This is a genomic window from Sphaerospermopsis aphanizomenoides BCCUSP55 (assembly GCF_001586785.1).
Taxonomy (GTDB): Bacteria; Cyanobacteriota; Cyanobacteriia; order Cyanobacteriales; family Nostocaceae; genus Sphaerospermopsis_A; species Sphaerospermopsis_A aphanizomenoides_A.
The window spans coordinates 1-57671 of sequence record NZ_LUFH02000010.1; the positions used below are offsets into that span (position 1 = coordinate 1).

General features: G+C 38.5%; 49 protein-coding genes. 31 read left to right on the forward strand and 18 right to left on the reverse strand.

Annotation, left to right across the window (positions count from 1 at the left end; all coding sequences use genetic code 11):
* Window positions 1-73 precede the first annotated feature (73 nt).
* On the reverse strand, window positions 74-1177 hold the full coding sequence (aroB, locus tag A0J48_RS04030; protein ID WP_200320556.1) for a 3-dehydroquinate synthase: 1104 nt from the start codon (window positions 1175-1177) through the stop codon (window positions 74-76).
* 346 nt (window positions 1178-1523) lie between these two features.
* Here aroB and petL point away from each other — a divergent pair, with 346 nt between their 5' ends.
* Window positions 1524-1616 carry a cytochrome b6-f complex subunit PetL gene (gene petL / locus A0J48_RS04035; protein ID WP_013193238.1) on the forward strand — a complete coding sequence of 31 codons (93 nt, stop codon included), beginning with the start codon at window positions 1524-1526 and terminating at the stop codon, window positions 1614-1616.
* A 229-nt stretch (window positions 1617-1845) separates the two neighbouring features.
* Here the strand turns inward: petL and bioB are convergent, their stop codons facing one another.
* On the reverse strand, window positions 1846-2847 hold the full coding sequence (gene bioB, locus A0J48_RS04040; RefSeq protein ID WP_200320558.1) for a biotin synthase BioB: 1002 nt from the start codon (window positions 2845-2847) through the stop codon (window positions 1846-1848).
* 67 nt (window positions 2848-2914) lie between these two features.
* Here bioB and A0J48_RS04045 point away from each other — a divergent pair, with 67 nt between their 5' ends.
* Both A0J48_RS04045 and A0J48_RS04050 read left to right on the forward strand, forming a co-directional pair.
* Window positions 2915-3481 (forward strand): GNAT family N-acetyltransferase, encoded by a 567-nt coding sequence (locus tag A0J48_RS04045; protein ID WP_200320560.1) that lies wholly within the window; start codon window positions 2915-2917, stop codon window positions 3479-3481.
* A 148-nt stretch (window positions 3482-3629) separates the two neighbouring features.
* Entirely contained in the window at window positions 3630-5099 is a 1470-nt protein-coding gene (locus A0J48_RS04050; RefSeq protein ID WP_200320562.1) for a protein adenylyltransferase SelO, read from the forward strand.
* Window positions 5100-5343: 244 nt separating this feature from the next.
* Here A0J48_RS04050 and A0J48_RS04055 read toward each other — a convergent pair whose 3' ends face one another.
* The 4 genes from A0J48_RS04055 to A0J48_RS04070 form a co-directional block, all read right to left on the reverse strand.
* A complete protein-coding gene (locus A0J48_RS04055; RefSeq protein WP_200320564.1) occupies window positions 5344-6357 on the reverse strand; it encodes a diguanylate cyclase domain-containing protein in 1014 nt (337 codons plus the stop codon).
* A 13-nt stretch (window positions 6358-6370) separates the two neighbouring features.
* Window positions 6371-9370 carry an ATP-binding protein gene (locus tag A0J48_RS04060; protein WP_200320566.1) on the reverse strand — a complete coding sequence of 1000 codons (3000 nt, stop codon included), beginning with the start codon at window positions 9368-9370 and terminating at the stop codon, window positions 6371-6373.
* 173 nt (window positions 9371-9543) lie between these two features.
* Complete coding sequence (locus A0J48_RS04065) at window positions 9544-10590, reverse strand: glycerate kinase (protein ID WP_200320568.1); 1047 nt, start codon at window positions 10588-10590, stop codon at window positions 9544-9546.
* Between the two features lie 20 nt (window positions 10591-10610).
* The gene (locus A0J48_RS04070) at window positions 10611-10943 is read right to left on the reverse strand and encodes a DUF565 domain-containing protein (RefSeq protein WP_200320570.1); all 333 of its coding nucleotides are present in this window, start codon (window positions 10941-10943) and stop codon (window positions 10611-10613) included.
* Window positions 10944-11399: 456 nt separating this feature from the next.
* Here A0J48_RS04070 and A0J48_RS04075 point away from each other — a divergent pair, with 456 nt between their 5' ends.
* From A0J48_RS04075 to A0J48_RS04100, 6 genes are all read left to right on the forward strand, one after another.
* On the forward strand, window positions 11400-12005 hold the full coding sequence (locus A0J48_RS04075; RefSeq protein ID WP_200320572.1) for a hypothetical protein: 606 nt from the start codon (window positions 11400-11402) through the stop codon (window positions 12003-12005).
* 281 nt (window positions 12006-12286) lie between these two features.
* The gene (locus tag A0J48_RS04080) at window positions 12287-13240 is read left to right on the forward strand and encodes an AAA family ATPase (protein ID WP_200320574.1); all 954 of its coding nucleotides are present in this window, start codon (window positions 12287-12289) and stop codon (window positions 13238-13240) included.
* Window positions 13241-13308: 68 nt separating this feature from the next.
* Window positions 13309-13545 carry a type II toxin-antitoxin system VapB15 family antitoxin gene (vap15, locus tag A0J48_RS04085; protein ID WP_200320576.1) on the forward strand — a complete coding sequence of 79 codons (237 nt, stop codon included), beginning with the start codon at window positions 13309-13311 and terminating at the stop codon, window positions 13543-13545.
* Window positions 13523-13912, forward strand: coding sequence for a putative toxin-antitoxin system toxin component, PIN family (locus A0J48_RS04090; protein WP_200320577.1), 390 nt, complete (start codon window positions 13523-13525; stop codon window positions 13910-13912). The genes vap15 and A0J48_RS04090 overlap by 23 nt, the downstream gene beginning before the upstream one ends.
* 2 nt (window positions 13913-13914) lie before the next feature.
* On the forward strand, window positions 13915-15261 hold the full coding sequence (locus A0J48_RS04095) for a DUF58 domain-containing protein (RefSeq protein ID WP_200320580.1): 1347 nt from the start codon (window positions 13915-13917) through the stop codon (window positions 15259-15261).
* Window positions 15258-17249, forward strand: a complete 1992-nt coding sequence (locus A0J48_RS04100) for a transglutaminase-like domain-containing protein (protein ID WP_200320582.1) — start codon at window positions 15258-15260, stop codon at window positions 17247-17249. The genes A0J48_RS04095 and A0J48_RS04100 overlap by 4 nt, the downstream gene beginning before the upstream one ends.
* Window positions 17250-17471: 222 nt before the next feature.
* Here the strand turns inward: A0J48_RS04100 and A0J48_RS04105 are convergent, their stop codons facing one another.
* Window positions 17472-18017, reverse strand: coding sequence for a hypothetical protein (locus tag A0J48_RS04105; RefSeq protein WP_200320584.1), 546 nt, complete (start codon window positions 18015-18017; stop codon window positions 17472-17474).
* A 170-nt stretch (window positions 18018-18187) separates the two neighbouring features.
* Here A0J48_RS04105 and A0J48_RS04110 point away from each other — a divergent pair, with 170 nt between their 5' ends.
* On the forward strand, window positions 18188-20005 hold the full coding sequence (locus tag A0J48_RS04110) for an ArnT family glycosyltransferase (RefSeq protein WP_200320586.1): 1818 nt from the start codon (window positions 18188-18190) through the stop codon (window positions 20003-20005).
* 288 nt (window positions 20006-20293) lie between these two features.
* On the opposite strand, the gene A0J48_RS04115 is transcribed toward A0J48_RS04110, so the two are convergent.
* Complete coding sequence (locus A0J48_RS04115) at window positions 20294-23578, reverse strand: ATP-binding protein (RefSeq protein ID WP_200320678.1); 3285 nt, start codon at window positions 23576-23578, stop codon at window positions 20294-20296.
* Between the two features lie 70 nt (window positions 23579-23648).
* On the opposite strand from A0J48_RS04115, the gene A0J48_RS04120 reads away from it, so the two are divergent.
* From A0J48_RS04120 to A0J48_RS04140, 5 genes are all read left to right on the forward strand, one after another.
* On the forward strand, window positions 23649-23846 hold the full coding sequence (locus A0J48_RS04120; protein WP_200320588.1) for a hypothetical protein: 198 nt from the start codon (window positions 23649-23651) through the stop codon (window positions 23844-23846).
* Between the two features lie 392 nt (window positions 23847-24238).
* A complete protein-coding gene (locus tag A0J48_RS04125; protein ID WP_200320589.1) occupies window positions 24239-24832 on the forward strand; it encodes a KaiA family protein in 594 nt (197 codons plus the stop codon).
* A gap of 151 nt (window positions 24833-24983) precedes the next feature.
* The gene (kaiB, locus tag A0J48_RS04130; RefSeq protein WP_200320591.1) at window positions 24984-25295 is read left to right on the forward strand and encodes a circadian clock protein KaiB; all 312 of its coding nucleotides are present in this window, start codon (window positions 24984-24986) and stop codon (window positions 25293-25295) included.
* 185 nt (window positions 25296-25480) lie between these two features.
* A complete protein-coding gene (kaiC, locus tag A0J48_RS04135) occupies window positions 25481-27040 on the forward strand; it encodes a circadian clock protein KaiC (protein WP_200320593.1) in 1560 nt (519 codons plus the stop codon).
* Between the two features lie 103 nt (window positions 27041-27143).
* The gene (locus A0J48_RS04140; RefSeq protein WP_200320595.1) at window positions 27144-29072 is read left to right on the forward strand and encodes a TolC family protein; all 1929 of its coding nucleotides are present in this window, start codon (window positions 27144-27146) and stop codon (window positions 29070-29072) included.
* A gap of 148 nt (window positions 29073-29220) precedes the next feature.
* On the opposite strand, the gene A0J48_RS04145 is transcribed toward A0J48_RS04140, so the two are convergent.
* Complete coding sequence (locus tag A0J48_RS04145; protein ID WP_200320597.1) at window positions 29221-29379, reverse strand: hypothetical protein; 159 nt, start codon at window positions 29377-29379, stop codon at window positions 29221-29223.
* 30 nt (window positions 29380-29409) lie between these two features.
* Between A0J48_RS04145 and A0J48_RS04150 the strand changes: the two genes are divergently transcribed.
* The 4 genes from A0J48_RS04150 (at window position 29410) to A0J48_RS04165 (ending at window position 32437) form a co-directional block, all read left to right on the forward strand.
* Window positions 29410-29787: a hypothetical protein gene (locus A0J48_RS04150; RefSeq protein WP_200320599.1), complete on the forward strand. Its 378-nt coding sequence runs from the start codon at window positions 29410-29412 to the stop codon at window positions 29785-29787.
* Window positions 29788-29869: 82 nt separating this feature from the next.
* Entirely contained in the window at window positions 29870-30373 is a 504-nt protein-coding gene (locus A0J48_RS04155; RefSeq protein ID WP_200320601.1) for a hypothetical protein, read from the forward strand.
* 302 nt (window positions 30374-30675) lie between these two features.
* The gene (locus tag A0J48_RS04160) at window positions 30676-31278 is read left to right on the forward strand and encodes an IS607 family transposase (protein ID WP_200320603.1); all 603 of its coding nucleotides are present in this window, start codon (window positions 30676-30678) and stop codon (window positions 31276-31278) included.
* 379 nt (window positions 31279-31657) lie between these two features.
* Complete coding sequence (locus A0J48_RS04165) at window positions 31658-32437, forward strand: photosystem II S4 domain protein (protein WP_200320605.1); 780 nt, start codon at window positions 31658-31660, stop codon at window positions 32435-32437.
* Window positions 32438-32469: 32 nt separating this feature from the next.
* Here the strand turns inward: A0J48_RS04165 and A0J48_RS04170 are convergent, their stop codons facing one another.
* Entirely contained in the window at window positions 32470-33252 is a 783-nt protein-coding gene (locus tag A0J48_RS04170; protein ID WP_200320607.1) for an SDR family NAD(P)-dependent oxidoreductase, read from the reverse strand.
* A 174-nt stretch (window positions 33253-33426) separates the two neighbouring features.
* Between A0J48_RS04170 and A0J48_RS04175 the strand changes: the two genes are divergently transcribed.
* The 4 genes from A0J48_RS04175 to ptsP all read left to right on the forward strand — a co-directional run bounded on the left by A0J48_RS04175 (window position 33427) and on the right by ptsP (window position 38533).
* Complete coding sequence (locus tag A0J48_RS04175) at window positions 33427-34689, forward strand: hypothetical protein (protein WP_200320609.1); 1263 nt, start codon at window positions 33427-33429, stop codon at window positions 34687-34689.
* A gap of 116 nt (window positions 34690-34805) precedes the next feature.
* On the forward strand, window positions 34806-35225 hold the full coding sequence (locus tag A0J48_RS04180) for a RusA family crossover junction endodeoxyribonuclease (RefSeq protein WP_234300706.1): 420 nt from the start codon (window positions 34806-34808) through the stop codon (window positions 35223-35225).
* Window positions 35222-35908, forward strand: a complete 687-nt coding sequence (locus tag A0J48_RS04185; protein WP_234300707.1) for a hypothetical protein — start codon at window positions 35222-35224, stop codon at window positions 35906-35908. The genes A0J48_RS04180 and A0J48_RS04185 overlap by 4 nt, the downstream gene beginning before the upstream one ends.
* Window positions 35909-36040: 132 nt before the next feature.
* The gene (ptsP, locus tag A0J48_RS04190; protein ID WP_200320612.1) at window positions 36041-38533 is read left to right on the forward strand and encodes a phosphoenolpyruvate--protein phosphotransferase; all 2493 of its coding nucleotides are present in this window, start codon (window positions 36041-36043) and stop codon (window positions 38531-38533) included.
* A gap of 138 nt (window positions 38534-38671) precedes the next feature.
* Here the strand turns inward: ptsP and A0J48_RS04195 are convergent, their stop codons facing one another.
* The 3 genes from A0J48_RS04195 to A0J48_RS04205 all read right to left on the reverse strand — a co-directional run bounded on the left by A0J48_RS04195 (window position 38672) and on the right by A0J48_RS04205 (window position 45195).
* Window positions 38672-39307 carry a Vat family streptogramin A O-acetyltransferase gene (locus A0J48_RS04195; RefSeq protein ID WP_200320614.1) on the reverse strand — a complete coding sequence of 212 codons (636 nt, stop codon included), beginning with the start codon at window positions 39305-39307 and terminating at the stop codon, window positions 38672-38674.
* A 14-nt stretch (window positions 39308-39321) separates the two neighbouring features.
* On the reverse strand, window positions 39322-41646 hold the full coding sequence (locus A0J48_RS04200; RefSeq protein ID WP_200320616.1) for a WD40 repeat domain-containing protein: 2325 nt from the start codon (window positions 41644-41646) through the stop codon (window positions 39322-39324).
* A gap of 408 nt (window positions 41647-42054) precedes the next feature.
* Window positions 42055-45195, reverse strand: a complete 3141-nt coding sequence (locus A0J48_RS04205) for an alpha-mannosidase (protein ID WP_200320618.1) — start codon at window positions 45193-45195, stop codon at window positions 42055-42057.
* A gap of 309 nt (window positions 45196-45504) precedes the next feature.
* Between A0J48_RS04205 and A0J48_RS04210 the strand changes: the two genes are divergently transcribed.
* Window positions 45505-46950 (forward strand): hypothetical protein, encoded by a 1446-nt coding sequence (locus A0J48_RS04210; protein WP_200320620.1) that lies wholly within the window; start codon window positions 45505-45507, stop codon window positions 46948-46950.
* 199 nt (window positions 46951-47149) lie between these two features.
* On the opposite strand, the gene A0J48_RS04215 is transcribed toward A0J48_RS04210, so the two are convergent.
* Entirely contained in the window at window positions 47150-48214 is a 1065-nt protein-coding gene (locus tag A0J48_RS04215; protein WP_200320622.1) for a DUF6765 family protein, read from the reverse strand.
* Between the two features lie 148 nt (window positions 48215-48362).
* Here A0J48_RS04215 and A0J48_RS04220 point away from each other — a divergent pair, with 148 nt between their 5' ends.
* From A0J48_RS04220 to A0J48_RS04235, 4 genes are all read left to right on the forward strand, one after another.
* Complete coding sequence (locus A0J48_RS04220; RefSeq protein WP_200320624.1) at window positions 48363-48596, forward strand: leucine-rich repeat domain-containing protein; 234 nt, start codon at window positions 48363-48365, stop codon at window positions 48594-48596.
* A 203-nt stretch (window positions 48597-48799) separates the two neighbouring features.
* The gene (locus A0J48_RS04225; RefSeq protein ID WP_200320625.1) at window positions 48800-49624 is read left to right on the forward strand and encodes a COP23 domain-containing protein; all 825 of its coding nucleotides are present in this window, start codon (window positions 48800-48802) and stop codon (window positions 49622-49624) included.
* Window positions 49625-49744: 120 nt separating this feature from the next.
* Window positions 49745-51460 carry a tetratricopeptide repeat-containing S1 family peptidase gene (locus A0J48_RS04230; RefSeq protein WP_200320627.1) on the forward strand — a complete coding sequence of 572 codons (1716 nt, stop codon included), beginning with the start codon at window positions 49745-49747 and terminating at the stop codon, window positions 51458-51460.
* Between the two features lie 46 nt (window positions 51461-51506).
* Window positions 51507-52043 (forward strand): hypothetical protein, encoded by a 537-nt coding sequence (locus tag A0J48_RS04235; RefSeq protein WP_200320629.1) that lies wholly within the window; start codon window positions 51507-51509, stop codon window positions 52041-52043.
* A gap of 104 nt (window positions 52044-52147) precedes the next feature.
* Here the strand turns inward: A0J48_RS04235 and A0J48_RS04240 are convergent, their stop codons facing one another.
* Window positions 52148-52942 (reverse strand): histidine kinase, encoded by a 795-nt coding sequence (locus tag A0J48_RS04240; RefSeq protein WP_200320630.1) that lies wholly within the window; start codon window positions 52940-52942, stop codon window positions 52148-52150.
* 185 nt (window positions 52943-53127) lie between these two features.
* On the opposite strand from A0J48_RS04240, the gene A0J48_RS04245 reads away from it, so the two are divergent.
* The 3 genes from A0J48_RS04245 (at window position 53128) to A0J48_RS04255 (ending at window position 54845) form a co-directional block, all read left to right on the forward strand.
* Window positions 53128-53352, forward strand: coding sequence for a hypothetical protein (locus A0J48_RS04245; protein ID WP_200320632.1), 225 nt, complete (start codon window positions 53128-53130; stop codon window positions 53350-53352).
* 112 nt (window positions 53353-53464) lie between these two features.
* Window positions 53465-53800, forward strand: a complete 336-nt coding sequence (gene petJ, locus A0J48_RS04250; protein ID WP_200320634.1) for a cytochrome c6 PetJ — start codon at window positions 53465-53467, stop codon at window positions 53798-53800.
* 25 nt (window positions 53801-53825) lie between these two features.
* On the forward strand, window positions 53826-54845 hold the full coding sequence (locus tag A0J48_RS04255) for an aldo/keto reductase (protein WP_200320682.1): 1020 nt from the start codon (window positions 53826-53828) through the stop codon (window positions 54843-54845).
* A 77-nt stretch (window positions 54846-54922) separates the two neighbouring features.
* On the opposite strand, the gene A0J48_RS04260 is transcribed toward A0J48_RS04255, so the two are convergent.
* The 3 genes from A0J48_RS04260 to A0J48_RS04270 form a co-directional block, all read right to left on the reverse strand.
* Entirely contained in the window at window positions 54923-55303 is a 381-nt protein-coding gene (locus A0J48_RS04260; RefSeq protein ID WP_200320636.1) for a type II toxin-antitoxin system VapC family toxin, read from the reverse strand.
* The gene (locus A0J48_RS04265) at window positions 55303-55527 is read right to left on the reverse strand and encodes a type II toxin-antitoxin system Phd/YefM family antitoxin (protein WP_200320638.1); all 225 of its coding nucleotides are present in this window, start codon (window positions 55525-55527) and stop codon (window positions 55303-55305) included. The genes A0J48_RS04260 and A0J48_RS04265 overlap by 1 nt, the downstream gene beginning before the upstream one ends.
* 185 nt (window positions 55528-55712) lie before the next feature.
* Window positions 55713-57590 carry a tetratricopeptide repeat protein gene (locus tag A0J48_RS04270; protein ID WP_200320640.1) on the reverse strand — a complete coding sequence of 626 codons (1878 nt, stop codon included), beginning with the start codon at window positions 57588-57590 and terminating at the stop codon, window positions 55713-55715.
* Window positions 57591-57671: the final 81 nt, after the last annotated feature.

The following is a 57671-nucleotide window of genomic DNA, read 5'->3' on the forward strand; positions in this document are numbered from 1 at the left end:
GGGGAGGCAGGGGGAGAAAAATAAATTCTTTCTACTGTACTCCTGATAGCGCAGCGTGGCGTTAGCCATACTCCTATTCCCTCTTCTCCATCTCCTTCAATACCTGCCTAATAATATCCGTTGGTACTTCGTCTGTTACTTTCACTTCCCCAATTCGGGTGGGTAATACAAACCGCACTTTCCCGGATTTGACTTTTTTATCCAGTTGCAAAGCATCAATAATCGCCTCAATATCTAAACCCGCTGGTAATTGGGTGGGTAAACTGGATTTTTTAATCAGCGCGTTTTGACGTTCTGTGTCTGCTTTTTGCCAAAGTCCCAATTTCACAGCAATTTCTCCTGCTGCTATCATGCCAATGCCCACAGCTTCACCGTGTTTCAACAGCCGATAATTTGTCAAGCTTTCCACAGCATGACCAATAGTGTGACCATAGTTAAGAATTGCCCGCAGTCCAGATTCTTTTTCATCTTTGCTGACAACATCTGCTTTCGCTTGACAAGAATGAGTTAATATGTAAGTTATCAGGTCGGATTTTACATAGCGGAGTTGGTCAAGGTGTTTACTCGCTTCCAATTGAGTGAACAATTCAGCGTCCCAAATAACGCCGTACTTGATTACCTCCGCCATTCCCGCCCGAAATTCCGCTGCTGGTAAGGTTTTTAATACTTCTGGATCAATCAAAACTAAGCGCGGTTGGTGAAACGCACCAATTAAGTTTTTACCATGGGGATGGTTTACTCCTGTTTTCCCGCCAATTGCTGAATCTACCATTGCTAAGAGGCTGGTAGGAACTTGGACAACATTAATTCCTCTTAACCATGTAGCAGCGGCAAACCCAGTCATATCACCAATTACACCACCTCCCAAAGCTACCATTGTGGAGGAACGCTCTAAACGATTTTCTAGGGCGATGTCATAGAGTTTTTGAATGGAGTTGAGGGTTTTGTAGCGTTCCCCTGGTGGGAGGTTGTAACTTGTGACTTCAAAGCCGGCATTTTTTAGGGATGCGATCGCTCTTTCACCATAATGTTTAAATATCATCGGGTTAGAAACCAGCAACACCTTCTTACCCAGTTGCAAACTCGCCATCTGTTCACCCAGGTTATCCAAACTCCCTGGTGCAACAGTTATTTCATAAGATTTTTCTGGTATATCTACTTTAATTACAGAAGTCATTCCCCAAACCTAATAAACCCGTCCGGTTATTGTATCGTAATTTGGTGGTTGGTCATTGGGGGAAGGGAACAGGGAACAGGGAACAGGGAACAGGGAACAGGAAATAGGCAAAAGATAAATAAGCTGTTACGCACCTAAAGTTTATAATCCTAAAATGGTTAAGTCTTGTGGGGTGGGTATCTTGCCCGCCAGAATTATACAAATTAAATGCACAACAGCTTATTCTCCCCCTGCTTCCCCTGCACCCCCTGCTTCCCCTGCTTTCTTCTCTGTCACCTGTCACCTGTTCCCTGTAACCTATTCCCATGATTCAATAGAAATAAGTCACTAATTAGGAGAAAGGCAAATGGCTGTAGTTGAATATATTGTATTTTTAGGCGTGTTTATGGGTATCGCTGTTGGTTTATTATTTGGTCTGCGTTCTGCCAAGATCATCTAATACTAATTCGTAATAGTGCCTCCGGCACGCTGCGCGAACGTAATTCATAATTCGTAATTACGAAAATCTGACAGCATCTAGGTTTTAGGGTTTAACCCCGTTGCTGAATTTCAAAAATTGGTATAATTCTTAACCAAACCTAAAACCCTAAAAAGCCCCCCTTTTCCAGGAGAGCCAGTCGTTTGCGGGAGTTCCCCCCGTTGTGCGAACTGGCCTAAGTTGGGGGGATCTAAACAGTCACAAAATTAGGTGCTTTTTCCTGCTTTTGGAATGGTGGCCGCATTTCTAAACCTAGCAGATTCAGCATTTCCTGGTCTGCATCATAATCAGGACAGGGAGTAGTCACTGTGAGCATTTTGTTATCATCGCTGGAGAAGATAGAATTAGCCCCAGCCATAAAACATAAAGCTTGTTCAACTTGGGAAAGTTTAGCCCTACCTGCACTCAACCGCACATCAGAATTAGGCATAATAATTCTAGCGGTAGCAATCATCCGCACTACATCCCAAATAGGTACTTCTGGTTGATCTGCCAATGGTGTACCGGGAACTTGTGAGAGAATATTAATAGGTACAGATTCTGGATGGGGCTGCAAATTGGAAAGGGTGTATAACATTCCTACCCGGTCTGCGACGCTTTCACCCAAACCGAGAATACCACCAGAACAGACAGTAACATTAGTTTGACGAACATTGGCAATTGTATTGAGGCGATCGCCATAAGTCCGTGTCGTAATCACGGTACTGTAATATTCCTCAGAAGTATCTAAGTTATGGTTATAAGCATACAGACCCGCATCTTCTAACCGTTTGGCCTGATTTGCATTTAACATTCCCAAAGTGCAACAAACCTCTAAACCCATTGAGGTGACATCCTTTACCATATCCAGGACTTGCTCAAACTGGGAATTATCCCGCACTTCCCGCCAAGCTGCACCCATACAAACGCGACTTACACCAGTTTCTTTGGCTTTCTTCGCTATATTCAGCACCGTTTCTTTTTCTAACAGTGCTTCCGGTTTTACCTCTGTTTTGTAGCGAGAAGATTGAGCGCAATAACCACAATCTTCTGGACAACCACCGGTTTTAATAGATATCAGCTTACAAACTTGAATTTGTTTTGGATTATGAAATTGACGATGCACACTAGCAGCTTGATAAATAAGCTCTAGAAATGGTGTATTATAGATTGCCAAAATCTCATCTTGCTGCCAATCGTAGCGTATTCCCACCGTTATTATCCTTTTGTAGATTGTTACTAAAATACACAAACTTACACAAAATTAATAATTCTAGTATATGAAATCAGAACTGCCACTAATTAAAACCAATCGTCTGTTACTAAGAGTGGCCATTCCCGAAGATATACCCCAAATTATCACATATTTTACGGTAAATAAAGCCCATCTTACCCCATTTTCACCCAGTTGGATTGATGGTTTTTTCACAACAGAATATTGGCAATATCAAATCGAACAATATCATCTGGAATTAATTCACGACTGCTCTTTAAGATTATTTATTTGTTCGATCAACCAACCAAAGCAAATTATTGGTGTTGTCAACTTTATTAATTTTGTACGTGGAGCAGCTAATTTTTGTCATGTAGGATATAGTCTAGCAGAAGCAGCACAAGGTCATGGTTACATGACAGAAGCTGTGAAAGCCGGAACTGAATATGTATTCCAAGAACTAAATTTTCACCGCATTATGGCCAATTATATGCCCCATAATCGCCGGAGTGGGAATGTGCTAAAAAGACTGGGTTTTGTAATTGAAGGATATGCTAGAGACTATTTATTAATTGACGGTAAATGGGAAGATCATATTCTTACCAGTTTGACTAATCATCACTGGAAACCGTAGTTAAGAGGCAGGGGGTAGGGAGCGGGAAGCAGGGGAGCAGGAGAGCAGAGGAGAATAATGTATTGGCTCTTTCCCTATTCCCCTATTTACGAATTAAGAATTATCTCAGATGTAAGATGAAGAGAAGAACAATTAAAATTTGCTGATAATGACACTGGCTGAAAATTCCCACCACAACAATTCTAGCAATTCTAGTAACCCTTTACTCTCTCTCAACTACGAAAGCGCCTTAGAATCTCTAGGTAATGATTACTATGATGAAGTGGCAGCAGAAGAATTTCCTCAACATATTCTCCGTTGGCGAAATGATGCTCTTTTACCACATTTAGGACTTGATCCACAAGCAGTTAAAGACGAAGATTTTGTTAAAGCTTTTGGTCAATTTCAAGGAAGAAAACCCTTTTTAGCACTGCGTTATCACGGTTATCAATTTGGTGAATATAACCCTCACTTGGGTGATGGTAGAGGGTTTCTCTACGGACAAGTCCGGGGAAAAGATGGCGAATTATACGATTTTGGTACAAAAGGTTCTGGGAGAACACCTTACTCCCGTGGTGGTGACGGTATGCTGACTCTGAAAGGTGGAGTCAGGGAAGTGTTAGCAGCAGAAGCACTAAACCGTTTAGGTGTGAGAACTTCTCGCTGTTTGAGTATGATTGAAACTGGTTTAGGTTTATGGCGTGGAGATGAACCTTCCCCTACTCGTTCCTCAGTAATGATACGGATGAGTAAATCTCATATCCGGTTTGGAACTTTTGAAAGATTACATTATTTAAAACGTCCTGATTTAACTAAAAAATTGTTAGATCATGTCATTACTGAATATTACCAAAACCTCAAAGACGAAAATGATAAATATGCTTTATTTTATGCAGAATTAGTAAAGCGAGTAGCAGAGTTAGTAGCGCAGTGGATGGCGGCAGGTTTTTGTCATGCCGTCCTGAATACTGATAATATGTCGATTACAGGAGAGAGTTTTGACTATGGGCCTTATGCCTTTATTCCCACTTATGATTTATATTTTACCGCTGCATATTTTGACTATTATCGGCGCTATTGTTATGGTCAGCAACCGACTATTTGTCATTTAAATTTAGAAATGCTGCAAGAACCATTAAAAGCGGTAATTGATATTAGTGATTTACAGAGCGGTTTAGCTAAATTCGCCGAATACTATCAGCTTGAATATCGCAATTTGATGTTGAAAAAGCTGGGTTTTGAAGATTGGCAATTTGCTGAAGTTGATGATTTATTAGAGTTGACAATTGCCTTTTTACAAGAAAGTCAAGTGAATTATCATCAATTTTTCGCGGATATGGCTCGCACTTTTTCCATTAAATGGCGTGATGAACCTGCTTTTGTGATGAATGATTCTGAGATTGTTCCCGCTTTAGGAGCATCGGCACTTTTTGATAATTGGTGTGTGCTGTATCATAAAATTCTCAATAATTTCGATCCCAATCAAATGGGAAGAATTGCTCAAACTTTAGCTAAATATAATCCCCAAGCTAATTTATTACGACCTGTGATTGAATCTATTTGGGAACCAATTGTGGAAGCAGATAATTGGCAACCTTTTTATGATTTAGTCCAACAATTGACAATTAACAATGGATAAGTGATAATACCATTTCTTTGTGAGGCTGCGCCAAATTTTAGATTGAGCTTTTCTCTCTGTGTACTCTGTACCTCTGCGGTATGGCTAACGCCACGCTTCGCGAACGTTTATTTCAATTCAGCGCATCTTCATACAGAATTGGTATAACTTCCTCTCCTTTGAAAAATAGAATTTTTTCTTTTTTATTCCTGCAAAGGGGAGGTTTAAAACCTGGAATGAAATATCAATTCTCACTTATCACAAATCACGTTAAATTCTCAGCTATAATCTTATTTCTCCCTTCTTTTTTAGCAGTATATAGTGCTGTATCAACTACCTTAATCAATGTATTTGGCTCAACATTTAAATTGGGTAAAATAGTTGCTACTCCCGTACTTAAAGTGACAAATTTGTCCACTGGAGATTGAGCGTGAAAAATCCTCAATTTATTGATCTCTTGATGAATTTCTTCTGCTACGTAGATAGCGCCTTGATAATCAGTATTGGAAAGAATAACTGCAAACTCTTCTCCCCCATAACGAGCGACTAAATCAGCGGGGCGCTTAACTGCAAATTGAATAGCTATAGCTATTTGTTTTAAACAATTATCTCCAATTAAATGACCATAAGTATCATTATAATTTTTGAAAAAATCGACATCACATAATAATAACGACAAAGGCTGTTGTTCACGTGCGAGTCTCTGCCATTCTAAATTTAAATATTCATCAAATTTTCTGCGATTGGCAACTCCTGTCAATCCATCCAACAGAGCAAAAAGTTGTAGCTGTTGATTAGCTGCAAGCAAAGCTGCTTCAAATCGTTGACGATCTTTGATTTCCTGTTGTAAAAGTTTATTTTGTTCAATTAGTAAGCGTTGTTGTTGGTAAATCATTAATTGATTTTTAACCCTTGCCACTACTTCTAATTCTTGAAAAGGTTTTGTAATGTAGTCTACTCCACCAATGTCAAAAGCCATTATTTTATCGGTGATTTGATCTAAAGCACTGATAAAAATTATAGGTATACTAGCAGTTCTTTCTTCAGATTTCAAGTATCGACAAACTTCATACCCATTCATATCTGGCATATTGATATCCAGTAGAATCAAGTCAGGAGGTTCTATTTTTGCTGCTTGGATAGCAATTTCACCACTAACTGTCTTTTTTACTTTAAATCCTTTCGACTCTAACATTTTGGACAACAATCGCAGATTGTCCGGGTTATCGTCAACAATCAAAATTTGACTAAAATTGAAGTCGTAGTCAGATAAAACCATAATTGATTTGATGTTAAGTAGGAGTAGTAAGGTTAATAATTGTTTCGATATGAAAGTTATCAACTAAATTTTTTAATGTATCAGCTAGTTGTTGATGTTCGGCGGGGATTTGTGCAAACAATTCATAAAGTTGTGCATCGTCAATAACTATTGCAGCCCCATGAACCTGAGCAATCCACTTTGGAGGCATGATTTGGAAATCAGCCCTAGTTAATTTTGTCAATTTATGCTCAATTTTTTGTTGTTTTTCTGGCTGAGTATCTCCATAGATGTAGCGTAAATTTAGATAGCGTGCCATTTTTTCAAAGAGAATATTTTCTTCAAAAGGCTTGGAAACAATATCATCACAACCAACTTGTAAAATAGCTTGTTTGTCTTCTTGAAAAGCACTTGCAGTTATAGCAATAATGATGATTTTTTTGCCTTGCATCATGGTACGAATTTGTTGAGTGGCTTGATATCCATTCATGACTGGCATTTGTATATCCATCCAAATTAGATGGGGTTCCCACTCTCCACAAATATCAATTGCTTCTAAACCATTTGCCACTGCACGCACATCAAAACCAACAGATTCTAGTAGTTTAAAGAGTAAAAGACGATTTTCTAAGATATCTTCCACAATTAAGATTCTGTATCTAGGTTGTCCTGGTTCTAAACCAATTACTCGTTTTGTATTTTGTATGGGAGAAATAACATCGACTTTATCAGCAAGGCTGAGTTGAACTCGACAAGTAAAGGTTGTACCTACACCTAAAACACTACTAACTGTGATGTCACCTCCCATCAGTCTGGCAAATTGTCGGCTAATAGCTAGTCCTAGTCCAGTTCCTTGCATAAACTGTCTTCCACTTTTAGCCTGTAGAAAGGCTTCAAAAATTAATTCTTGGTCTTCTTCCGCAATACCTGTGCCGGTATCTTCAACTTCAAATTCAACAATTATTTTTCCTGTTTCTCTTAGTAAAGATGCAAAATCTCTGGGGTAAGATGCTCTAATAGCAACGTGACCAACAACTGTAAATTTGATAGCGTTACCTATTAAATTAATTAGTATTTGTCGTAGCTTGCCTTCATCACCATAAACATATTGACTCACTTCTTTACTAAACTTAGTGATTAAGTTTAATCCTTTATCTGGTGCTTTGATGGCAAACATTGCTTGAATTGAGTAAATTAAACGACGCAAGTCGAAATAATTTTCATTTAAAGTTAATTGACCAGCTTCAATCTTAGACATTTCTAAAACATCATTAATTAAAGCCAGCAAATGTTCACCACTACGACTAATAATGTCTAAGTTTTCTTGGTCTTCTTCCGATAATGAGCTATTGCGAGTTAATATTTGAGTGAAACCCAAGATGGCATTAAGTGGAGTCCGTAATTCATGACTCATCTTAGCCAAAAATTGACTTTTAGCCCGGTTAGCAATTTTTGCCTGTTCAGCGGCTTGTTGTAATGCCAGTTGAGAAAACTCTAGTGCGACAAGCATGAGGCTATTTCTCATTTCTTGTGCTACTTCAATTTCAAATGCTTGCCAAGGAAGTGATTTATTTTTAACTGTTTGCTTCCAGATTTCAAATGATTTGCGTGGAGTTAGGTACAGTTGATTATCTGAGTCTATAGATATTGCATCATCAGGATTACCTGCCCAATTAACAGTTTGAATTTGCTCTGGTCTGAACCAAATGATATGATAAGACCTCTGATGTAAAACTATGGAAATTGCTAAGATACCAGTAACTATATCTTGAAAATTACTAGCGTTTGGATACAGTTTGGGTAGAGAATCTGTGTAAAAAATTTCTTGTTGATTTTTCTGGTTTAATATCCATTCTACTAGATTGCGTGTGTCTTCTTCTGAGGGAGTATTACCAATTAATATTAATTGTCCTTGTAATAAGATAGCAGCACCAGTAGCACTGAGTAAATTCAATAAGCTTGTTTCATTTCGCTTGAAGACATTGCCAATGTAATCTAATTCATTGGTTAAATTTTTATTTAGCTGTTCTTGAATTAATTTGACTTGTTGGCGGTAAAAACTTAAAACTCGTTCCCGATGATTAATTAATTCAATAGATGCAAATTGACCAATTACTTCACAGATTTGGCGAATTTCATAATCTAGATATTTGGGAGAATAATGGTGACAGGCAATCAACCCCCAAAGCCTGTTTTCATGAATGAGTGAAATTGACATTGAGCCACTCACACCCATATTTTTTAAGTATTGTACATGACAGGGTGAGATGCTTCTGAGTATTGCGCGACTTAAGTCCAGGGGTTCATCAGTAAGGGGATGATTTGTAGGGATGATTTTTACAGGTTGATAATTAATATCGGGAATAATGCGTAGCCAATTTTTGTAGTAAAATTCTCTGGCTTGATTGGGAATGTCAGGAGCAGGATAATGTAATCCTAAATAACTTTCTAAATGATTTTGTTTATCTTCAGCAATTACTACTCCACTGTAGTCATCTGCAAATTTGTAAATCATTACCCTATCAAATTGAGTTATTTTTCTCACTTCTTGGGCAATAATCCGATAGAGATCGGATAGATGAGTGGCATTACGAATGTTGAAAATTGAGCTTTTTAAAAGATGTGTATATCCTAATAACGGATAAATTTCGATAGCTGTATGCGGTTCTAATTCTAGGATGAAAGCTTCATGTTCATGATGGAGTATGCCCAAGAAGAGCGAAGAGTTTTCTTGGTTATGTATAGGAATGTCTAATAGATGGATAAAGCTAGGGTTTTCTTCTTGTAAGGAATAAGTAATTAATTGTGTTTGTTCTGAAGATAAAAGGCAGTTTAAGTTTTTTCCCTGTAAGGATTCTGGAGAGATACCAAAAAATTGATTTGTGTTTTCACTAATTTGTAAAATTGTTAAATCTGATGGGTGTAAAACTAGAATAATTCCATGTGACTGTATGTATCCAGGGAGATGAATTGGCTGTTGTTCATATTGACGATCATCAATATTTTCCGGTATGTTAATGTCTTGAGTGTTCATACATAATTGATTTGTCAAGTTAAAACTGGAGAAAAATGACTGAAAAAAATTATTGACAGTTTTTTGATAGAAAAATAAATATAATTTCTATATAATTTCTAGATAGAAGTCCTATTAAATGCGTAAAATTACTGATAAAAATTGGGCATTTGGCATTGGGTTTTGTTAATGTTTTATTTATGATTGCTATATATTGCACCAAAAGAGTGATCAGTATCAACTTCCACAACAAAATCAATTGTGGGGGATGTCAGCAAGGGCTGGATAAATAATTCTGGGTGTAATGCTCGCCAAAAATAATTGACAAATGCTTCTATTTCTGCATCGCTCATACCTGATTTACCAGCAGCAATCATTTTCTGTTCTGCCTGTTTACGCCATTCTAAAGAACAGCGATAATCTCTGGGATCAAGAGCTATTAAGCTATCCAAGCGTGACCACAATGGCAGATAAGCTTGGAGTTGGTGATTCATATCACGAGCAAAAGCCCGGTCGTCATCTGTGATGATGGGAGGTGGTGCGGTAGCAAAAGCTTGGGGATCAATAGGACGCACACCAACAAACCAGCCTTCAAAAAGGACTATATCAACCTTGTTAACAATTTCCGGGGTAGTACGATCACCTGCACCAGAGTAAGCCGATTTATCGAAGCGGGGAACTGTCACAGGACTGTTGCCTTGACGTATCTGATCAAGTAAAATTAAACCTAAGTCGATATCGTGAGTTCCTGGTGGCCCACGCCAAATTAAACGAGGATCTTGCTGCGTTAAAGCCAAGCGATCGCTATAAGTTTTGTACAAGTCATCCAAAGATAAACTCACAGTGCAGTATCCCAACTGCTGGAGAATCAAACTGAGAATCCGGCACATTGTGGTTTTACCAGTACCTTGTCCACCTAAAATCCCCTGAATGAAAGGTCTACCGAGTTTTTGACGACTTGATGCTATTTTCACGGACAAAGGTAGCCACAGATCCCACAATACCTGTAACATAGCTTGAGGCGTTAATTGCAGGTTATTTTGACAAAATTGGCTAAAAGTAGGTAAAACTGATTTAAGTAGGTGCGATCGCTCTAGAATCACTTGAGCCACATTGTCTGGGTCAATACCGAAAATCCTTGCCCGCAAAGGATCTGCTAGTGCTGCGGTCTGGGCAGACACTTGCCCATAGCTATCTATTTTACCTGTAATAAAAATTTCATTTAGCCACTCACTTGTCATAATCAGCACCCCTAAACAAATCAAGAACCCAATTTAAAAGCTTCTAAAAATAAACTGTAGATGAAACCAATCTTGAGTAAGTTGAGTGATTCTACCCAAATTGCTTGTCTAGCAAAAAAGCTGCGACTGTAGAAAATTCTGCTGGTAATTTCCGTCAGTAGAACTAAAAAAGCAGCTACCACAATGTCTAACTCCGCTTTTTGTCCAGCAGTAGTAGACACTGCTGATCCTAGAAAAAAACCAAATAACCAACAAATTAACAATAATGATAGTCGCCGCCAAGGATTAACAAACCATTGCCCCACAGTTCTGGCAATAGTATCTAAAAGGTTATTCAGACGAGTATTTTGCATTGAACTGTATTCAAATAAATTCAAATAATGAAACTCTCAACTGATAACTGATAAATCTTCAAAAATTAACAATGAATAGTGGAAAATGGCCAATTACCTCTTCCTCAGTAAGCATTCAGCCGTCAACCGTCAGCCCTCAGCAAGAACCTAAAAACCATCAATAATCGGCTGTAAATGGCACTTATTAACACTGGTGTAATTTTTAAAAACTCTGTATCCTTGTTACCAACTCAGTCTCTTTCTAAGTAATAGCTATTAGAGTCGCGTCGCCATTTACTGATTACTGATAGCTGAATACTTACCTTCCTCAAGGGTAGAGAAGTGAAAGCAATTTATGGTTTTTATGGATCTTTTTCTTGAAAAAGAGAGGTTTTAACCCAAAAAAACTAATTATCAATTATCAATTATCAATTGTCAATTGTCAATTGATAAATCTTATCTCTAAAAACTATCATTATGAAATATTCCATGTATCGTAACTTTGCTGTTATGGCTTCTGCATTGGGACTAGTAGGACTCATCGCTGGATGCTTAGAAATGAGTATATCCTTTGATTCTACCAGCCCAAACCTATCATCAAAACTCCCCGAAAAAACCCCCAAATTACAGCAAAGCACAACCACAACCTTAAACTCAAAACAGACGGCATCTGCTGGTGTAGCTAGTGTCACAAACACACCAAACAAGCAATTAGAAAAACCCACTCCAAAAAACTCACCTCATCAAAGCAAAGGCTTAGGCAGTTTGCGAATGAGAAATCAAACAAATCAACCTGTACGTCTAGCCCTCTTAGCGCGACATTCAGCAGTTAAAAATGCCTCAGCAAGCAAAACCAAAAATAATCTTCCGGCACATTGGGATTTTGATCCCCAAGAAGGCAGTCAAAAGGGTTTAATTTTATCTCTACCAGAGGGTAATTTAAACCTAGAGAAGGGAGATATTTTAGTAGCTTTCGCCCAAGATGGCTCCCGACGCTATTGGGGTCCTTATGTTGTTGGAGAAACCTCTGCACCACAATGGAATTCCCAAGTCAAAGAATGGCAGTTGATACTCACTCCGTAAGGGGAGATGGGGAGATGGGGAGATGGGGAGAATCAATAATTATTTCTTCTCTATTCCCTATTCCCTATTCCCTATTCCCTATTCCCTATTCCCTATTCCCTATTCCCTATTCCCTATTCCCTATTCCCTATTCCCTCCTTTAATTGATATAGCAATCGCCAAGGTCGTTAGAACCTCAACTTTTAGCGTAGCTTGACGTAACCCATTGATAAAAACTAGATATTAAAAGACTTTTCACACTGTCACCTGTCACCTGTTCCCTGTCACCTGCTATAAAACCTATGGGAGAATCAAAAATTCAACTATCCGGAAAAGAAATTTATCAGCGAATTTCTGACAACATTAAAAAAGTCATGAAAGGGCAATCAATAGCGATTAGAAAATTATTAGCTGCCTTTGCCAGTGGTGGACACATATTATTAGAAGATTCTCCGGGAACAGGTAAAACTACCTTAGCCAAAGCTTTAGCTTTTTCCGTTGATGTTAGCTTCAAGCGGATTCAATTTACACCTGATTTATTACCATCTGATATCTTAGGTGTTTCCATTTTAAATCCTAACGAACAAACCTTTAAATTCCACGAAGGTCCGATTTTTGCTCACATTGTTTTAGCTGACGAAATCAACCGCGCTTCACCCCGTACCCAGTCAGCACTATTAGAAGCAATGGCAGAATTTCAAGTCACAGTTGATGGGAATTTGCGAAAACTGAAAGATCCATTTTTTGTCATTGCCACACAAAACCCCGTTGAATCCCGTGGTACTTATCCCCTGCCAGAAGCACAAATGGATCGGTTTGCACTGCAATTTAGTTTAGGATATATCTCACCAGAAGAAGAAGTTAATCTGTTATCAGAACAAATTCAACAACATCCTATTGATACCATTCAACCATGCGTTGATTTAGAAGGTATCATCTACTTAAAACAGCAAGTTAAACAAATTAGAATTAGTGCAGAATTAAAACGTTATCTTGTCGATATTGTTAACGCCACTCGCACAGCCGAAGGTGTACAATTAGGAGCAAGTCCGAGAGCATCTATTACCTTAATGAAAATTGCTCAAGCATTAGCTTTATTTGATGGTTATGAATTTGTCACACCAGAACATATTCAAGAACTTGCAGTATCAGTAATTGCCCATCGTTTAGTAATGGAACCCCAAGCGCGTTTCTCTGGTAAAACCGCAGCAGGTGTGGTGGAAGATATTCTCAAATCTGTTCCTGTTCCTAGTTGATAGCAGATCAAAAAAATCGGTGGGTGTGTAAAAATGTATTCATCAACCAAAGGAGAATATTTGAGATTATGTTACAAAACACCTATCAACTCAATTTAACATTTGAGCAAATTCTCACTTTAGTTAAACAGCTTTCCGATTCTGAAAAATTGTTACTGAGTAAAGAATTAGAAAAAGAAACTTTGAATAAAAAATTAACAGCATTACTAGAGCTATCTCAAACCAATGAATTATCCCTAGAAGAAATAACTGAAGAAGTTGAAATCGCGCGTTCAGAAATTTATGCCAGAAAGAAAAGCAATTAAGACAATTATTGATACTAATCTCTGGATTAGTTTTTTAATTGGTAAAGAACTAGCAGACTTGAAAAGTCTGTTAATTGAAGAGAAGATTAAATTAGTTATTTCTGAGCAAATTTTGGAAGAAATAAAGCTTGTTACTCAACGTCCCAAGTTACAAAAGTATTTTCCGTCTCACAAAGTAGATGAGTTAATTCAACTTCTGCAAACCATTGGACTATTTATAAATATCACATCCGATGTTTCTCTGTGTCGGGATGCTAAAGATAATGATGCGAATTTTTTAGTTACAGGAGATCAAGATTTATTGGTAATTGAGAAATTTGAAGGTACTGAAATAGTTAAATATCAAGACTTTTTAGCCAAGTTATAAAAATGCAAAAATTTATCTATCAAATATATCATTTTAGTTCAGCCCTGCAACACAAACTTGCTAAAAGAATTACCATTAATGGCTTTGCAGTGATTTTATGCTTAATATTTTCAGCAGCGTTGGGTTTAGATACAACCCAAAATCTGACCTATCAAATATTTACTTTTTTAGTATCTATTCTCATTATTGCCACTGTTTGTAGTCGATTCTTTCGTTCTCGCGTTAGCGCAATTCGGACTTTACCCCGGTTTGCGACTGTTGGAGTTAAACTAAAATACAAAATTGTTATTCATAATAAAACCAATCAAAAGCAAACAAACTTAAAATTATTGGAAAATTTTTCTGACCCTCGTCCAACTTGGAAAGAGTTTCTGGAAACACCAGAACCTGAAGAACATAAACGCACTCCTCTGGATATTAAATTAGGTTCTTATCGGTGGTTATGGTTAGTTTCTCGTAAACAGTGTGGAACGGCAAAAACTATAGAATTACCACCGCTAAAACCTCATAGTAAAATAGAAGTTCTGGGAGAAATTACACCCACCCATAGAGGAGTCATGCGTCTGGTAAGTATGACAATAGCACGACCAGATCCTTTTGGTCTTTTTAATGCTTGTAAAACTATTTCATTACCCCAATCTTTATTAATTCTCCCTAAATTATATCAACTACCACCTATTCAATTACCGGGTTTGAGAAAATATCAATCTGGTGGTGTTGCGTTAGCTTCTTCTGTGGGAGATGCAGAAGAATTTCACTCTTTACGAGAATATCGTCCGGGCGACTCCCTGCGTAAAATTCATTGGAAAAGTTGGGCAAAAATTGGTAAACCCATCGTTAAAGAAGAACAGGATGAGTTTTTTGTACGTCATGCCTTAATTTTAGATACATTTCAACCTGAGAAATATAGCCAAATTTTAGAGGAAGCAATATCAATAGCTGCTTCACTAGCTTCGGAAATGCAAACTCAAGAATCTTTATTAGATTTGATGTTTGTGGGAAATGAAGCCTATTGTTTTACCTTCGGTAGAGGATTAAGTTCTACAGAAAAAATGTTAGAAATTCTCGCTTCAGTGGTTGCTTGTCAGCATAAATATTTTGATTCTCTCATCCCAGTGGTGTTAGAAAAAATTTCTTTGTTAAGTGGTTGTATCTGCATATTTATATCCTGGGATGACCAGAGAAAAAAATTAGTAGAATATCTGAATAATATGGGTATACATACATTAGTTTTAATTCTTACTAACAACGAAGATCAGTTTAATCACACTGAATTGATGTCGTATGAGTTAGTAAATTTCCAAATTTTAAATATTAATAAGATACAACAGGAATTGATGCAATTATGAAAACACCTCCTTTACTGCTTGGCGTAGCTTTAATATTTTGGGGTTGGCAAACTGGAATCTGGATTTTTGCTATACCAATTGCTATAATTCTTGAATGTTCTCGCCTTGTGCAGTCTCGTTGGGATTTCTCTACTGATGAGATCAAGCGTATTGCTAATATATGCTTGGTTATTCTAGTTGCTTTAACTATTTATTTATTCATTTCTAGTCGTTCTTTTTATGTAGTCTACACTCTTTTCCAGTGGCTTCCTATTGTATTTTCTCCACTGATAGCTGCTCACATTTATGCTGTTAATGACAATATCAATCTTACCACTCTTTTTTTGATATTTAACGATGAGAAAACAGGAGAACAAAGCAACCAGTTTAGGGTTAATTTAACTTACCCATATTTTGCTCTTTGTATTTTAGCAGCTAGTAATGCCAATACTGAAAATATCTCTTTTTATATTGGGATGTTTGCGCTTTCTGCTATGGCGCTGTGGTTTGTTCGTTCTCCAAGATTTTCACCTATTATCTGGCTTTGTTTATTCCTAACTGCGGGAAGTATAGGCTTTATCGGACAAATAGGACTACATCAACTTCATCTCAAAGTAGAAGATCAAATAGTTTCTTGGTTTAGCGATGCTATTGGACAAGAAATTAATGCTTTCAAAAAACAAACAAGTATGGGAGAAATTGGAGTTTTAAAGCAGTCTAATGATATTGTTTTTAGGGTAGCTTCTCAAACTAAAAGTAATTTTCCCATTCTGCTCAGAGAAGCAACTTATAATAAATATCAATCTGCTTTGTGGATAGCTTTAAATCCTGCATTTACTCCCGTTAAACCAGATGCTAATAATACAACTTGGCGGTTAGGAAATCAAACAGCTAATAGTTCAACGTTAACTATTTATGGAACACTCAATAATGGCAAAGGTGTATTAAGATTAGCTGATGGTACTTTGGAAATTAATGATTTACCAGTTAGCGAGATGGAGAAAAACAAATATGGTACGGTAAAAGTTTCAGGAAAAATTAATGATATTGCTTATAAAATCAAATTTAATAACCAAGTATCTTTCGATAGTCCACCAACAGAAGATGATTTACAAATTCCCAAATCTGAAGCATCAGCAATAAATGAAATCGTTCAACAATTGGAGATTGAAGGTAAGACACCACAACAAATTTTACAAACTGTAGACACATTTTTATTAAAAAATTATCGTTATTCACTCCAACTCACAGGTAAAGATAATGCTTCTACACCTTTATCAACTTTTTTACTGACAACTCGTGCTGGACATTGTGAATATTTTGCTAGTGCAACTACTTTAATTTTACGTGCTTTGGGTATTCCCACTCGTTATAGTGTAGGTTATTCAGTTCATGAATTTAGTAACTTAGAAAAGCAATATATTGTCCGCAGTCGTCACGCTCATGCTTGGACAATGGTATATATAGATGGAAAATGGCAAGCCTTTGATACTACACCAGCGGACTGGACAAGTATTGAAAATGCAGGTGTTTCTAAATTATCCATGATTTCTGATTTATGGTCATTTTGGGGTTTTCAGCTTTCCAGTTGGTTGAGAGATATTAGAAGTAGTGGCTTTTTTAAATATATCTGGTGGCTGTTGTTGCCATTATTTTTACTCATGATAGCTAAATCTGCTCCACAAAAGAAAGTGAAGCGTGTATTTAAGCAAGAGATATTATCAACACAAACTCATAAAATTGAAATAGAAATTAGCAAGGATTCAGAATTTTATTTAATTGAGAATACTTTAAATGAATTGGGATTTGCACGTCAGCCTTCAGAGTCTTTAAAGAATTGGATAGAGAGACTCAAAAAAGAAATCCCAACATCTGATTTAATTGAGGATTTATCATCATTAATTGAACTTCATTATCGCTATCGTTTTGATCCCCAAGGTATTCAAGAAACTGAAAGAGCAAAATTAAAATCTGCTGTGCAATCATGGTTAGCTAAATATAGCACTTAGCAATTAGCTATCAGCAGTCAGCGGTCAGTAATCAGTTCAAAGTAGTATTTAGACTGATTTTTCCCTAGGGAACTCCAAAAAGTAAATTATACAAATTACTGTCATCAAAACGACTTTTCCTCCCCCTGCTCCCTGCTCCCCTGCTATCAAAACGATGGGATATTTTTTTATTTGGAAGTCCCCTATTCCCCGTTCCCTATTCCCTGTTCCCTTCTTCCTAAGTTACCGAATACACCGAGTAGGTGGCAGCTTATTGCCTAAATTGTACTGATAAAGTCGCTTCAAATCTAAGATAGCTTGGCGGTAATGTATAGGTTGACCAGATATTGTGCGTTTGCCAACACGGACTGCGCTGCCAACTTTGAGAATTCCTTCCTTGTCCCAATTTACTAAATTAGAACCTTCTGCCTTGGCTGGTATACGTTGACGACCAATACCACCAATAAATTCTAAACCTTCACCGCCTAAGCGATCGCTCAATGTTCCTCTTAAACACAGGCTTTCTTCCCCTAATGTTCTTGTGTCGTAATAGCTGCCAACAACTTGATTTCCCTGCTTACGAAACAAAAAGCAGTTGCCAATGATCGCATCTGGAGGAGTTACATTAGTTGTTTTGGGTTGTTGACTACAAAACCGATAGTTACCATTAGAGAGTTGATTGAAATCAATAGCGGCGGGTTGAGATAGACTCTTATCAGCATTCATCACACTGCACAGCAATACACCTACAGTTATCAATGGCAAAGTAAATAAATAAGAGCGGTTCATATTTGAGGGTATATATCAGTAAACATAGTTTAATACAAATGCTTTAGGTATTTTCCAGAAATGCCGCCTGCCTTCTGTGATGTGAGAACAAAATCGCACCAATCAACGACTTTTGAATTATTGTGTTTAAGGGAAAGACGCGATTTACCGTGTCGATAAAGTATGGATTTATGAGGCTAAAATTGAGCGTTACCCGCCCTGTTGATCAATGGTTGAATAACATAGAACAGCGTCCAGCCCTTGCTGTCACCATCGCCATTGTCTGGTTGCTGTTGATTAACTTTATAGCTTTTGGCTGGAATTTGGGCAATATTGGCTTAATTGACGAAACTGAGCCTCTGTTTGCGGAAGCTTCCCGGCAAATGCTAGTTACAGGTGACTGGATCACACCCTTCTTTAATGGTGTAACTCGGTTTGACAAGCCAGCGTTAATTTACTGGTGTCAAGCGATCGCCTACTCTATTATGGGTGTGAATGAATGGGCAGCACGCATACCCTCAGCCTTAGCAGCAACGGGTGTAACCGCTTTGGCATTCTACGCTGTGCAGTGGCATTTTGCTAAAAAAGATGAATTAGAGCAAACTGCAAATCCTACCCGTCGTTACTTAACAGCGGCCGTTGCATCGGCTTTAATGGCACTCAATCCCGAAATGATTGTGTGGGGGAGAGTCGGTGTTTCGGATATGTTACTCACCGGTTGTATAGCCTCAGCTTTGCTGTGCTTCTTTTTGGGATACGCTCAAAATTCTGCCCCTTCTCGCTTCCCTAATCAATGGTATTTGGCTTGTTATGTGTTGATGGCCGGAGCAATTTTAACCAAAGGGCCAGTGGGAATTGTTTTACCAGGATTAATAATGATTGCCTTTGCCCTATATGTGGGTAAATTCTGGCAACTATGGCGAGAAATGCGCCCAATTTTAGGACTGGGAATAGTCTTTGTCATATCTGCTCCCTGGTACATCTTGGTGACTTGGCGCAACGGCTGGAATTTTATTAATGCCTTTTTTGGTTATCACAATATAGAACGGTTTACAGAGGTAGTTAACGGTCACTCAGCCCCTTGGTATTTTTATTTTTTAGTAGTGTTATTTGGTTTTGCACCATATTCTGTTTATATACCTGGAGCGATCGCTAGATTGAAATTTTGGCAGCGATCGCAAATAATCAACCAGGAACGTTCTCAACAACTGGGTTTATTTGCCTGTTTCTGGTTTTTGGGTGTATTTAGTTTTTTCACCATCGCTGTCACCAAACTTCCCAGTTATGTTTTACCTTTAATGCCAGCAGCAGCTATTCTCGTCGCATTATGGTGGAGTGACCTATTCCCAAACACACATACTCATAAATCTTTCAGCATCAGTGGCTGGGTAAATGTTGCTTTTTTATCAGCACTAGCTGTAGCTTTGTTTAACATTTCCCACATCATCGGTACTGACCCTGCTGCACCTGAACTATACGAACAAATTCAAAATTTAGGCATTGCCAATATCGGCGGTATAATTTGGCTGACTGCTGCTGTAATTATCGCTGTTTTAATACTCACATATCGCTGGCGTGCCATTATTACTATTAACCTGATATGTTTCGTAGCATTTTTATCACTGGTTTTAATGCCAGCATTATTTTTGATGGATGCAGAGCGTCAAGCACCTTTAAGACAATTATCTGCGATCGCAGTTCAAGAACAACAACCCAATGAAGAACTAGTCATGGTTGGCTTCAAAAAACCCACCGTCACTTTCTACACTCAAAAAACTGTCACTTATCTCAGGTTTTCCCAAGAAGCTTTAGACCATATTCGCACTCAAGCATCAGCAAAAGTTCAACCACCATCACTACTACTTCTTGCTGAACAGAAAAAATTCGTGGAAATGGACTTACCACCAGACCATTACAAAGCGATCGCCACCAAAGGAGCTTATAATCTCATTCGCGTTCCCTTCCAAAGAATTAACCAAAACAAAAAAGAAAAAACAGACAATTCGTAATACGTAAACAAGGGAATAGGGAATAGGGAATAGGGAATAGGGAATAGGGAATAGGGAATAGGGAATAGGGAATAGGGAATAGGGAATAGGGAATAGGGAATAGGGAATAGGGAATAGGGAATAGGGAATAGGGAATAGGAGTATGGCTTACGCCACGCTTCGCTATCAGGAGTATGGCTTACGCCACGCTTCGCTATCAGGAGTTCAGTATTTCAGTAGTTCAGTATTTCAGTAGTTCAGTAGGAAGAATTTATTTTTCTCCCCCTGCCTCCCCTGCTTTCTTCACTGTCACCTGTCGCCTCTTTTACCCTTGACCAAAGCCTCATTAATCTGCTTTAATAAATCTGCCATTGAGATAGAACGAGGTAATATTTGGGTAGCGATACCATCAGTAAGTTCTGTTAAACTATCAACTACATGATTTGGCAATGAACGATATCCCTTCTGTTTAGGTTGTCCAATTTCTGTAGTTTTCACCTGATTTAATCTTTGGTCAATTACCAAAATTGGCGGCAAATTAAATGGTAAATCTGACAAAGCTTTTAATGCTTTTTGTACTTCTTTATGAAGTGCAGATTCACCCAAACAGATGAGGATTAAATCAACACTTTGATGGCGGATTTGTTGTAGTACCTCTGCCCAACAATTCCCCATTGCTGCTTTCAACCCAGCAGTTTGTAAATACTGAATTAAAGCTTGAAACCATTCTGATCCCCGTTCAGTGTTGGCAGCAGATTTTTTTTCTAGTGAATCACTCGTCACCTGTTTACGTTTTACCTGTGGTAAATCACCCAACATGGTAACATCAACTACTAAAATATTAGGAGGGCAACCAATACCAGAAGCAATTTGCAAAACTGATAATAAAGGATCTGGTTTTCCTGTAGCATTGACGTTTTCCTTGCCCAATGGATTTAAATAAGGAAAAACAGATAATTCTGGTATTTGAGAAGCACTCAAAGTAGTAGCAACATCACAAGTCACCAACGGTATAGCTGCCAAACGTGGATGTTTGGTCAATTGTTGTAGATAATCTTGGGCTGTAGCACTTTCCACATCGAGCAAAATCACATCGAATTGCCATACCCGTGCCAAAAGTTCTGCCTGATCTAAATCATCTACTTCAATTACTCGATGTTCTCGCAAAGAAGGTTGGGGATTAACAGAAGCTAATTCTGGATTCACTAACCTCAGAATCCGCAACGGAGTTTTTATTGGTGCGCTGTTGGTATTTTCTACATTTATTTTTTCAGTTTCTGATGCTGCACTCAATCTTTCTAAAATCGGTGTTAAAACCTGATGTTCTATTGGTAAACTCAAGAAACTATCAGCGCGGTGAGCATAAGCTTGTTCTTTTTCTGCTCCCGTCGCTGTGACAATCACAGGAATATGGCGAGTTGCACTATCAGATTTTAATAAAGTCAGCACATCCCAACCCGAAAGTAAAGGTAGTAAAGGATTCAAAAATATAGTTTTTGGCTGTAAACGACGGGCTTTTTCTAATGCTTCTGTTCCCGATCTGGCAATTACTACCCGATAGCCTAAACTTTTCAGATGTTGGGTTAGATCTTCAATATATCGGGCTACTGCTTCAACTATCAACACTAAACGTTGGGAAGAAACGGGTTGATGTGTTTCTGAATTTCCTCCCTCTGATTCCCCAAAGCTGGTTTTAGGAGGAGAAGGTGGTAATAGTAATGTAAACTGGCTACCTTTACCTTCCTGAGATAAAAAGCTCACATCTCCTCCATGTAGACGCGCCAAAGCCCTGGTTAATACTAGTCCTAAACCAGTTCCTTCAAACTGTCGAGTCAGGGGATTTTCTAATTGTTGAAATTTTTGAAAGATTAAATGTTGTTGATGTTCAGGAATACCAATACCTGTATCCCAGACAGTAAAAGCAATCCAACCTTCCCAGCGATTCACCCGTAGCCCAATTTCTCCAGAGGTTTCGGTGAATTTAAAGGCATTAGAAAGTAAATGTACCAGCATTTGCCGCAACCGCAATTCATCTGCCACCATTTGTTCTAAACCTGGTTCAATAGTCAAGCTGAATTGATGATCTGGTGAATGCTGACTTTCAGATGGAGAGGAATGGATGAATTTGCTGGGTTGATTGTGGAGTGTTTTAACTTCTGATAAAGCGCGATCGCATACCTCTCGAATTTGCACCGGAGAAGGTGTCAGTTCCATCTGTCCAGTTTCCATCCGCGTCAAATCCAAAATGTCATTGATCACACTCATCAAATGGCGGCCACTTTGATGAATTAAACTTGCATAACGGGCTTGTCGCTCGTTTAATTCTCCTAATTGTTGATCTACTAATAACCGTGACAGACCCAAAACTGCTGTTAATGGTGTTTTCAGTTCATGACTAATACAAGCTAAAAACTCATCTTTTAACCGATTTAGTTGAATTAAATCGGCATTTTTGGCTGCCAATTCTTTAAAAAGTTGTTGCTGTTCGGTAACATCAGTGGCTAAAACTAACCATAAATCCTCAGTTAATTGTTCTGGGTTCTCCGTTGTGAGTGTAACTTCTGAATCACCACTTAAAACTTTTAACTCATGACTATCTAAAGGAATTTTCGCAAACTGCCAAATTCGTTCTTGACCATTTTGTACTTCTACAATACAAGTACAAGTACCCTGTTGAGCATCTAAATAGCAATGACTACCAGATGTAGTATTTGCAGGTACTTTTGGCTGATCAATGATTGGTAAAACTGATGGTGAATGAGGTGCTTCATTTCTTTTAGGTAGGTGATAACCATCAGCAGGCCATTTCCTGGACGTGGTTGGTGCTGCGGTTTCACTATCTCTGGAATAGGGATGAACCTTAACAGCTTCTTGATTGATGTATTCTGGATCTTGAGGGCGGACAGGAGACAGGATAGTTTCTACTTGTTGTCTGATTGCTTCTGGATCTTTCAGGACTCCCAATTGTTGCCACCAAGCTGGATTTTGCGTTAAAACCTCACCATTACTGGTTTGTAACATCAAAGGCCAGGGCAGTCTTTCCAACAATTTTACCAAAGGTTTATGTTTGAATGGTGGATGTTGATTTTGTTGGTACAAGCGAGTTTTTACCCCAGCATAATTTTCTGTCACCATAGCTGGAAAGGCTGAAGACCCTATCGTGGCTTTATTCCTAGCCAAAAAACTCAGTAGGCGTAAATTGTCCACCAGCCCCAAAAATTTACCTGCTGAGTCAATTAACGCCCAATCTAAAATTCCATTTTTTTGGCTTTGTTGGTAACGCAAAAATAAGCTAAATTTATCCAGATTCTCAGAAACTGATATCGACTGAATTGGTGAAATCAGACTGGGACTCAAATTTGAGATTGACTGCTGTAGGTTTAAAAACGTTTCTCCACTAGCTGCTGCTAATAATTTGGGGATTAAATGGGCAGAGTACAACAATCCGATGGGAAATTGTTTTTGATTTACCACTACCAAGCGATCGCACTGCTCTTTCTCCAAAATTTCCAATACTACACCCAGAGTGCTAGTCTCTGGGCAACTGGGTACGGTTGCTAGAAAGTCATAAAGCGGGTAATGTAGCATTAACATAAGGCTTAAGGGGTCATTCTTCCTCTGCTCGCCTCTGGCATCAATTTCTGCCAAAGTGCTGAGGGTTTTCATGCCTGAAGAAATATCCTCCAAGAAAATTTATATAAGCGTTCTTGGTGACAGTTTCAATGTGATGGAAGCCATTGAATCAATTCTCGTCAAAAATCGTTTACATTTAACGATTTCCAGAGCAGCTATGCTTCCCTGTGCTACTCTTAGCAACGATGTACTGTCTGCACCAGGATCTTACTGGTATGGAAACTCCTGATCTATAGTTACAGCTAAAACAATTATCGCTCCAAAGATTCGCTTTAGAACCTTGAGGAATTATAATGATTTAGAACGAGACATTACTTTAACTTCGTTTATGTATCTTATCAAGGAGTGAAAAGCATAAATCTGTACTCAGATAGATATACAGACCTACACCATATCAATTGATTACTACATCCGTTTTATTGAAATTTTTAACAAGTGGATATTAAGTCATAATACTCACTTGCAAAAACAGGTAATATAGTCATAATTCCTCAAGAGTTGGTTGACATAAGGCGTTTTCACCAAATAAATAATTTTATGTAAAAGGTTTTACCGCCCTCAGCACCAACCAGCACTAACAACTTACTTGAGGCGATAATTTAAATAATATATAAAAAATAGATGATACTACCTATATTATTGATTTGGCTACCAGATGTTAAAAAATCTTTATACAGCATTACTCCTGGCAATCAGCAACAACGTTTAATTGGCAAGTTGGGGAATGTCATAAATGACATAGTTGTCCGAATGTGGGGTTTACCGCTGACTGCGACTATTGCTGTGAAAAGCGACTATTTACCCAATGGTAGACAGTTAAACACCAATTCAACAAATGATAATGAGCAATATAGTTACGTCCTAGCCTGTAATCAACAAAAAAATCAACAATGGTTTCAGAAGATGAGTCCAGCCGATAAGCAGGAATTATTAGAACAACTGAAATCAGATTACCGCCAAATTCTTATAAATTATTTTCTTCCAGACAAAACACTGAAAACAACTATTGATAAATTTATCAACGCCTTATTTTATGCTAATATTCCTGTGCCACAAATTATAGAAATCCACATGGAACTGATCGAGGAATTTTCCAAACAACTAAAATTAGAAGGAAGGAGCGATGAAACATTACTAGATTACAGATTGACATTGATAGATATTCTGGCACATTTGTGTGAAGTCTATAGAATTTCCAATTCTAAAATAAATTGAATTGGTTGACTTTTTATGATGTCAATTGAGACAGATACAGCAGCAACTAGTAGTCAACAGTCAGCACTTTGCTATAACTAGATTTTGTACCTCATGTACTTAACATACACTGTATTTGGTATTTCTATACTCAGTCCTATCGTGGAAATTTATGAATAAAGTTGGAAAAACTTATGTTCTTAAGCTGTATGTAGCAGGTAACACACCTAACTCCGTGCGAGCATTAAGCACACTTAAAAACATATTAGAACAGGAGTTTCAAGGAGTATATGCTCTAAAAGTAATCGACGTTCTCAAAAACCCACAATTAGCGGAAGAAGACAAAATATTAGCCACCCCGACATTATCGAAAATTTTGCCACCTCCAGTTCGCAAAATCATCGGTGATCTTTCAGATAGAGAAAGAGTTTTGATAGGATTAGACTTACTTTATGAAGAATTGAGTGAAGAAGACTGGGAATAATCATACCATTTTGGATTTTGGATTTTAGATTTTGGATTGTGAAATTCTTGATATACTCAGCTTTTCATCTTTCCATCTGTCTCATGCATTTTTCAAATAGGTATAAAATACTGATTCATAAAATTCATAAAAACTGAGATTTAGCAATTTAAAAAACCGGGTTAAATACCTTTATCTAATTAGCAATGAGTGACCAAGAGCAACAAGCAAAACAAAAACCACCAATTGGGGGTGTAGAAAAAATCCGCACAATGATCGAGGGCTTTGACGATATTAGTCATGGCGGTTTACCAGTTGGGAGAACAACCTTAGTCAGTGGAACTTCTGGTACAGGAAAAACCTTATTATCTTTGCAATTTTTGTATAATGGCATCACTTACTTTGATGAACCAGGAGTATTTGTTACCTTTGAGGAATCACCAAGCGACATTATTAAAAATGCCCATATTTTTGGGTGGAATTTGCAAAAGCTGATTGAAGAAGGGAAACTATTTATTCTCGATGCTTCTCCCGACCCTGAAGGTCAAGATATCGTCGGTAATTTTGATCTATCAGCCTTAATTGAACGATTACAATACGCTATTCGCAAATACAAAGCCCATCGGGTTTCCATTGACTCCATCACAGCAGTATTCCAACAATATGAAGCCGTAGGAGTAGTACGGAGAGAAATTTTTCGCCTCGTAGCACGTCTCAAACAACTATATGTCACCACTATCATTACCACAGAACGTGGTGAAGAATATGGGCCTGTAGCTTCTTTTGGAGTAGAAGAATTTGTTTCCGATAATGTAGTCATTGTCCGCAACGTTTTAGAAGGAGAACGCCGACGAAGAACAATAGAAATTCTCAAATTACGTGGTACAACTCACATGAAAGGTGAATATCCATTCACTATTACTAATGCAGGAGTCAACATTTTCCCATTAGGAGCGATGCGTTTAACCCAAAGGTCTTCAAATGTGCGCGTCTCTTCTGGGGTCAGTACCTTGGATGAAATGTGTGGTGGTGGTTTCTTTAAAGATTCGATTATTTTGGCCACAGGTGCTACAGGTACAGGTAAAACTCTGTTAGTCAGCAAATTTATTCAAGATGGCTGTGTTAGCGGTGAGAGAGCAATTTTATTTGCTTATGAAGAATCCCGCGCCCAACTGTCTAGAAATGCCTATTCTTGGGGAATTGATTTTGAAGAATTAGAACACCAAGGTTTATTAAAAATAATTTGTACCTATCCCGAATCAACAGGTTTAGAAGACCATTTGCAAATTATTAAATCAGAAATTGCTGATTTTAAACCAGCCAGAATTGCCATTGACTCCCTTTCAGCATTGGCTAGAGGTGTGAGCAATAATGCTTTTCGCCAGTTTGTGATTGGTGTAACAGGCTATGCTAAACAAGAAGAAATCACAGGCTTCTTTACCAATACAAGTGACCAGTTTATGGGGTCACATTCCATTACGGATTCTCATATTTCCACGATTACTGATACAATTCTCATGTTACAATACGTAGAAATTCATGGAGAAATGTCGCGGGCAATTAACGTATTCAAAATGAGAGGTTCGTGGCACGATAAGGGAATTAGGGAGTACAATATTACGGCTGACGGACCTAATATTAAAGATTCATTCCGTAATTACGAGCGAATTGTCAGCGGTGCGCCCACCCGCGTTATCATGGACGAAAAGGCGGAACTTTCTCGCATTGTCAAACGTTTTGAAGACAAACAGAGTTCTGATTCTTAAATTCGGTAACGTGCTATATTTTTTGCTTAATTTATGATCGTGTTATATTCTGTGTGAAGACAAGTTTTCTGCCGCTAGATAGATTTTCGTGTGAGGGGACGCGGTGAAAGGACAGCAATTATTTCATAGTTTCTTACCTGGTGTAACAGCAGCGGTGTTAACAACTCAGTCAGCTTGGGCTAGTACCCTGAAAGTTGGTGAGGTCAAGCTGGTGCCTTCTCCTAGTGTCTTGACTGCAACTGATGGAAAAACCTCAGTTGTGGACAACATTAACAGACAGCAGCGCAATACCGCAGTTGATAATTCTCCAGCTTTAGTACCCGCTCTGGATTTTAGTACCACTAATGTTGCTAAAATAGAAGCAAATACTAATACAAGTACATCAGCAGGCAAAAGCCCCAAAACAGTTTTACCAGTGACAATGACTGTGTCCAAATTAGCACAGTTACAGGAAGGGAAAAAATGTTTACAGGCAGAGCAAAAAAGCAAAGCTGCGCTGCTTCTAGATGTGGGAGCTTGTTCACCAAAAAATGTGGACACTAAGAGGATAGCTCAGGTAACTAACCCTGGTGAATCACAACCACCTAATACTTCCGAGCCACCTGCTCAAAACTCAGAACCACCTGCTCAAAACTCAGAACCACCTGTTCAAAACTCAGAACCACCTGCTCAAAACTCAGAAACTGCCGCACCAGCACCAACAGGTTCTACCAAAACGCCGCTGGAACACCTGAATCCTAGTCCTAATCCTCTACAATTTCCCACGAAACCAGAGGAAGTGAAACTTCAGGCAAATCAGCCATTGACTTTAGCCGAGGCGCTGGAACTGGCAAAGCGGAATAATAATGAATTACAGGTGTCCGTATTGCAGTTGCAACGCACTAAATCTGCTCTTAGAGAAGCTCAGGCTGCTTTGTTGCCCACTTTGGGTGTGAATGGCAATGTCACTAATAGCCGTAGTGCTAACAGTACACTGCAAGCTAAACAAGCAGGTGTAGACGCTGAATCTAATACCAGCTTCAGTAGTCAAGCAGAATTGAGATATGATCTTTATACTTCTGGAAGACGAAATGCGGCAATTACAGAGGCTGAGGAACAGGTACGTCTTCAGGAATTGGAGGTAGAAAGGCAATCTGAGGAAATTCGCCTGAATGTGGCTACAGATTACTATAATTTACAACAAGCAGATGAAAATGTACGGATTTCTCAGTCCGCAGTACAGAATTCTGAAGCTAGTTTGCGAGATGCACTAGCTTTAGAACGGGCTGGAGTCGGGACAAGATTCGATGTGTTGCGATCGCAGGTAAATTTAGCCAATGCCCAACAAGATTTAACCAATGCTCGTTCTCAGCAACAAATTGCCCGCAGACAGTTAGCTGCGCGGTTAAATTTGCCCCAGTCAATAAATATCAGTGCGGCTGATCCTGTACAGTTAGCTGGCCTGTGGGAGCGCAGCCTAGAAGATAGCATTGTCTTGGCTTTTCAAAACCGTCCCGAACTACAACAACAGTTGACACAGCGGAATATTAGCGAACAACAAAGAAGACAAGCTCTAGCATCTTTAGGTCCGCAAATTAGTTTAGTTGCCAGCTATGACCTATTAGATGTGTTTAATGATAGTATCAACGTGAGCGATGGTTATTCAGTAGGAGTACAAGCCACTCTGAATTTATATGATGGTGGTGCGGCAAGAGCAAGAGCAGCCCAGGCTAAAACTAATATAGCGATCGCTGAAACTCAATTTGCTGAACAACGTAACCAAATCCGCTTTCAGGTAGAAAATGCTTATTCTACACAGACCGCCAATTTGGAAAACGTACAAACTGCTAACGTGGCTTTAGAACAAGCCAAAGAGTCCCTACGGTTAGCGCGGTTACGATTCCAAGCTGGTGTAGGTACTCAAACAGATGTAATTAACGCTGAAAATGAACTGACAAGATCCGAAGGAAATCGCGTGCGTGCCATTTTGGATTACAACCGTGCTTTGACCGAATTACAACGTTATGTAACATCTAGAGCTTTTAAGAAGTAAACCAACAGAACTTTTTTAAAAGAGTCAAAAGCCTCATTTAGCAGTGTAATTACTAGCAAATGAGGCTTTTTGGTCAAAATTGGGTGTAGGGTGTAGGGTGTAGGGGAAGAAGAGGCAGGGGAGGCAGGGGGAGAAAAATTAATTCTTCCTACTGAACTCCTGATAGCGCAGCGTGGCGTAAGCCATACTCCTGACTCCTGACTCCTGATAACGCAGTGTAGCGTAAGCCATACTCCTGATAGCGCAGCGTGGCGTAAGCCATACTCCTGACTCCTGACTCCTGATAACGCAGTGTAGCGTAAGCCATACTCCTGTAACTCCTGAACTCCTTCTTCTTATGACTAAAATTACATCACAAGAAATCGCCCAATTTCGCTCTCAACTAGCAGATGATCCTCAAGCAATGGAAGCGTTAGACTTAATTGAGGATTGTGACGGAGACTTAGAAGATGCAGCCATGACTCTGGCTATCAGAGCAGGACAAGAACCAGGAAGGACAAATTCTGAGTGGTTAGATGCTTTAGCTAGGAAATGGCGTGCAGTTTTGTGTGAACAAGAATATCGCAATGATTTGGTGAATGACTCAGTGACTGGGATGATGTCACACCTGAAAAGTATCCCAGAGTTTCCCAAGATTTTAGCAACCCCGGTTTTAATATATGTCCTTAAGCAAGGCGTGAATAAGTTTTGTGAACCGTTGGATTCTCTAAAATAATATTTAGTGCTGAGTATGGTGTGGAAGTGCTGATACTCTGTTAATTAAGGAAACCCTTTTTTGGACAACTGTTTTTAGACCAATGAATTACCTTGTAGCCGTATTACCAGACCGCATCCAAGCTGAATCTGCTTACCTAGGCTTAGAAAAAGAAGGCATAAATAGCACTATCCTGGGTAGGGGATACAAAACCGCTGATGAGTTTGGCTTGATTGACCCTAAAGAAGAAGCGAAAAAACAAGCAAAATTGATGGCATTTTGGTTAGTACCATTTGGCTTTTTTGCTGGTTTTACCTTCAGTCTGATCACTGGTTTGGATACCTTTGCTTGGGCTGGTGAAATTGGCAATCATGTCATAGGTGGGTTGCTAGGTGCTGGTAGTGGTGCTATGGGCAGTGTATTTGTCGGTGGTGGTGTAGGTTTGGTTTCCGGTGGTGGAGATGCCTTACCCTACCGCAACCGCTTGGATGCTGGTAAATACTTAATTGTCGTGCAGGGTTCAGAAACTTTGACTCGCCAAGCTACCCGCATCTTACGTCAATATGACCCAGAAAATCTCCAAGGGTATGCGGTGGAAAATAGCTAATTCTTGACATACTCCCCGCCCTCAAAGGGCAGAGATTCTGGGTTCAAACAACAGTTGCGGGCATAGCCCGTCTTACACTATCTCGCCCAACAGACAATGCCCTGCCTGTTTCTACAATTATATCAAAAAGCCGTCTTAGATGGTTACAGAGCCTGTCAAAGTAAGGACGGGGAACCTTAAACCCATTTTTTCGGTAATTTGTAAACAAGGGAACAGGGAATAGGGAATAAGGCTAGTAACTAAATAAAAATAACTATCCAAATATCCTCATATCTACTCAATAAGTATGCTATACTTCAGATATGAGTAAATTAACTATATCAGAGGCAGCAAAGTTAAAAGGTGTAAGTGTTTCCACTCTCAGAAGATGGGAATTAGAGGGTAAAATAATACCAGAAAGAACTCCCAATGGACACAGACGTTATGATTTGGCTCAATTGTTAGGAGTAAAATCAGAATTGTCTTATACTATTGGTTACTGTAGAGTCTCTAGCTATGACCAAAAAGATGATTTAGAACGCCAAAAACAAGTAGTGGAATTATATTGCGCTCAACATGGTTGGCAATTTGAAATCATTGAAGATTTAGGCTCAGGATTAAATTATAGCAAAAGAGGATTAAAGAGACTAATTCGCCTAATCACTGAAAGTAAAGTGGAAAGATTAGTTCTCACTCATAAAGACAGATTATTGAGATTTGGAAGTGAGCTAATATTTAGTTTATGCCAGCAGTTTGGTACAGAAATAGTGATCATTAATCGTACAGAAGATAGTAGTTTCGAGGAGGATTTGGCTCAAGATGTATTAGAAATAATTACAGTATTTTCTGCTAGGCTTTATGGGTCGAGAAGTCATAAAAATAAGCAAATTATTGAGGAGTTAAAAGATATTGCTACTAGGCTTTAAAACCGAGTTAAAGTTAAACCAAAATCAACATCTGTGGATTTGAATGTGATAGGGATTTAAACGCAGCTATTAATTTGAGCCAGTGCGGTCTTGTGAGGTTTCCCCCAGGAGGAACTGCCGTTAACTGGCGTGTCAAAAGCTGTCAGTTAGGCAGTGTTAGCCTGTGGATTGGGTAGTGCCGAGACTTCCAAGATGAAGCAGGAAGTATTAGTGTTGCTCAAAGTAGATTTGAGTAGGTTTTATATAACGGAATAGTTTTTCTTTTTTTGCCTCCTGTAACCTCTGATAGCGCAGCGTGGCGTATCTCTGCTCCGCTAACGCGGTAGCGTGCCGGAGGCATCAGCCATACTTCTGTAACTCCTGAATTCCTGAACTCCTAATGTTACCTAGAGAAGAACTTTTAAAAGGTGTTGAAAATCGTGATAGTATAGCCCGCGTGATTGACCAAGCAGAGCAGGCTATAAAGACTTGGGAAGTGGTTTTAACTGATTTTTTGTCTCCGCCGGAGTTAGCGGAAATTCAACGGGTTTTTAGTCGATTAACAGAGGTACATTTGATAGCGTGGGGTGGATATCCCCAAGCTGAACGTCAAAGGTTAGCGATCGCTCGTTCTGAACTTCCCTTAGATCCATCTCAAGTTGCTATCACTGCTTTAGAAATTGCTGGTAATTTTCTGTTTGATACTGCAACCCACCGCGACTTTTTAGGTGCGATGTTGGGGACAGGAATTGTGCGGGAAAAAACGGGAGATATTATTGTTTTGGGGGAAAGGGGAGCGCAAGTAATTGTAGTCCCGGAACTGGCAGAATTTTTGGCAATGAGTTTGAAACAAGTGCGTTCTGTGCCGGTGAAAACTCAACCCATTGATATCAATGAGTTAAAAATTCGAGAACCGAAAAAGAAAGAATTAACTACTGTAGAAGCTTCCCTGAGATTAGATGCGATCGCTTCCGCTGGTTTTGGAATGTCTCGGAGTAAAATGGTTGATTTAATTGACTCCGGTGATGTGCGAGTTAACTGGAAAGAAATCACCCAAGCAAGTTCTCAAGTCAAAACCGGAGATTTAATTGCCATTCGCGGTAAAGGACGTTTAGAAGTTGGTGAAATTGCCGTGACTAAAAAAGACCGATACCGCGTGCAATTGACGAGATATATGTAGTAAATTGACAATTGATAATTGATAATTGATAATTATGAATTATTCTTAAATTGTTTAGCTATTGCATTTACCAGAGATGCTCGTGGTAAAAAGCGGTGCAGATTAACGATAAGGTGATTTCCCAAACCACCGCTAACTACTGTAGAAGCTCCTTTTTCTAAACCTTGTAAAGCATCTTTTACAACTTCTTCAGCAGTGGCTATTTTATTATTTGCACTTGCTAAAGCTGGTGGAAACTTGGCTTCTGTGAAAAAATCTGTTTCTGTTGGGCCTGGACAAACTACTAAAACTTTCACCCCATAATCTCGATTTTCTGCCCACAATGCTTCGCTAAAACTGAGAATAAAGGCTTTAGTTGCTGCATAAACAGAAATATAAGGCATTGGTTGAAAGCCAGTAATTGAGGATACATTAATGATGCTACCAGAGCGACGTTGCCGCATTAAAGGTAGAAATTTGTGGGTTAAATCTACCAATGCCATAATATTTAATTGAATCATTTTTAATTGCCGTTCTCCGTCTCGTTCGGCAAAATCTCCATAATCACCAAAACCAGCATTATTGATTAATAAATCAATAGTTAATCCTTTCTCCTTAATAAAATCAAATACCTCATTGGTGGCATTATTTTCTGTCAAATTTTTGGCTATAAATTCGACTTTTACTTGATGTTGTTGCTGTAAATCTGTGGCTATTTGGTTAAGTTTTTCGGCTGAACGTGCCACGAGAACAAGATTTGTTTGTCGTGCGGCTAGTTCCTCTGCAAAAGCTTTACCAATTCCCCCAGATGCACCAGTAATTAAAGCTGTTGACATTTTAGGTATTATCTGATTGATTCCATCACCTTTCTTTATGGTAGCAACGCTGGACTAAAGGTTGTGTGCAGACAGGAAAATTTTTCTTGGTAATGGTTGTATTATTTATAGTCAGAAACGGGAATACTAGATTTAGCTAGATTTAGCTAGATTTTGTAAGTTCTGAGTGTGACTATGTTCGGTAAAATCAAATTTGCGGCTTTTTTCATTGCAGGTACAGCAGGGGTTTTATGGGTTGTGAACTTACCATACCCGATGATTCGTAAACCTGTAGCACAGGTAGCACCAATTTTATTGTTACCTAGTTTTATGAGTATGGATCACAGCTACCGGGGTGCGATTGATGCTTTAGAACAAGCAGATCAGTTGGTAAGTCGTGCTACCAGCACTGCGGATATTGAACTGGGTGGGGAAAAGGTAAAAGCGGCAAAAAGACATTTGGATAATTTACCAGTTTGGTTTTTGGGATATTATCCACAGCGTTATTGTAGTTTATTTAGTTGTAGTTGGCAGTTTACTTTCGATGAATTTGAACAGGCCAGAGAAAGAGTAGCGCGACTGGAAGCTGTGGTTTTTCAAGATAAAAATGCCTTAGTTCCTTTGAATGAAGCAAAAACTGCTCTAGAGACAGCAAAACAGCAATATCAACAAGCTAAAAATACAAAAGAGCGAGAAACTGCCATTGCTAATTGGCAAATAGCTATAGATAAATTAGACCAAATTTCTCAACAAACATTAGCAGGAAAAACAGCCCAAACTCAACTAACTGCTTACAAAAGAGATTTTGAATATGCGCGGGTTAGTAATTTTATTACTGCTGCTCAAGAATTTGATTTAGAAGCCCAAAAAATTCAACCAACAAATTCTCAAGTAGCAGCGGAATTATGGCAACAGGCAGTTAATCGACTGGAACAAGTCCCAAATGAAAACCCTCAATATGTGGATGCACAAAAATTAATTGCCTCCTACCAAGTTAAACAAAAAACAGTAGTCGATCCTCGCAGTACCACTTACATTGCATCTGCAAAACAATATGCTTTAGCTGCTGCGAAAGCTTCCCAAAATCCACCTCATACTGTACAGAAATGGGAACAAGTTAGTGATTTGTGGGAAAAAGCTATTCGGCAGTTAGAAAATATTCAAGTTTCTGAACCAAGTTATGTAGAAGCACAAAAGTTAATAGCCCAATATCAAACTAATTTGGGAACGATTAAAAATCGTCGTCAACTTGAAAGTGATGGTAAAGAAATTCTGGATACAGCTAACAAAGAAATTCAAAGATTGATTGCTTCACCACCAGATGATAAAAATGAGATGAAATCAGAAATTATCGGCATTATGAATCAACTGAATAATGTGAAATCAGGAACAACATCTTACGCTGAGGCACGGAGATTATTGAAGTTGGCAGATAATAAACTCAAGCAGCTTAAGTGATAGATGAAGATTGGGTTAGACACTAGAGCAAAAAAGCGTGATTCCTACGGATAGCTTCGCTATCGCTATGCCCGCAAAACCAGGTAAGCTGAATGATCAGGTAAACTATTTAAATCTTGAGTAAAGTATCGTTGAAAACATTTGAGTTCATAGTCAACGGTCCCCCTGTATCTCAACAAACTCGTAGACGTGAAAAGCTTAGAGCTTGGCAAGCTACAGTTAGGCAAGAAGCAGAAAAATATTGGATTTCAGAGCAACAGCCTGCTACTGGATTAGTTATGCTAAAGGTGACGTATTTCTACAGTTCCTATGCTATTGATGTAGATAATATAGTTAAGCCAATTCAAGATGCAATAATTGGTTTAGCCTATCTTGATGATGACCAAATCACAGATGTATTAGTCAGAAAGAGAGATTTATCAGGAAACTTTAGAATAGAAAATATAACTCCGATATTGGCAGAAGGCTTTGCGCGAGGTAATGAGTTTTTACATATTGTTGTTACAGATGCTCCTAATCAAGAGGTAATTGAATGATGAATGCTCAAACTAAACAAATGGAAAGAGAAAGATTACTCAAAGTAGCACAGGAATATCGTCAAAAAGGCTATGAGGTAATACTTTCACCCAAGCTGGAAGAATTACCTGATTTTCTCAGAGACTACCGCTACCTTCCTGACATGATAGTACGTAGAGGAGAAGATGCAGCTGTAATTGAGGTAAAATCTCGTCGTTCCCTGATGTCATCTGCACATAATTTTAAAAATTTAGCGGCGCTAGTAAACGCGCATCCTGGCTGGAGATTAGAATTATTAATGACTAATCCAGATGATGAATTATATTCTTCTAAAATAGAAAATTCTCTACAAGCAGAGGAAATAAAATCTAGATTACAAATAGCTAAACAATTAACAAGCAATCATCCAGAATCAGCAATTCTTTATATTTGGTCTTTAGCTGAAGCAACTCTTAGACTACTTGCTGAAAACGAAGGTTTGATGTTGCAGAAAATAGAATCACCATTGCATTTATTAAAGCAATTAGTAACTGAGGGTATTATTTCTCAAACTGACTACCAATTACTGATGAATAATTTTCAGTTACGGAATGCGATCGCTCACGGTTTCAAAACTACTCCAGTAACTCTAAACTCTGTACTTGAACTTATTGAAGTTACAGAACAGTTATTAGACTCCCTCAATGTTGATAGCTTGGCGTAAGTCATAGTGTTAATTTAGGATCTTGTTACAAAAATTAACCTTTTCCTCTAGAACCTAAATACAACCTAAATAAATATCCCCTTTGGATTTTGACAATTCATAATAGGATGGGTAACTGGCTAAGGTATTACAGTGGTTGGCATTGTTATTGTTTCGCACAGTAAACAATTAGCTCTGGGAGTACAGGAACTAGCTGCACAGATGGTTCAAGGAAAAGTTCCCCTCGCTGTAGCAGCAGGTATTGATGATCCGGAAAACCCACTGGGTACAGATGCGATTCAGGTTTATGAAGCGATCGCCTCTGTTTACTCAGATGATGGGGTTTTGGTATTGATGGATTTGGGTAGTGCTTTGATGAGTGCGGAAATGGCACTAGAGTTTCTTACCCCAGAACAGCGAGAAAAAGTATATTTATGTGCAGCACCGTTGGTAGAAGGTACTGTTGCTGCTGCTGTCGCTGCGATGAGTGGCAATATTCAGCAAGTAATCGCGGAAGCACAGGGAGCATTGGTAGCAAAAGAAACACAATTAGGTTTAATTAGTAGTCCATTAACAGCAGTCAGCCATCAACTCATTACTAACGAAGTTATCACCAAGGAAATCAAGCTGAAAGTCAAGAATCGCTTGGGTTTACACGCTCGTCCATCGGCTCAATTTGTGGCCACTGCATCACGCTTTCAATCACAAATTCGCGTCCAAAATTTAACTAGAAATACAGAATTTGTCCGGGGTGACAGTATTAATCAAGTCGCTACCTTGGGGGTACGTCAAGGACATGAATTACTAATTACTGCCACTGGAATTGATGCCCAGGAAGCACTGAACACCTTACAAAAACTGATTAATAATAATTTTGGTGAAGATGATAGTATTGTCGAATTAAAATCAAACCGCCCAGAAATTACTGCACCAACAGATGGTGAACTAGTAGGAATTGGTGCTTCTCCAGGAATTGCGATCGCCCCATTGGTTCATTATCAATCTGCTGCTGTTGCTTTTACGGAATATCACATAGAAAATGTAAATATAGAGTGGCAAAGATTACAAGCAGCGATTCAAACCGCCAAACAGGAAATTGCCACTTTACTCTCCCAAACATCCATTCAAATAGGGGACGCAGAAGCAGCAATTTTTGATGCTCATCTCCTCTTTTTAGCAGATCCAGTAATGCTAGAAGCAGCCCGCCAGCATATTGTAGAAGAACGTCTGAATGCAGAATTTGCTTGGCAAGCTGTAGTGGATGAAGTAGCAAATTCCTACCGCAGATTAGAGGATGCTTATTTACAAGAACGAGTTGATGATGTGGTTGATGTGGGGCGCAGGGTGCTAAGAATATTAATGGGGAATGCGCCCACAGACTTGGAATTAACAGAACCATCTATTGTTGTAGCAACAGATTTAAGTCCTTCCGATACCGTCAAATTAGACCCAAGCAAAGTGATGGGTATTTGCATGACCTCTGGCAGTGCCACTTCCCACAGTGCCATTATCGCTAGAACCCTTGGCATCCCTGCGGTTTTGGGTGTAGATCCTCAAGTGTTAAATTTACAAAGTGGAACCTTGATGGCATTGGATGGGGAAAGTGGTAAAGCTTGGGTTGCACCAGCAGCAGAAACATTACATAGACTAGAAGCCAAACGAGAGGCTTGGAAAATTGCCCAAGCAGAAGCGCGAAAACTGGCACATCAACCAGCAATTACTCGTGATGGTTGCCACATAAAAGTGTTAGCAAATATTGGTAGTATTACGGATGCTCAACTCGCTGTACATCATGGTGCAGAAGGTGTGGGATTACTGCGTACAGAGTTTTTATACTTGGACAGAACCAACCCACCGACAGAAGAAGAACAACTGGAAGTCTATCAAGCAATTACGCAGGTTTTAGACAAGCAACCGTTAATTATTCGCACTTTGGATGTAGGTGGAGATAAACACCTTCCTTATTTGAGTTCGTCAGTTGCGGAAGCTAACCCCTTTTTAGGTGTGCGCGGGATTAGGTTCTGTTTAGAAAATCCTCAGTTATTGAAAACTCAATTACGAGCAATTTTACGCGCTAGTGTGGGGAAGAATATTAAAATCATGTGGCCGATGATTGCTACTTTAACAGAATTAAGGGCAGCTAAGGAGATTTTTTATGAAGTACAGGAGGAACTAAGAGAAGCGGGTATAGCTTTTGATGAGAATATGAATGTGGGGATGATGATAGAAACACCCGCAGCGGTAGCTATAGCTGATCAGTTCGCTAAGGAAGTAGACTTTTTCAGTATTGGTACAAATGATTTAAGTCAGTATGTGATGGCAGGCGATCGCACTAATCCCAGAGTAGCAACTTTAGCGGATGCTTTACAACCGGCGGTATTAAGAATGATTCAGCGCACTGTTAAGGCTGCCCATGCTGCAAATATTTGGGTAGGATTATGTGGAGAAGTCGCAGCAGAAACTGTAGTTGCACCGATTTTATTAGGTTTGGGAGTAGATGAATTGAGTGTTAACCCCCAAGCGATCGCACCCTTGAAACTGGCAATTTCCCAGTTAACTCTAAAAGAAGCGCAAGCTATAGCGAATGTGTCATTACAACAAGATTCTGCCACTAGTGTGAGGGAGTTGGTTTATCCAATTGGGTAAATTCAACAATGGACAATTAACAATTAACTCTTCTTTGAAGGGATTGAAAAATGGGAATTTTTTTCTTTTTTTCTCTTCAAAGGGGAAATTTTAAGCCTTGAATCAAACAATTGTCAATTGTCAATTATCAATTCTCAATTAATAATTCAAATCCTTCAATTTCTGAATATCCCCATTCATAATCACATCAATATTGCGAGTAATTTTCTCAATATTCCAATCCCACCAACGAATAGAAAGCAAAATTTCTATTTCTTCATCAGTAAAACGTTGTTTAATCGGAACTGCGGGATTTCCACCAGCGATAGTATAGGGAGGAATATCTTTCACCACTACAGAACGTGCTGCAATTATAGCACCATCACCAATTTTTACTCCGGGCATAATTAGGGAATCATAACCAATCCAAACATCATTACCAATAACGATGTCACCTTTACTGGGTAAGTTCATTAAATCATTCATTGCTGCTTCCCAACCATGACCAAAAATTGGAAATGGGTAAGTAGAAATGCCATCGAGTTTGTGATTTGCACCATTCATGATGAATTTCACATCAGTTGCAATGGCACAAAACTTACCAATAATTAAATAATCACTGCCATAGTTGTAAAGGACATTTTTTTCAAAATCTTCTGGGTTTTCCGGGTCATCATAATAAGTGTAATCACCAACAATAATATTAGGTGATGTAATACAGCTTTTAATAAAACAAACCCGACGATGTGCAGGTATGGGATAGGGATAGAGAGGATCAGGTCCGTACTGTTCCATTAAATTTAACACTCTTATTTCATTACCTGCCAAATTTTAACAGTTTTATCAGCACTACCACTAGCCAAAAATTTGCCATCTGCACTCAGAGAAAGAGAAGTTATACCCCCAGAATGTCCGGTGAGAGTTTGCAAAACTTCTCCTGTAGAAATCTCCCACATTTTAATTGTTTTATCCACACTACCACTAAACAAAAATTCTCCATTGGGACTGACAGCAATGGATTTGATTTTATCTGTATGTCCGTTCCAAGTATTTAGCAGTTTACCTGTGCTGAGATGCCAAATTTTAATGGTTTTATCAGCACTCCCACTAAATAAAAATTTTCCATTTGCACTGATAGCTATGGAAGTTACTTCACCCAAATGACCTATCATAGTGCGTAAAGGATCACCTGTGCGGGGATTCCACAATCTAATTTTATAATCGGAACTGCCACTAGCAAGAATTGAACCATCTGCACTGATAGCAATAGCGTCAACTGTTGAGGAATGCCACAAAGTGCAAATTCTTTCTCCTTTTTGTAAACTCCAAATTTTGATTTTATGACTACCACTGGCAAGAATTGAACCATCTGCACTGATAGCTACTACATTCACTGGTTTTTGATGTCCTAAAAGTGTATGGATAAGTTGACCAGTTTTCAAATTCCAGACTTTCACATTACTTTGCGGATGTTCGCAACTACCCACAGCAATTAAATTACCATCAGGACTGACAGCTACAGAAGAAATTGCACCTAAATTGCCTGTGAGAGTGCGAATTAATTGACCAGTTTGCAAATGCCAAATATTAATAGTTTGGTCTGCACATCCACTCACTAAAACCTGTCCATCTGGACTAATTGCTACAGAAGAAACTTTCCCAGAATGTCCAGTCAGAGTATGATGAAGATTTACTTTTTCTAAATTATGTTTATTTTTGAGAGTAGCTATCCCTTCTAAAATTGTTTCAACATAAACAAGATTTTGATTATCACCAACTGCGGCAAAATATTCTTTTAATTTGGTGATATAATTCTCATCTTCTATTTTTACTGCTAATTGCATTGCCTGTAAAGGATGAGTTACTTCTGTTGTGGATACTTGCCGTATTTGTAACCAAGTCTCAATAGAATAATCTACTTGTTCTCTTGACCAATCAGAATTAGAAAGATGAGATAAACCTTGGGCTAATTGCAAGGCTAATTCTGGTACTTTAGCAATTCGCTCATTTTTTAAAGCTTGATAAACTTGTTTGTAACTATCAGTAATTACTTGCAAAGATTCTAAATTTATGGCATCATTGAGTAAGCTGGTTAATAATTCTGGTAATAAGGGATGTACATCATAATTAACCAAGTAATAAACATCTGTCACCCAAGCAGTAACTAAACAGTGACAAGTAATCAAAATTTGGTACAGATGCTGCCAATCTTGATTACTAGTTTTATATTCTATGGGTAACTGACCAACATCAATTCCTTGAGATTGCCATTTTTCTACTTTCTCTAACAGTTCTAAATTGAAGTTTCTCTCTTGACCTAAATTGTTAATGACTTCTACATCTTCACCTAATGCTAAAAGTTGATTTTTAACATTTCTCCATTCTAAAGCCCGATTTTTAGCAGATGCTTGTAAAATTTGCCGATAGGGTAAGCGAGAAATAGTTTTATAGTAATAATTCTCCTGTCCTAAACCCCAGTAAGCAATGCGGAAATTGAGATAATCTCCATCTTTTTCTGATTCTAAAACTAAAGTCGGCTGTGTTTTTAAACCACTAAATAAAGCCTTGATGCTAGATTCACTATGAAAGCGTTTACTATCCCAAGCACCGGCTAAAAATTCTATTGGTCTTTCGGGATGATGGAGTGAATAATGATTGTTGATAAATTCACGCAAGCCCTCACCTAATTTTAACTCAATTTCATCAGTAACTTGTGAATTTTGTAAGTCAAATTTATCAAACTGGATTTGTGGTGCTGCAATAAAAACTTTGAGAGGAGTACGTTGATAATTAGCAGCAGATTCTAAAAGTTGGGAAGGGTATAAACGCAAAGGCCAACTATCGAGAATTTTATGCACTTCTGGTAGCTTAATTGCTGTTTCTCTTTCTTGGTTGGCTATTTTTAATTGGGTTGCGTGGTGGTAAATGGCTAATTGCTGTTGCTGAGTAAATTCTGCTTTTTTAATATCTATCTGTGTAACATTATCTACGGTTGCGATGAAGTCGTGCAATACTTTGGGAATGGGAGAAATGTTGTTTTTGGAATTACTTTCTGTTTGCTTTTGAATGATATTTACCATTACTGGTGCAAATTCTAACACTAGTTGAAGTAGTAAATTTAAGCCTGGTTGCATAAGTAATTTCCAGTTATAGGAGGTGACAGGGAACAGGGAACAGGTGACAGTGCTAAAAGCATTTTGGTGTATAGGTTGTAGCATCGGTTGATGTCTTAACCACCTTGTCCGTTGCTGTAAATAAAAAGCATTAACACTAGTATCAAAAGATGGGTAATTTTATTTCCCCACCTCTACTATTGATTTAAAAAATGAATAGACAATAGTTATACTACTATCTTAAGGCATAGTTTTGGTTGAGAACTTCAAGATTACATATCAAAAAATTCATTCAGCAGCAGTCAGCTAGGAAGAAGAAATGAACCGCAAAGAAGCAAAGGACGCAAAGGAAAGAGGGTAGGAGAGATATTTTGCGTGAGTCTTGATAATAATAGACTTTTAACCCTGTTCTCTTTCACCTGTCACCTGTCACCTATCACCTGATATAACTTCAAACGTGGCAATTTTCCAAGGTGCTATTTTATTAACTGTTTGATTGATGGGTGTTTCTAATAAATCAACTGCTGATTCTAAAGCAAAATAATCACTTTTTAAGGATAATTCTGCTGTTTTTCCCTGACTTTCATAAAACCGGATGATGAATTTTTGCGGATTATCTTCACTGGGTTTGAAAGCCATTAAAATTAAATTATTTGCTGATAATTCTAGAAAGCTTGTGTTTGATAAAGGATTTGTTGCAGATTGTTGATTTTCTGGATTTATTGTCGGATTTATTAACACCTTTAATGGTATATTTAATTCATAGCCGCGTTTGACTGTATTTGCTTCTTCCCAACTCCCGATATGAGGATATAAAGCGTAAGTAAATTCATGTTTACCTCTATCCGCTTTTGGGTCTGGCCAGTTAGGACTTCTTAAAAGTGTGAGACGGAGTTGATTGGTTTTGGCATCGTAACCATATTTACAGTCATTCAATAAGCTACATCCGTATTTTCCGGTTTCTGTGTCTGCGGTTAAATCGGCCCATCTTAAAGCGGTTACTTCCCATTTTGCTTGTTCTGCGGGTGTTTGCGGGTTGGTGGGACGACGAATAGCACCGCAAGGAATTTCATAGGTGGCAAATTCGGCATGAAGATTGAGATAAAAGGCTGTTTTAACTAATACTTGGTTTTCTTGCCAGTTGACAGTATTTTTAATTGTTAAAAGTGGTGAACCAGTTTGTAAAATGTAATCTTGGCAAAATTCTGATTTTCCAATTTGACGCACTACCCGCAAAGTTTGTTGTATTTCTCCATGTTCTAGCCATTGAATTGATGTTAATTCCGTTGGAGGTAGGGGTTTGGTGGTATAATTGGGGTCGATATTCCAAGCGTCCCAATATTGTCCACTGTCTGTAAAAGCTTGGAGTTGGTTTCCCGCACCGTTTAAAATTTCTCGTTGTTGGGTTTTGTCAAAGACGCTTGCTAAGTCTCCAGTTTTGGGGTTGACTTGAACTTGCAAATATTCGTTTTCTAATTTCCAGTCTTCAGGAAATTGGGGAGATGTGGGGGAATGGGAAGATGGGGACAGCCAATATACGTTATATCCTACTGATGGAACTGTAGCGAGAAATAATAAAGAATGTTCGTTTTGTTGGGATGAAAGTTTATTTCCGTCAATGTCGTAAATTTCCCATGTTTGGTTATTTTCGGGTAGTTTAACGCTGACAACTTGGGAACGTTCCCAGTTGAGAGAGTTAAAAATTATGATGGGTATGTTATGGGGTTGGGGTGGTTGTGGTAAATTGATGTTTGATGCGATCGCTGTTAATGATTCATCTAATATTTTAGTTCCCACTTGTTCCACTTGTTCCCATTCTGGTAACGCATCTTCGTAAACTTGGGTAATGGAAGAACCAGGAAGAATATCGTGAAACTGGTTAAACAGAACTTGCTTCCATGCGGTTTCTATTTCCCCTTGGGGATAATTAACACCACAGGTAATATTAGCGATAGTTGCAAATAACTCTGCTTGATATAATAAATTTTCAGATTGACGATTCCAACGTTTTTGGTCTGCGTGGGTAGTGTAACAACCGCGATGAAATTCTAAATATAACTCATCTTCCCATTTTGGCAGATTTTGGGGAATATTTTCAGCTTGAGATTTTATTTGCTGTAGATAATTTTCCGCTGTTGTAAATTCTAACTTCGGGAAAACAGGAGAATGTTGCCAACGTCGTCCTATTTCCAGCATATCACGAGTTGGACCACCACCATGATCACCGATACCAGGCAGCCAAAGGGCATCTTGTAAATTGGTTTGAGTTTTCCACTCACAGACATATTCTGCCATTTTGATCGAATCCATGCCTTGACCGATGAGTGCAGACATATAACTTAATATTTGACTACCATCGAGCGATCGCCACCAAAATAAACCATAATCAAATTTAGTAGTATCATTCCAGCGTAATTTTTGGGTGACAAAAAACTCAATTCCCGCATTCACCAAAAACTGGGGTAAAGTTGCACAAAAACCAAACGTATCGGGAACCCAAACTATCGGAGATATTTTTCCAAACTTAGCTAAAAAATAACGTTGTCCATATAATAACTGACGAACAATAGACTCACCAGAAATTAAATTCAAATCTGGTTCTACCCAAAAACCACCCAAAACTTCCCACCTTCCCGATTTTACCTGGGTTTGAATTTCTGCAAATAAATCAGGACGATTTTCTTCCACCCAAGCATACAAAGCAGGTGTAGTATGACAGAAAATCAACTCAGGAAAATCTTGTTGTAACCTTAAAACCGACTCAAAAGTATTTTGTGCTGCATTCCAAGTTTCCGCAACAGGCCATAACCATGCTAAATCTAAATGTGCATGACCTAACAAATAGATTTTATATTTTTGAACGCAGATGAACGCAGATGAACGCAGATAAATTTCTCGTATATTTAACAGTAAACTTTTCCAATCTTCCTTCCTCTCTTCCTTCGCGTCCTTCGCGTCTTCGCGGTTCATTACCTCTTCAATCCCCGCAACCAAACCAGCCAAACCTTCCGGTGCAAACCTCTGCAAAAACAGTTGTACAACCGTCAACTCATCAGCCACAAAACCCGCATCTATATTATCATCCCCAGACTCAAAAATGACAAGCGATCGCATTAACGCCCCATCACAATGTCCCGGACTTACCAACCGCAAAGCGACAACAAACTCATCTCCAGGAGTTACCCCTTGACACAACAGCACCCGTGGGGAAGAATCAAATAAATCACCGATCAATACCAACTGACCATTAACATAAACTTCCGCAGCATCAGCCCACCAAACCAAAGCCAACCGCAAAGATAAACCAGCTAAAGGATAACCCTGTAAATTTTGGGGAACAACCAACTTTTGCTGCAACCATAGCACCTGCTTTCCCCCTGTCCAAGCAATATGTTCTTTCTCATTCAGCTTGACAGGTTGCCAGTCAGATAAATCTGATTTTACTACATCAGTAATTCCCCAGTCAACTTGTTGATAAAACCAAGAAGATTGGACATTAATTTGACAGCAAGAGCGTAACTTTTCTATTGTTGCTGATATAGATTTGGTATCTGATGGAGAAGAAGTCATAAGCTATAAAAATTAACAATTAATGTAAAAATTCGTTTGAGTAGAGAGATTGTCTAAATTAAACTTACTGGATCTGATTTTCAGCTATGATAATTTCACTGACTGACGATAACTAACAGTTTTGGGAACTCCAGAAATTAAATTATCCAATTTCTGCATCTAGTGACGACTATTCAGATTATTCTCCCCCTGCTTCCCCTGCTTCCCCTGCCTCCCCTGCTTACTCAACGACTGGATATTTTTTTATTTGGAAGTCCCTTTGTGGGAGTCTCCAAAATTCCATCACCTTCACACTAACCAACTTCTATCATGTCTTCTGGTTCATCTGGTCGCTATCAAAGTAAAATATTTAACTTTTTCAATCAGCATTCTCGGCGGTTGAGTCAAAAGTTGGAAAACACAGTTCGACACTTGCAAGTTGCTACCAAATGGAGTGTCGAAGCTTTGCTTTACCCACTTTACCAAATCTTTCAACCAGATGAATTTGCGGGAAAAAGGTTGCAAGCTAAAGCTAAACCAACCCATCCACAGTTACAAGCAGAAACGCCCCCACCTGCTGATGCGCCTATTCAGAAGGTATTGGAGTTAGTTAAAAGTCTACCATCTGCGGCAAATTCCAATACACAAACTTTACAAAATGTCAAGTCTGGGAATTTTTTAGGCGATCGCTTGCAAAAGGTAACACAGAATTTAGGAAGTTGGTTAAAAAAATCTCAACCTAGTCCATCCCTACCGCCAGAAAATACCCTTCAACACCATATACCAACGGTGCAGGGAATAGCGGCTAAATTAGAAAATCGTCAATTGGTACTTGTTGCCGATAACAACAGAGTTCTGGATGTTTTGACCATTAAACAACAAGCAAAATTAACAGATAAAATTAATAGTGAAATTGCTGAATATCGCCATTCTTTGAAGTTAATTGCAGTCAAAACAGAACAGGAATTATTACCAAAAATTGACCATATTCTAACTAAATTAACTGGTAAAGATACTGCTAATATTACAGATTCATCTGAAAAAATAGAAAAATTAAATATACCATCTTATCCTGGTAAACTTTTGGCATGGCTGGATACAGCAGTAGCTAAATTAGAAGCTAAAGCTTTAGTACCTGTACAGCAGCGGAGTCAGGAAATTATTCAACTTGCTCAAACTCAATTAGATATATTTATTTACGGGAAAGAACAGGTAGAAACGAGAGGAGAAATAACAGTTAATGCTGATGATTTGGAAAAACAACCCTTAAATATTTCCGCATTAATTGAAGCTGCAATTAATTACTTCTTTGGTGGGAGGAAAATTTCTAAAATTCAAGGAAATACAACTTCTCAAAAACTGCCAGGTAAACCTATAGAAAATAAGATTATTCAAAATAATCAATTGCAGGAATCAGATTTAATAGCAGATTCTGGTGCAGATTCTTGGTTAACCTGGGGTGATTTATTTGGTGGAAATGAAGATACAAATGAAGTTGTAAGTGCTAATTCATTTACTGACACAAAACATGAGGATATATTTAACAGTAAACAATCAACTAAAGATAATTCTCAATCCTCTGTTGAACAGGAGAGAGAAAACCAGAAATTTCAACCTCAATTCCCACCAGATTGGATAGAAACCACCGCTACATTTTTAGGTTATGAAAAGCATCCTTTAGAGGAAATTTTGGCATGGTTGGATCATGTTTTGCTGTGGGTGGAAATGATATTTATGAACATGATTTATTTCTTTAAAGGACTGTTACAGGGTTAGTTTAGATCCCCCTAAATCCCTTCAAAAGGGGGACTTTGAGTAATTTATATACTCTTTCTAAGCTAGAGAGAATCTTTCAATTATCTCTCCCTAGAAGGGAGAGGCTTGAAAAAGCAGAATTTTTCCCCCTGCAAAGGGGAAGTTTTAAACCTTGAATGAAACAATTGTCAATTATCAATTGTCAATTATCAATTAGAATTCAGGCTACACAAATTCCATATTGGGGTAGCAAATCATGAATTACATAAAATTGATGTGCTTGTAAAGCATCGTGAAATAATTTCCAATTGCTGACTAAAAAATTGGGATTGTAGGAGAAAATTTCATTATTTTTATCAACTAATCCTTCAGTTCCCAAAGCTTCGTATTTCCAAGAATCTTTACCTTTAGGAATATAGGAGACATTAGCTGTACCAAAACTAAATTTACCTTGGGAAATAGCATCCAACCATTTTTGATGACGGACATGACCTTTAAGATCCTGAATATTTGTCAACATGAAAGCAATTAAACTTTTATCTGATTCTGGTAATCCTGGTACAATAGCATCTGGATCACCTTTTAAATAACGCTGCATAGCCTTACACATATTATCAGCAGCTTCTAAAAAATCTTCAGGATTATTGCGGCTAATTTTTTCACCTCTACCGTTAATATAACCCCAACGTAAAAACGGTTTATCAGGATGACTTAAAACTGCACCATGTCCTAAAGGTAAAGCTTCACTAACAAAATAATTCTTCAATCTATCCATCAAATTACTATCAGGTTGATCATTTTCATCCAGTAATTTTTTCGCTTCATTGACTCGATGGTTAACACCTGCAAAACCTTGATGCGCCCAGGTATCAACATAAACGTGCATTGTAATACCCAGACGATGTAAACCATAAGCACTTTCACGGCGTTGAATACATTCCCGCACCATCTGTTGTGCGACATCACTATTAGGACGACAAATTAACTTCTCAATAAACTTCCCTTCCGGATCTTCACCTGCTTTTTTACCTCCATTTCCTGGTAAAAAATGAAAAGGAATCCAAACATGATAGTTTGCTAAATCCTGAAAGTTGCGATAATCTAACATCTTATGCGCCGAACTGATGCGGGTAAACATCGCCCCATTATCAAATCGGATTAAACCGCCATTGATAGCATCATCTACATACTGGGCGCAGTAAGCGACGATACTAGCATCTTCATGTTCAAAACCCGCAAGTCGCGCGACAACGTAGGTAACACCGTGGTGAAAGTCTATTTGCATATTAAATTCAGTTCAATGAAGAGATTTTTAAATTAAGAAATAGACTATAACAATTTGGGCGCTGTTGCGTAAATTTTTACCTGATAGCGATTCTTAAACTGCCACATCTGTTTGGTAAACTCTAGTCATCAAAGTTAAGTAATTGCTTATGACAGAGGCAGAACTACTACAGGTAATCGAGAAAGCAGCAAGAGATGGTGTAACAAAACTTGACCTCAGATTCAATCAACTCAGCAGTCTGCCAGCGGAAATAGGACAACTCACCAATTTGAAAATACTTAGGTTGCGTGGGAATCCACTCCCTATTCCACCTGAAATATTGGACAGACCAAAGCCAGGTGATGTGAAGAAAATACTAAATTTCTATTTTTTGTTGCAATAAAATCCAGATTAAAGTGAGCATCCATAAACCATATATGAAGGAATTACAAAAGCAATTCTAAAATAGATGAAGCTGTCTTTGTCTAGGTTTTATTAATCTGTATACATCGTTACTTTTATCATAAATTCTCCTGTTTATTCTAATCACTTCGTCACTAACTATAAAAATAAAATAACCTTGGGATTTACCACAGGTGTTTATTAATGAAATTCCAGTTTCCGGCTCAATTTGTGATGAGTGCGATCGCACTTTCTGGTGTGATGGTGTCTCCTGCAATGGCAGAGTATCCAGAACCCTACCAACAACCACCTTATCAACAACCGCCCTATCAACAACCGCCCTATCAACAACCACCCTATCAACAACCACCCTACCAACAACCACCTTATCAACAACCACCCTACCAACAACCACCCTACCAACAACCACCCTATCAACAACCATTATCTTCCACCAGCTTTTTCTGTGGTTGGGTAGGACGCTCACCAGCGACATTTGTTAAATATAACGGTCGGCCGATACAATCTCCGCTAATAATTTGGGAAACAGCAAGTAATGATCTGTCACCCGAAGAACGCTGTCGGATGGTTTCTTGGCGGATGACAAAAGCAGTAGAAGAAAATGGTGGCAGATTGAGTAAATTGCTGCTGACAACTGGCAAGGTCAATGGTTACAACGTAATTTGTTTTGTGAATGATGTTCAACGTTGCGACTCCGACAACGTGATCATGACATTACTCAGACGAGAAAATGCTCGCAACCCTGGTAAAGTCTTAGCCCAAATTATTAGATTTGGTCTTTACGGTGGAGGTTCAAATGTAACTGAAAGCGGTGGTTTTACGGGTGGTGTAGCTGGTGGGGAAGAAATTATTCCCACTGCTGTCAGCATTGAAGAAGCTATTAATCAACTTATGAATGATTCTGGCGGAATGCCTACTGACCCTGTTCCTGGTGGCGATACTTACCCCAATCCTGGATATTATACACCTCCGGCTCCTGCTGGCAATTCGGGTGGTGGCCCTATCTAGGTTTAGCAAATCTGTGTAGAGACTTAATCTTATAGGTCTCTATATGTTGGGTTACAAAAATTCTCTGCTTCTGCAATGGCTACGCAAATTAACAAACTATTGCTGAGGTTTTATTGAGCAATGAACCTACAATTTCTTAACTCTAACTTTCCTGATAGTGTAATTAGTGGATCTGCTTGTTTGGCGGCAATAGTATTTTTTCCATCGGCGGCTTTTGCTGCCAAATCTTCTCAGGAAATTGCCCAGTATGCTAAGACCATTACCGTGCAAGTAAACAGACCTGCTGGATTTGGCCCCGGTTCAGCAGATGACGGTTCTGGGTTTATTATCAAGCGCGAGGGAAACACTTATATTGTCCTAACTTGCAATCATGTTGTTAATCCATTGGGCAGCCCCAAGCCAGCTAGAGTTCGTACTAGTGATGGCATCTCTTATCCCATTAATCCTGGAAGTGTAAAAAGTTTAGGAACTAACACTAACGGGAGTAACGATTTAGCTTTATTTACTTTTACCAGCGACAAAAACTATCCAGTTGCAGAATTAAGAAGTCCTAATCAGGCACAACTAGGAAGTAAGGCTTTTATTTCTGGTTATCCTGTTAACAATGATTTAAACAGAATTGCTGAAAATCGTGTTTATGATTTCCAATCAGGAACAATTTGGAAATCCAGGGATGCGAGTTTAAGCGATGGTGGCTACTCGTTACAATACGTGGCTCAAACAATAGGCGGTATGAGCGGGGGGCCAGTGTTGGATGTGGACGCTAAAGTCATTGGGGTTCATGGTAAAGCTGACACAGAAACAGATGTTAAACAACTCCAATCAGGAAAAGAATTAAAAACGGATATTAAATTAGGAATTAGTGCCGCAATTCCCATTGAAAGGGCGATTATTTTATCTCAGCAAATTGGCATTTCTGAGTTGAAGGTAGACAGTTCTGCCAGTACAGATAATCCCACGGCACGGATGAGAAGCCCTCAAGATTCTAATGATTTCTTAGCACGGGGACTGTCTCAGACAAATAACAATCGTACCGCAGCCATTAATGATTTCAGTCAAGCGATCGCTCTTGATCCCAAAAATAGTATGGCTTATTACAATCGTGGTAATACTCGGTACGATATGGGTGATAAGCAAGGGGCGCTGGCTGACTATAACGAAGCGATTCGCTTTAATCCCTATCATGCCAATGCTTACTATAACAGAGGGGTAGTGCGATATTATCTAGGCGATAAGCAAGGTGCAATTGCAGACTTTACCGTTGCTCTACGTTTCTCTCCTGACGATATTTTTGCTTACTATAGCCGGGGGTCTGTTTTCCGCAGTATGAAAGACGGACGGGGCGCATTTGCCGATTTTGACCAAGTTGTTCGACTTGCACCTCATCTCCCAGAATCTTACTATAACCGGGCTTTGGCTCGTGCCTTTTTTAACGACCGCCAAGGAATTATTGCTGATTTCACGCAAGCTATCGCTCTCAACCCGCGATTTAGCAATGCCTACATTAATCGCTCTTTGATCATACGCCGCCTGGGACAAATACCCGCAGCGATTCAGGATCTAAACACGGTGCTGAGTTACGAACCAAATAATGCCATAGCCATTTACCAACGTGGTTTATTCCGACGTGATGCGGGCGATCGTCAAGGTGCATTTGCAGATTTACAAAGAGCTGCTGAATTATTCCAACAAGCCAGGGATACTGTTAATTACCAAAAAGCAATGTACGCCATTCAACGCCTGTTGTCATCTCCTCCTACTCTTCCTCCCAGTCAACCAAACTACGGACAACCGGACGGTGAAATTACTCCAGATCGCATCAATGAACCTATCTAGTAATTAAGCCAAAGTCAGAAGGTTGTTAATTTGGAATTTTCTAGTCATGAAAACTAGTCGCTTTCAACAAATTTGTACCAAATTACTGCAATTTGGTACAACAATCTCTACATCTACTTTCATCGCATTGCTCAGTATGCCAGAGATTGTGCCAATAGCCATTGCTCAATCTTGGCCAGCATCAAATTTTCCTGCCTATCCGTCCCCTATAATATCTCCTCCCAATGGGATTTGGAAACTCCAGTGGCGCATGAATGGAAATGCTTTTGATGGGTTGCTGATATTAACAAGTAATTCTGGCACAATGACAGTTAATGTGCGCTATGCCAATGGTAAAAGTGATATCATCCAACAAAGAATTATTGTACAGCCTAGTGGCAATGGATTAATTTTATCTGCACAAAATCCGGTCTATGCTGGAACAAATATGCCAATTACATCCTACATTCCCAACACTTTTTTAATTGAGCAAGCACATAATTTAGAAGGTTGGAATGCTAAAAGTTGTGATAGCACTGACCGATGTTCACAAGTAAAGATACGCTATGTTAATTCTTTATATCCAAATTCTGTTAATTATTAGCGGGCAAGATGCCCGCACCACAAATATTTTGCATTTATTTGGAAGTCCCGCCAGGATAGAAGTTTTTGCTTAAACTTGATGACTTTCCAAACATCGCCCACATTTTATTTCACATGAGTCTCTTGCCTATGAGAGTCTTTATCTTTAAATAAATCAGCCGCTGCTAATAGCAATTCTCGCAAACTTTGCTTTAATTGTCGTTCTTTTTTCGCTATCGCTACACCTGCTTCACCCAGTTTATTGTCTAACTGCGAGTGTTTTTCTCCTACTTGTGTAGCCACAGTTTCCGCTTGGGGACGGGCTTGATTATACCAGGTTTTGGCATCGTCTAAATATTCTTGAATTTCTACAGAACGTCCGCCATAACGTGCAGCTAAATTGGCGCGGATAATGGCTAACTGTGCTTGTAGTTGGGCGTAGCGTTTCTTTAATAAAGCAAATTCTTCACTATCTTGGATCGCATTAATGGCTGAGGCGATCGCACTCTTGATATTTGCGGATTTATCTTGATTTGTGTGTTCAATTGCTGCTAACATTCCCTCAACTTCTTGCTGTAGTTGTTCTTCTTCATTATCTAATTTCGCCTGAATTTGTTTCAATTCTGTTTGGGTTTGGATAATAGTTTCATGTCTTTTACTATTCACTGCTTCTAAAGCACCTTCAATCGAAGCTGTTACTTCTTCTTTAATTTCGCTACCTTTGTCTTGGAGATTTTCAATTACTGTGGAAACAGCATCTTTTACTAAGGTGCGTAATTCACTAGAACCTTCTTTAAATTCACCAGCCACCTGAGAAACTGCGGATTTAACAATTTCTCGAATATTCTCCGTTCTTAATTGTCCCGTAGCTTTAGCTTCTTGTAAATCTGCTTGGATTTTTTCTTTGATGTTGTTAGTCATTTTTACACCTTAGAATTTAGCTAATTTGGATATAAACTGCACATAATCATCCATCTACATCATGATGTAGTCTTTTTTGTCTACACACCTCCTTTAGATAGAAAACAGAGAATCAAAAAGAGGATTTGTCCTCAGTTACTATTTGTGAGATGATCAATATTGTTGGTAATAATTAGAAATTAACTATGTGGCGCGTAAATATCACTTGTGATGGGGAAGCATGGAAACGCTATAGTGCTGAATTTAAGACGATGGCGGCAAATTATCAAGGTGAATTGATATCTTCTAAAAAATTGCCCGATGGAACACGCATCATGGCATATAAAATTGAAGATGTCAGTGATGCCGAGGAGTTTCAAGAAAAATCTGCTTCATTTCCAGGCTTTGTATCTGATTTTGAAGCTTTATAATGAAGGCAGGAGGCAGGGGGCAGGAGGTTATTTTTTTAACGGGGATTTATACTCTGACTCAAAAACTTTTTGCCTTTAAAAGCAAGATTTTCAACGCGATTTTTCAACAATTATGGAAAAACTCATAACTTTTATTTTGTTGACTTTCTGTTTGTGGATAATCAATTTTACTTCACCCGCTAACGCTTTAGATACCCAAAATGGTGCAGAAATTTTTAGCGTCCATTGTGCAGGATGTCATATCAATGGTGGTAACATTATTAGAAGAGGAAAGAATTTAAAAAAGAATTCTTTAAAAAAATACGGCATGGATTCTTTAGAGGCGATTACAAACATTGTTACTAATGGTAAAAGTAATATGTCAGCCTATAAAGAAAAGTTGACAACGGAAGAAATTCAAAATGTCGCGGCTTATGTTTTGGAACAAGCAGAAAACAACTGGAAATAATCAGACAAACAATAACATCAAAAATATCATGTTACCTCAATCAAGTTATTTACAATTTACCCCTGATTTCAAGATTTGCCGAATTTTAAATGGAATGTGGCAGGTTTCCGGTGGACATGGACGCATTAATCATAAAACTGCGATTGAGTCCATGTTTGAATATGTGGATGCTGGTTTTACCACTTGGGACTTAGCAGATCATTATGGACCAGCAGAGGATTTTATTGGTGAATTTCGTCGTCAATTAATAGCGACTCGTGGAGAAGAAGCGGTTAATAGAATTCAAGCTTTTACAAAATGGGTTCCCCGTGCGGGAAAGATGACGAAACAAATTGTTGAGGAAAATATTAATTTTTCACTAAAAAGAATGAATGTTAAATCATTGGATTTAATGCAGTTTCATTGGTGGGAATATCGTGACTCTAATTATTTAGATGCTCTCAAATATATGGCAGAATTGCAAACAGAAGGCAAAATTAAGCATTTAGCTTTAACTAATTTTGATACAGAACATTTGCAAATTATCACGGAAGCAGGAATTAAGATTGTTTCTAACCAGGTGCAGTATTCTTTGGTTGACAGAAGACCACAAGTAAACATGGCTAAATTCTGTCAAGAACATGATATTAAATTGTTTACCTATGGTAGTTTGTGCGGTGGTTTGTTATCAGAAAAATATTTAGGTCAAGCTGAACCCAGGGGTTTTGATTTGAATACCACCAGCTTGAAGAAATACAAAAATATGATTGATGCTTGGGGTGGTTGGAGATTATTTCAAGAGTTACTTTCTACCCTGAAGCAAATTGCAGATAAACATCAAGTGAGTACTGCTAATGTAGCTGTAAATTACATTTTAAATCAGCCAGCGGTAGGGGGTGTAATTGTCGGTGCAAGGTTAGGAATTGCAGAACATTTGTCAGATAATGCGCGGGTATTTGGGTTTAGTTTGGATGCGGAAGATGTGGAAAAGATAGATGCGGTTTCGCAGCAGTCGCGGGATTTGTATCAGTTAATTGGTGACTGTGGGGATGAGTATCGACGTTAATTAATTATATCCCTGACTTCGTTTTAATCTGGTAAATAAATTATCAATTGATTTTAGAAGTCGGGGATCTGAAAACATCACCATAAACGCTGTATAGGATAAGCATCAAATTTGCTGTCAGCACTTATGATAGGTATATTTTCCACTATTGCTTGTGCGATCAACATTCTATCAAAAGGGTCACGGTGATGTAAAGGTAATTGGGAAACAACTGAAATATGTTGTTGATCAATTTCCTTTAATATAATACCGTTACCAATTATTTGTTGTTCAACAAAATCATCAAAACCTAGTGCTAATGTGAGTTTACCAATACTATGTTTGATTGCAATTTCCCAAACACTGGCAATACTCAAAAGATTATCATTATTTTCAATTTGTAATCTCAAATTGCTGCTGATTCTTGGATCACCCATCGTAAACCAAAGCAAAGTATGAGTATCAAGTAATTGCTTCATTACATATACTCCTTGAAATCTTCGAGAGGTTCATCAAAATCATCAGCCATTGTTACCATTCCTTTAGCACTACCAAATTTAGGACGAATTTTAACTGGTAATACAGGAGTTAATTTTACAGCAGGTTGATTATCTTTAGTGATGATAATTTCTTCACCATTAAGTGCTGCTTCAATCAAGTCAACCAAATGCTGAGAAGCTTCATTCATAGTAATTTGTTGCATAATTATTACCTCAACATTAAGAACATTCAGTATATAGGAATCCGGTTTGGTTTCTGAATTGGTTTGTGTAGGCAGGGAATAGGGAATAGGGAATAGGGAATAGGGAATAGGGTTTTAGAGGAGTTGGATGTACGGAGTTTTGTTCAAAAATCAAATAGGAGTCCTATATGTCTATTATACCTAATTTATTGAATCAAAGATTGAAAACGTGCATCTTCTCGAATAGCATCAAAATCTGAGTTAGTTTTTGCCCATTCTCTAACTGTATCAGGCTGTAAATTAATTGCTGTTTGCAGATTTTCAATTGCTTGTTCAATATTACCTTGTAGGGTATAAACACGAGCTTTACCATACCAAGCTTCATGTTTATCAGGTTTAAATTCCAGTGCTTTGTCGTAGGATGCGATCGCCTCTTCATACCTACCTAAATTATTGAGGGAAATGCCCCGGTTGTACCAAGCTTGGTGATCATCAGGTTTAAATTCCAGTGCTTTGTCGTAGGATGCGATCGCCTCTTCATTCCTACCTAAATTTTTGAGGGAAATGCCCCGGTTGTACCAAGCTTCGTGATCATCAGGTTTAAATTCCAGTGCTTTGTCGTAGGATGCGATCGCCTCTTCATACCTACCTAAATTAAAGAGGGAATTGCCCCGGTTGTACCAAGCTTGGTGATCATCAGGTTTAAATTCCAGTGCTTTGTCGTAGGATGCGATCGCCTCTTCATTCCTACCTAAATTAAAGAGGGAAATGCCCCGGTTGTACCAAGCTTGGTGATAATCAGGTTTAAATTCCAGTGCTTTGTCGTAGGATGCGATCGCCTCTTCATTCCTACCTAAATTAAAGAGGGAAATGCCCCGGTTGTACCAAGCTTCATGTAAATCAGGTTTAAATTCCAGTGCTTTGTCGTAGGATGCGATCGCCTCTTCATACCTACCTAAATCATCTAGGGAAATGCCCCGGTTGTTCCAAGCTTCGTGATAATCAGGTTTAAATTCCAGTGCTTTGTCGTAGGATGCGATCGCCTCTTCATACCTACCTAAATTTTTGAGGGAAATGCCCCGGTTGTTCCAAGCTTGGTGATAATCAGGTTTAAATTCCAGTGCTTTGTCGTAGGATGCGATCGCCTCTTCATACCTACCTAAATTTTTGAGGAAAATGCCCCGGTTGTTCCAAGCTTGGTGATAATCAGGTTTAAATTCCAGTGCTTTGTCGTAGGATGCGATCGCCTCTTCATACCTACCTAAATTATTGAGGGAAATGCCCCGGTTGTTCCAAGCTTCATGTTTATCAGGTTTAATTTCCAGTGCTTTGTCGAAAGAAGAAATTGCAGCTTGATCATCTTGTTTAATACGTTGTAAATAACCTAATTCAAAAAACAATGTAGCTTTTTGTTCATGATCTATTTGATCATGTTCAATAATTTCGATGATTTCTAGAATTTTCTGATTGGTTTTTTCTGGAGTTAAATTGACATATTTTTCATAAGTTCCTTCCTGAATAATCCGATTTGTTTCTTGTTCTAAAGATGTTGAATCTAGAGGAAAATTAAATAAACCAGAACGCCAGTCAAAAAAATCAGGGGCGCGATGAATAAAATATTTAATGGCAAACTGCGGTAATAAGAATACACAACAAATTTTAAATTTATCTCTAAATCTTTCTCGTTGCTGGTTGATGTTAATTAAAATTGGTGGTACACCTTCCCAACTATAATGATGGGTTTCTCGACTACTCCAACCTGCTAAAGTTTTGGCTTCTTCATATTTATATAATGAAGATTCTAAACCTGTAATGAATAAAATATTGATATTGTTTTGGTTGGGTAATTTATCAACTTTTTCATATAAATTAGTAACATCTTGATCTAATTTGAGAATTTCTATATTTTTATCGCTAATATCTTCTTTAACTTTACTAATTAATTGTTCACCACTAGCAGGAGAACAGCGCACAAACAACAAACCAAAACCTTCTGTAAACCGCAGTGTACGCAGAAAGGCTTGATATTCTTCATCTTGTTCTATGGGTAAATCATCATCCCATTCACTTAGTTTTAGAGGCATTGTTTTAAATAGATGATAATAATAAACGTTAAGTAAAAACCTCTCTCCAAACCTCTCTACTACAAGGAGAGAGGCTTTGAA

Excerpts from the sequence above, each read along its gene's own strand:
- aroB (WP_200320556.1), bottom strand. The coding sequence starts at position 1,177 with ATGACTTCTGTAATTAAAGTAGATATACCAGAAAAATCTTATGAAATA.
- petL (WP_013193238.1), top strand. The coding sequence starts at position 1,524 with ATGGCTGTAGTTGAATATATTGTATTTTTAGGCGTGTTTATGGGTATC.
- A0J48_RS04045 (WP_200320560.1), top strand. The coding sequence starts at position 2,915 with ATGAAATCAGAACTGCCACTAATTAAAACCAATCGTCTGTTACTAAGA.
- A0J48_RS04050 (WP_200320562.1), top strand. The coding sequence starts at position 3,630 with ATGACACTGGCTGAAAATTCCCACCACAACAATTCTAGCAATTCTAGT.
- A0J48_RS04055 (WP_200320564.1), bottom strand. The coding sequence starts at position 6,357 with ATGGTTTTATCTGACTACGACTTCAATTTTAGTCAAATTTTGATTGTT.
- A0J48_RS04060 (WP_200320566.1), bottom strand. The coding sequence starts at position 9,370 with ATGAACACTCAAGACATTAACATACCGGAAAATATTGATGATCGTCAA.
- A0J48_RS04065 (WP_200320568.1), bottom strand. The coding sequence starts at position 10,590 with ATGACAAGTGAGTGGCTAAATGAAATTTTTATTACAGGTAAAATAGAT.
- A0J48_RS04070 (WP_200320570.1), bottom strand. The coding sequence starts at position 10,943 with ATGCAAAATACTCGTCTGAATAACCTTTTAGATACTATTGCCAGAACT.
- A0J48_RS04075 (WP_200320572.1), top strand. The coding sequence starts at position 11,400 with ATGAAATATTCCATGTATCGTAACTTTGCTGTTATGGCTTCTGCATTG.
- A0J48_RS04080 (WP_200320574.1), top strand. The coding sequence starts at position 12,287 with ATGGGAGAATCAAAAATTCAACTATCCGGAAAAGAAATTTATCAGCGA.
- vap15 (WP_200320576.1), top strand. The coding sequence starts at position 13,309 with ATGTTACAAAACACCTATCAACTCAATTTAACATTTGAGCAAATTCTC.
- A0J48_RS04090 (WP_200320577.1), top strand. The coding sequence starts at position 13,523 with ATGCCAGAAAGAAAAGCAATTAAGACAATTATTGATACTAATCTCTGG.
- A0J48_RS04095 (WP_200320580.1), top strand. The coding sequence starts at position 13,915 with ATGCAAAAATTTATCTATCAAATATATCATTTTAGTTCAGCCCTGCAA.
- A0J48_RS04100 (WP_200320582.1), top strand. The coding sequence starts at position 15,258 with ATGAAAACACCTCCTTTACTGCTTGGCGTAGCTTTAATATTTTGGGGT.
- A0J48_RS04105 (WP_200320584.1), bottom strand. The coding sequence starts at position 18,017 with ATGAACCGCTCTTATTTATTTACTTTGCCATTGATAACTGTAGGTGTA.
- A0J48_RS04110 (WP_200320586.1), top strand. The coding sequence starts at position 18,188 with ATGAGGCTAAAATTGAGCGTTACCCGCCCTGTTGATCAATGGTTGAAT.
- A0J48_RS04115 (WP_200320678.1), bottom strand. The coding sequence starts at position 23,578 with ATGTTAATGCTACATTACCCGCTTTATGACTTTCTAGCAACCGTACCC.
- A0J48_RS04120 (WP_200320588.1), top strand. The coding sequence starts at position 23,649 with ATGCCTGAAGAAATATCCTCCAAGAAAATTTATATAAGCGTTCTTGGT.
- A0J48_RS04125 (WP_200320589.1), top strand. The coding sequence starts at position 24,239 with ATGATACTACCTATATTATTGATTTGGCTACCAGATGTTAAAAAATCT.
- kaiB (WP_200320591.1), top strand. The coding sequence starts at position 24,984 with ATGAATAAAGTTGGAAAAACTTATGTTCTTAAGCTGTATGTAGCAGGT.
- kaiC (WP_200320593.1), top strand. The coding sequence starts at position 25,481 with ATGAGTGACCAAGAGCAACAAGCAAAACAAAAACCACCAATTGGGGGT.
- A0J48_RS04145 (WP_200320597.1), bottom strand. The coding sequence starts at position 29,379 with ATGGCTTACGCTACACTGCGTTATCAGGAGTCAGGAGTCAGGAGTATG.
- A0J48_RS04150 (WP_200320599.1), top strand. The coding sequence starts at position 29,410 with ATGACTAAAATTACATCACAAGAAATCGCCCAATTTCGCTCTCAACTA.
- A0J48_RS04155 (WP_200320601.1), top strand. The coding sequence starts at position 29,870 with ATGAATTACCTTGTAGCCGTATTACCAGACCGCATCCAAGCTGAATCT.
- A0J48_RS04160 (WP_200320603.1), top strand. The coding sequence starts at position 30,676 with ATGAGTAAATTAACTATATCAGAGGCAGCAAAGTTAAAAGGTGTAAGT.
- A0J48_RS04165 (WP_200320605.1), top strand. The coding sequence starts at position 31,658 with ATGTTACCTAGAGAAGAACTTTTAAAAGGTGTTGAAAATCGTGATAGT.
- A0J48_RS04170 (WP_200320607.1), bottom strand. The coding sequence starts at position 33,252 with ATGTCAACAGCTTTAATTACTGGTGCATCTGGGGGAATTGGTAAAGCT.
- A0J48_RS04175 (WP_200320609.1), top strand. The coding sequence starts at position 33,427 with ATGTTCGGTAAAATCAAATTTGCGGCTTTTTTCATTGCAGGTACAGCA.
- A0J48_RS04185 (WP_234300707.1), top strand. The coding sequence starts at position 35,222 with ATGATGAATGCTCAAACTAAACAAATGGAAAGAGAAAGATTACTCAAA.
- A0J48_RS04195 (WP_200320614.1), bottom strand. The coding sequence starts at position 39,307 with ATGGAACAGTACGGACCTGATCCTCTCTATCCCTATCCCATACCTGCA.
- A0J48_RS04200 (WP_200320616.1), bottom strand. The coding sequence starts at position 41,646 with ATGCAACCAGGCTTAAATTTACTACTTCAACTAGTGTTAGAATTTGCA.
- A0J48_RS04205 (WP_200320618.1), bottom strand. The coding sequence starts at position 45,195 with ATGACTTCTTCTCCATCAGATACCAAATCTATATCAGCAACAATAGAA.
- A0J48_RS04210 (WP_200320620.1), top strand. The coding sequence starts at position 45,505 with ATGTCTTCTGGTTCATCTGGTCGCTATCAAAGTAAAATATTTAACTTT.
- A0J48_RS04215 (WP_200320622.1), bottom strand. The coding sequence starts at position 48,214 with ATGCAAATAGACTTTCACCACGGTGTTACCTACGTTGTCGCGCGACTT.
- A0J48_RS04220 (WP_200320624.1), top strand. The coding sequence starts at position 48,363 with ATGACAGAGGCAGAACTACTACAGGTAATCGAGAAAGCAGCAAGAGAT.
- A0J48_RS04225 (WP_200320625.1), top strand. The coding sequence starts at position 48,800 with ATGAAATTCCAGTTTCCGGCTCAATTTGTGATGAGTGCGATCGCACTT.
- A0J48_RS04230 (WP_200320627.1), top strand. The coding sequence starts at position 49,745 with ATGAACCTACAATTTCTTAACTCTAACTTTCCTGATAGTGTAATTAGT.
- A0J48_RS04235 (WP_200320629.1), top strand. The coding sequence starts at position 51,507 with ATGAAAACTAGTCGCTTTCAACAAATTTGTACCAAATTACTGCAATTT.
- A0J48_RS04240 (WP_200320630.1), bottom strand. The coding sequence starts at position 52,942 with ATGACTAACAACATCAAAGAAAAAATCCAAGCAGATTTACAAGAAGCT.
- A0J48_RS04245 (WP_200320632.1), top strand. The coding sequence starts at position 53,128 with ATGTGGCGCGTAAATATCACTTGTGATGGGGAAGCATGGAAACGCTAT.
- petJ (WP_200320634.1), top strand. The coding sequence starts at position 53,465 with ATGGAAAAACTCATAACTTTTATTTTGTTGACTTTCTGTTTGTGGATA.
- A0J48_RS04260 (WP_200320636.1), bottom strand. The coding sequence starts at position 55,303 with ATGAAGCAATTACTTGATACTCATACTTTGCTTTGGTTTACGATGGGT.
- A0J48_RS04265 (WP_200320638.1), bottom strand. The coding sequence starts at position 55,527 with ATGCAACAAATTACTATGAATGAAGCTTCTCAGCATTTGGTTGACTTG.
- A0J48_RS04270 (WP_200320640.1), bottom strand. The coding sequence starts at position 57,590 with ATGCCTCTAAAACTAAGTGAATGGGATGATGATTTACCCATAGAACAA.